Source organism: Tsukamurella sp. USMM236 (genome assembly GCF_037148755.1).
Classification (GTDB): domain Bacteria; phylum Actinomycetota; class Actinomycetes; order Mycobacteriales; family Mycobacteriaceae; genus Tsukamurella.
Genome location: NZ_JBBCSS010000004.1, coordinates 280,850 through 335,337, shown reverse-complemented (window position 1 = coordinate 335,337; position 54,488 = coordinate 280,850). Strand labels below are relative to the sequence as shown.

Annotated in this window: 59 protein-coding genes and 1 riboswitch (2 of these 60 running past the window's edge); of the genes, 32 read left to right on the top strand and 27 right to left on the bottom strand. The window is 71.6% G+C overall.

Translation table 11 applies throughout. The features are described 5' to 3' along the window. Positions 1 to 349 carry the 5' end (the start) of a homoserine O-acetyltransferase MetX gene (metX, locus tag WFK95_RS15720; protein WP_224651140.1) on the bottom strand. The gene continues 800 nt to the left of window position 1, outside the view, so the window shows 349 of its 1,149 coding nt (coding positions 1-349); it begins with the start codon at positions 347 to 349; its stop codon lies beyond the left edge, outside the window. A 9-nt stretch (positions 350 to 358) separates the two neighbouring features. Continuing rightward, a riboswitch (SAM riboswitch) is annotated at positions 359 to 476 on the bottom strand. 131 nt (positions 477 to 607) lie between these two features. On the opposite strand from metX, the gene WFK95_RS15715 reads away from it, so the two are divergent. The 4 genes from WFK95_RS15715 to WFK95_RS15700 are packed head-to-tail and all read left to right on the top strand — an operon-like array spanning position 608 to position 3,439. Further along, the gene (locus WFK95_RS15715; protein WP_224651173.1) at positions 608 to 1,753 is read left to right on the top strand and encodes an MFS transporter; all 1,146 of its coding nucleotides are present in this window, start codon (positions 608 to 610) and stop codon (positions 1,751 to 1,753) included. An 11-nt stretch (positions 1,754 to 1,764) separates the two neighbouring features. Next, complete coding sequence (locus WFK95_RS15710; protein ID WP_336671218.1) at positions 1,765 to 2,205, top strand: ribonuclease domain-containing protein; 441 nt, start codon at positions 1,765 to 1,767, stop codon at positions 2,203 to 2,205. Continuing rightward, the gene (locus WFK95_RS15705; protein WP_224651148.1) at positions 2,202 to 2,633 is read left to right on the top strand and encodes a barstar family protein; all 432 of its coding nucleotides are present in this window, start codon (positions 2,202 to 2,204) and stop codon (positions 2,631 to 2,633) included. Before WFK95_RS15710 ends, WFK95_RS15705 begins: the two co-directional genes overlap by 4 nt. Continuing rightward, positions 2,630 to 3,439 (top strand): exodeoxyribonuclease III, encoded by an 810-nt coding sequence (locus tag WFK95_RS15700; protein ID WP_224651151.1) that lies wholly within the window; start codon positions 2,630 to 2,632, stop codon positions 3,437 to 3,439. The genes WFK95_RS15705 and WFK95_RS15700 overlap by 4 nt, the downstream gene beginning before the upstream one ends. Here the strand turns inward: WFK95_RS15700 and WFK95_RS15695 are convergent. After that, positions 3,417 to 4,244, bottom strand: coding sequence for a hypothetical protein (locus WFK95_RS15695; RefSeq protein ID WP_224651154.1), 828 nt, complete (start codon positions 4,242 to 4,244; stop codon positions 3,417 to 3,419). The genes WFK95_RS15700 and WFK95_RS15695 overlap by 23 nt on opposite strands. A 450-nt stretch (positions 4,245 to 4,694) precedes the next feature. Here WFK95_RS15695 and trpS point away from each other — a divergent pair, with 450 nt between their 5' ends. Beyond that, positions 4,695 to 5,720 (top strand): tryptophan--tRNA ligase, encoded by a 1,026-nt coding sequence (gene trpS, locus WFK95_RS15690; protein ID WP_224651156.1) that lies wholly within the window; start codon positions 4,695 to 4,697, stop codon positions 5,718 to 5,720. Between the two features lie 38 nt (positions 5,721 to 5,758). Next, positions 5,759 to 6,757 carry an inner membrane protein YhjD gene (gene yhjD / locus WFK95_RS15685; protein WP_224651159.1) on the top strand — a complete coding sequence of 333 codons (999 nt, stop codon included), beginning with the start codon at positions 5,759 to 5,761 and terminating at the stop codon, positions 6,755 to 6,757. A gap of 10 nt (positions 6,758 to 6,767) precedes the next feature. Here yhjD and WFK95_RS15680 read toward each other — a convergent pair whose 3' ends face one another. Together WFK95_RS15680 and WFK95_RS15675 are read right to left on the bottom strand one after the other, a co-directional pair. After that, positions 6,768 to 8,264, bottom strand: coding sequence for an APC family permease (locus tag WFK95_RS15680; protein ID WP_336671217.1), 1,497 nt, complete (start codon positions 8,262 to 8,264; stop codon positions 6,768 to 6,770). Position 8,265: 1 nt separating this feature from the next. Continuing rightward, positions 8,266 to 9,567 carry a D-alanyl-D-alanine carboxypeptidase family protein gene (locus WFK95_RS15675; protein WP_336671216.1) on the bottom strand — a complete coding sequence of 434 codons (1,302 nt, stop codon included), beginning with the start codon at positions 9,565 to 9,567 and terminating at the stop codon, positions 8,266 to 8,268. 31 nt (positions 9,568 to 9,598) lie between these two features. Between WFK95_RS15675 and WFK95_RS15670 the strand changes: the two genes are divergently transcribed. From WFK95_RS15670 to WFK95_RS15655, 4 genes are all read left to right on the top strand, one after another. Continuing rightward, positions 9,599 to 10,471: a sucrase ferredoxin gene (locus WFK95_RS15670; RefSeq protein WP_336671215.1), complete on the top strand. Its 873-nt coding sequence runs from the start codon at positions 9,599 to 9,601 to the stop codon at positions 10,469 to 10,471. Positions 10,472 to 10,497: 26 nt separating this feature from the next. Next, a complete protein-coding gene (locus WFK95_RS15665) occupies positions 10,498 to 10,971 on the top strand; it encodes a nitroreductase/quinone reductase family protein (RefSeq protein WP_336671214.1) in 474 nt (157 codons plus the stop codon). A 119-nt stretch (positions 10,972 to 11,090) separates the two neighbouring features. Next, positions 11,091 to 11,672, top strand: coding sequence for a PadR family transcriptional regulator (locus tag WFK95_RS15660; protein WP_336671213.1), 582 nt, complete (start codon positions 11,091 to 11,093; stop codon positions 11,670 to 11,672). Further along, complete coding sequence (locus WFK95_RS15655; RefSeq protein WP_336671212.1) at positions 11,662 to 13,188, top strand: DHA2 family efflux MFS transporter permease subunit; 1,527 nt, start codon at positions 11,662 to 11,664, stop codon at positions 13,186 to 13,188. Before WFK95_RS15660 ends, WFK95_RS15655 begins: the two co-directional genes overlap by 11 nt. Here the strand turns inward: WFK95_RS15655 and WFK95_RS15650 are convergent. Next, on the bottom strand, positions 13,185 to 13,757 hold the full coding sequence (locus WFK95_RS15650; RefSeq protein ID WP_336671211.1) for a TetR/AcrR family transcriptional regulator: 573 nt from the start codon (positions 13,755 to 13,757) through the stop codon (positions 13,185 to 13,187). The genes WFK95_RS15655 and WFK95_RS15650 overlap by 4 nt on opposite strands. A gap of 71 nt (positions 13,758 to 13,828) precedes the next feature. Between WFK95_RS15650 and WFK95_RS15645 the strand changes: the two genes are divergently transcribed. Then, the gene (locus WFK95_RS15645; protein WP_336671210.1) at positions 13,829 to 14,797 is read left to right on the top strand and encodes a DUF2867 domain-containing protein; all 969 of its coding nucleotides are present in this window, start codon (positions 13,829 to 13,831) and stop codon (positions 14,795 to 14,797) included. Here WFK95_RS15645 and WFK95_RS15640 read toward each other — a convergent pair. From WFK95_RS15640 to sdhC, 9 genes are all read right to left on the bottom strand, one after another. Further along, entirely contained in the window at positions 14,790 to 15,560 is a 771-nt protein-coding gene (locus tag WFK95_RS15640) for an ABC transporter permease (protein ID WP_336671209.1), read from the bottom strand. The genes WFK95_RS15645 and WFK95_RS15640 overlap by 8 nt on opposite strands. After that, complete coding sequence (locus WFK95_RS15635) at positions 15,557 to 16,351, bottom strand: ABC transporter ATP-binding protein (protein ID WP_336671208.1); 795 nt, start codon at positions 16,349 to 16,351, stop codon at positions 15,557 to 15,559. Before WFK95_RS15635 ends, WFK95_RS15640 begins: the two co-directional genes overlap by 4 nt. 28 nt (positions 16,352 to 16,379) lie before the next feature. Next, the gene (locus tag WFK95_RS15630; protein WP_224649050.1) at positions 16,380 to 17,225 is read right to left on the bottom strand and encodes a DUF4097 family beta strand repeat-containing protein; all 846 of its coding nucleotides are present in this window, start codon (positions 17,223 to 17,225) and stop codon (positions 16,380 to 16,382) included. Positions 17,226 to 17,329: 104 nt separating this feature from the next. Then, positions 17,330 to 17,842, bottom strand: coding sequence for a histidine kinase (locus tag WFK95_RS15625; protein ID WP_336671207.1), 513 nt, complete (start codon positions 17,840 to 17,842; stop codon positions 17,330 to 17,332). A 94-nt stretch (positions 17,843 to 17,936) separates the two neighbouring features. Beyond that, entirely contained in the window at positions 17,937 to 19,097 is a 1,161-nt protein-coding gene (locus WFK95_RS15620; protein ID WP_336671206.1) for an SGNH/GDSL hydrolase family protein, read from the bottom strand. Positions 19,098 to 19,177: 80 nt separating this feature from the next. Then, positions 19,178 to 19,945 (bottom strand): succinate dehydrogenase iron-sulfur subunit, encoded by a 768-nt coding sequence (locus WFK95_RS15615; protein ID WP_224649069.1) that lies wholly within the window; start codon positions 19,943 to 19,945, stop codon positions 19,178 to 19,180. Continuing rightward, entirely contained in the window at positions 19,945 to 21,696 is a 1,752-nt protein-coding gene (gene sdhA / locus WFK95_RS15610; RefSeq protein ID WP_224649071.1) for a succinate dehydrogenase flavoprotein subunit, read from the bottom strand. The genes WFK95_RS15615 and sdhA overlap by 1 nt, the downstream gene beginning before the upstream one ends. Positions 21,697 to 21,721: 25 nt before the next feature. Further along, positions 21,722 to 22,189, bottom strand: coding sequence for a succinate dehydrogenase hydrophobic membrane anchor subunit (locus tag WFK95_RS15605; protein WP_068522412.1), 468 nt, complete (start codon positions 22,187 to 22,189; stop codon positions 21,722 to 21,724). A 14-nt stretch (positions 22,190 to 22,203) separates the two neighbouring features. Beyond that, complete coding sequence (gene sdhC, locus WFK95_RS15600; protein ID WP_068741624.1) at positions 22,204 to 22,611, bottom strand: succinate dehydrogenase, cytochrome b556 subunit; 408 nt, start codon at positions 22,609 to 22,611, stop codon at positions 22,204 to 22,206. Between the two features lie 241 nt (positions 22,612 to 22,852). Between sdhC and WFK95_RS15595 the strand changes: the two genes are divergently transcribed. Both WFK95_RS15595 and WFK95_RS15590 read left to right on the top strand, forming a co-directional pair. Then, entirely contained in the window at positions 22,853 to 23,266 is a 414-nt protein-coding gene (locus WFK95_RS15595) for a cytidine deaminase (protein ID WP_224649073.1), read from the top strand. 5 nt (positions 23,267 to 23,271) lie between these two features. Next, entirely contained in the window at positions 23,272 to 24,570 is a 1,299-nt protein-coding gene (locus WFK95_RS15590; protein ID WP_224649076.1) for a thymidine phosphorylase, read from the top strand. Here WFK95_RS15590 and WFK95_RS15585 read toward each other — a convergent pair. Both WFK95_RS15585 and WFK95_RS15580 read right to left on the bottom strand, forming a co-directional pair. Continuing rightward, positions 24,567 to 25,493 carry a D-2-hydroxyacid dehydrogenase family protein gene (locus WFK95_RS15585; protein WP_224649078.1) on the bottom strand — a complete coding sequence of 309 codons (927 nt, stop codon included), beginning with the start codon at positions 25,491 to 25,493 and terminating at the stop codon, positions 24,567 to 24,569. The two genes, WFK95_RS15590 and WFK95_RS15585, sit on opposite strands and share 4 nt — an antisense overlap. Before the next feature lie 5 nt (positions 25,494 to 25,498). Continuing rightward, positions 25,499 to 25,993, bottom strand: a complete 495-nt coding sequence (locus WFK95_RS15580) for a MarR family winged helix-turn-helix transcriptional regulator (protein ID WP_224649080.1) — start codon at positions 25,991 to 25,993, stop codon at positions 25,499 to 25,501. 107 nt (positions 25,994 to 26,100) lie between these two features. Here WFK95_RS15580 and WFK95_RS15575 point away from each other — a divergent pair, with 107 nt between their 5' ends. The 4 genes from WFK95_RS15575 to WFK95_RS15560 all read left to right on the top strand — a co-directional run bounded on the left by WFK95_RS15575 (position 26,101) and on the right by WFK95_RS15560 (position 30,967). Next, entirely contained in the window at positions 26,101 to 27,765 is a 1,665-nt protein-coding gene (locus tag WFK95_RS15575; RefSeq protein WP_336671205.1) for a DHA2 family efflux MFS transporter permease subunit, read from the top strand. Between the two features lie 86 nt (positions 27,766 to 27,851). Next, the gene (locus WFK95_RS15570; RefSeq protein WP_224649085.1) at positions 27,852 to 29,111 is read left to right on the top strand and encodes a sensor histidine kinase; all 1,260 of its coding nucleotides are present in this window, start codon (positions 27,852 to 27,854) and stop codon (positions 29,109 to 29,111) included. A 66-nt stretch (positions 29,112 to 29,177) separates the two neighbouring features. Beyond that, a complete protein-coding gene (locus tag WFK95_RS15565) occupies positions 29,178 to 29,804 on the top strand; it encodes a response regulator (protein WP_224649087.1) in 627 nt (208 codons plus the stop codon). Positions 29,805 to 29,848: 44 nt separating this feature from the next. After that, a complete protein-coding gene (locus tag WFK95_RS15560; RefSeq protein WP_336671204.1) occupies positions 29,849 to 30,967 on the top strand; it encodes an adenosine deaminase in 1,119 nt (372 codons plus the stop codon). A 39-nt stretch (positions 30,968 to 31,006) separates the two neighbouring features. Here the strand turns inward: WFK95_RS15560 and WFK95_RS15555 are convergent, their stop codons facing one another. The 3 genes from WFK95_RS15555 to WFK95_RS15545 all read right to left on the bottom strand — a co-directional run bounded on the left by WFK95_RS15555 (position 31,007) and on the right by WFK95_RS15545 (position 33,890). Continuing rightward, entirely contained in the window at positions 31,007 to 32,353 is a 1,347-nt protein-coding gene (locus WFK95_RS15555) for a primosomal protein (RefSeq protein ID WP_336671203.1), read from the bottom strand. A 62-nt stretch (positions 32,354 to 32,415) separates the two neighbouring features. Further along, on the bottom strand, positions 32,416 to 33,579 hold the full coding sequence (locus WFK95_RS15550; protein ID WP_224649093.1) for a C40 family peptidase: 1,164 nt from the start codon (positions 33,577 to 33,579) through the stop codon (positions 32,416 to 32,418). Further along, positions 33,576 to 33,890 (bottom strand): hypothetical protein, encoded by a 315-nt coding sequence (locus WFK95_RS15545; RefSeq protein ID WP_224649095.1) that lies wholly within the window; start codon positions 33,888 to 33,890, stop codon positions 33,576 to 33,578. Before WFK95_RS15545 ends, WFK95_RS15550 begins: the two co-directional genes overlap by 4 nt. 63 nt (positions 33,891 to 33,953) lie before the next feature. Here WFK95_RS15545 and upp point away from each other — a divergent pair, with 63 nt between their 5' ends. Then, entirely contained in the window at positions 33,954 to 34,583 is a 630-nt protein-coding gene (upp, locus tag WFK95_RS15540; protein WP_224649098.1) for a uracil phosphoribosyltransferase, read from the top strand. 19 nt (positions 34,584 to 34,602) lie between these two features. Here the strand turns inward: upp and WFK95_RS15535 are convergent, their stop codons facing one another. From WFK95_RS15535 to WFK95_RS15525, 3 genes are read right to left on the bottom strand one after another with little or no spacing between them, the layout of a single operon-like run. After that, positions 34,603 to 35,154 (bottom strand): hypothetical protein, encoded by a 552-nt coding sequence (locus tag WFK95_RS15535; RefSeq protein ID WP_224649100.1) that lies wholly within the window; start codon positions 35,152 to 35,154, stop codon positions 34,603 to 34,605. Further along, entirely contained in the window at positions 35,151 to 36,776 is a 1,626-nt protein-coding gene (locus tag WFK95_RS15530; protein ID WP_336671202.1) for a phospho-sugar mutase, read from the bottom strand. Before WFK95_RS15530 ends, WFK95_RS15535 begins: the two co-directional genes overlap by 4 nt. Continuing rightward, positions 36,777 to 37,613: a purine-nucleoside phosphorylase gene (locus tag WFK95_RS15525; protein ID WP_336671201.1), complete on the bottom strand. Its 837-nt coding sequence runs from the start codon at positions 37,611 to 37,613 to the stop codon at positions 36,777 to 36,779. Positions 37,614 to 37,645: 32 nt separating this feature from the next. On the opposite strand from WFK95_RS15525, the gene WFK95_RS15520 reads away from it, so the two are divergent. The 3 genes from WFK95_RS15520 to WFK95_RS15510 are packed head-to-tail and all read left to right on the top strand — an operon-like array spanning position 37,646 to position 40,766. Then, entirely contained in the window at positions 37,646 to 38,356 is a 711-nt protein-coding gene (locus WFK95_RS15520; protein ID WP_336671200.1) for an enoyl-CoA hydratase/isomerase family protein, read from the top strand. Between the two features lie 2 nt (positions 38,357 to 38,358). Continuing rightward, a complete protein-coding gene (locus WFK95_RS15515) occupies positions 38,359 to 39,561 on the top strand; it encodes an amidohydrolase (protein WP_443081554.1) in 1,203 nt (400 codons plus the stop codon). After that, positions 39,558 to 40,766: an amidohydrolase gene (locus tag WFK95_RS15510; RefSeq protein WP_336671199.1), complete on the top strand. Its 1,209-nt coding sequence runs from the start codon at positions 39,558 to 39,560 to the stop codon at positions 40,764 to 40,766. The genes WFK95_RS15515 and WFK95_RS15510 overlap by 4 nt, the downstream gene beginning before the upstream one ends. A gap of 188 nt (positions 40,767 to 40,954) precedes the next feature. Here the strand turns inward: WFK95_RS15510 and WFK95_RS15505 are convergent, their stop codons facing one another. Beyond that, positions 40,955 to 41,734 (bottom strand): SDR family oxidoreductase, encoded by a 780-nt coding sequence (locus WFK95_RS15505; RefSeq protein WP_224649110.1) that lies wholly within the window; start codon positions 41,732 to 41,734, stop codon positions 40,955 to 40,957. Beyond that, a complete protein-coding gene (locus tag WFK95_RS15500) occupies positions 41,724 to 42,734 on the bottom strand; it encodes a helix-turn-helix domain-containing protein (RefSeq protein ID WP_336671198.1) in 1,011 nt (336 codons plus the stop codon). Before WFK95_RS15500 ends, WFK95_RS15505 begins: the two co-directional genes overlap by 11 nt. A 55-nt stretch (positions 42,735 to 42,789) precedes the next feature. Between WFK95_RS15500 and WFK95_RS15495 the strand changes: the two genes are divergently transcribed. Further along, positions 42,790 to 43,026: a hypothetical protein gene (locus WFK95_RS15495; RefSeq protein WP_224649114.1), complete on the top strand. Its 237-nt coding sequence runs from the start codon at positions 42,790 to 42,792 to the stop codon at positions 43,024 to 43,026. A 6-nt stretch (positions 43,027 to 43,032) separates the two neighbouring features. Here WFK95_RS15495 and WFK95_RS15490 read toward each other — a convergent pair whose 3' ends face one another. Continuing rightward, complete coding sequence (locus WFK95_RS15490; protein ID WP_224649116.1) at positions 43,033 to 43,527, bottom strand: gamma-glutamylcyclotransferase; 495 nt, start codon at positions 43,525 to 43,527, stop codon at positions 43,033 to 43,035. Between the two features lie 90 nt (positions 43,528 to 43,617). Between WFK95_RS15490 and WFK95_RS15485 the strand changes: the two genes are divergently transcribed. The 3 genes from WFK95_RS15485 to WFK95_RS15475 all read left to right on the top strand — a co-directional run bounded on the left by WFK95_RS15485 (position 43,618) and on the right by WFK95_RS15475 (position 46,696). Continuing rightward, positions 43,618 to 45,021 carry an NAD(P)H-quinone dehydrogenase gene (locus WFK95_RS15485; protein ID WP_336671197.1) on the top strand — a complete coding sequence of 468 codons (1,404 nt, stop codon included), beginning with the start codon at positions 43,618 to 43,620 and terminating at the stop codon, positions 45,019 to 45,021. 11 nt (positions 45,022 to 45,032) lie between these two features. After that, complete coding sequence (locus tag WFK95_RS15480; RefSeq protein ID WP_336671196.1) at positions 45,033 to 45,887, top strand: sigma-70 family RNA polymerase sigma factor; 855 nt, start codon at positions 45,033 to 45,035, stop codon at positions 45,885 to 45,887. Between the two features lie 77 nt (positions 45,888 to 45,964). Continuing rightward, complete coding sequence (locus WFK95_RS15475; protein WP_336671195.1) at positions 45,965 to 46,696, top strand: SDR family oxidoreductase; 732 nt, start codon at positions 45,965 to 45,967, stop codon at positions 46,694 to 46,696. On the opposite strand, the gene WFK95_RS15470 is transcribed toward WFK95_RS15475, so the two are convergent. Further along, positions 46,697 to 47,239 carry an AAA family ATPase gene (locus tag WFK95_RS15470; protein WP_336671194.1) on the bottom strand — a complete coding sequence of 181 codons (543 nt, stop codon included), beginning with the start codon at positions 47,237 to 47,239 and terminating at the stop codon, positions 46,697 to 46,699. Positions 47,240 to 47,371: 132 nt separating this feature from the next. On the opposite strand from WFK95_RS15470, the gene WFK95_RS15465 reads away from it, so the two are divergent. The 6 genes from WFK95_RS15465 (at position 47,372) to WFK95_RS15440 (ending at position 53,236) form a co-directional block, all read left to right on the top strand. Beyond that, positions 47,372 to 49,072 carry a sodium:solute symporter family protein gene (locus WFK95_RS15465; RefSeq protein WP_336671193.1) on the top strand — a complete coding sequence of 567 codons (1,701 nt, stop codon included), beginning with the start codon at positions 47,372 to 47,374 and terminating at the stop codon, positions 49,070 to 49,072. Between the two features lie 14 nt (positions 49,073 to 49,086). Beyond that, positions 49,087 to 49,386 (top strand): hypothetical protein, encoded by a 300-nt coding sequence (locus WFK95_RS15460; protein ID WP_336671192.1) that lies wholly within the window; start codon positions 49,087 to 49,089, stop codon positions 49,384 to 49,386. Next, positions 49,373 to 50,173, top strand: coding sequence for a DeoR/GlpR family DNA-binding transcription regulator (locus tag WFK95_RS15455; RefSeq protein ID WP_443081553.1), 801 nt, complete (start codon positions 49,373 to 49,375; stop codon positions 50,171 to 50,173). The genes WFK95_RS15460 and WFK95_RS15455 overlap by 14 nt, the downstream gene beginning before the upstream one ends. Next, positions 50,170 to 51,270 carry a galactose-1-phosphate uridylyltransferase gene (gene galT, locus WFK95_RS15450; protein WP_336671190.1) on the top strand — a complete coding sequence of 367 codons (1,101 nt, stop codon included), beginning with the start codon at positions 50,170 to 50,172 and terminating at the stop codon, positions 51,268 to 51,270. Before WFK95_RS15455 ends, galT begins: the two co-directional genes overlap by 4 nt. Further along, positions 51,267 to 52,367, top strand: coding sequence for a galactokinase (locus WFK95_RS15445; protein ID WP_224649135.1), 1,101 nt, complete (start codon positions 51,267 to 51,269; stop codon positions 52,365 to 52,367). Before galT ends, WFK95_RS15445 begins: the two co-directional genes overlap by 4 nt. Positions 52,368 to 52,459: 92 nt before the next feature. Then, a complete protein-coding gene (locus tag WFK95_RS15440) occupies positions 52,460 to 53,236 on the top strand; it encodes an aspartate/glutamate racemase family protein (protein ID WP_224649138.1) in 777 nt (258 codons plus the stop codon). A gap of 27 nt (positions 53,237 to 53,263) precedes the next feature. On the opposite strand, the gene WFK95_RS15435 is transcribed toward WFK95_RS15440, so the two are convergent. Further along, on the bottom strand, positions 53,264 to 54,295 hold the full coding sequence (locus tag WFK95_RS15435) for an ATP-dependent 6-phosphofructokinase (RefSeq protein ID WP_336671189.1): 1,032 nt from the start codon (positions 54,293 to 54,295) through the stop codon (positions 53,264 to 53,266). A gap of 184 nt (positions 54,296 to 54,479) precedes the next feature. Between WFK95_RS15435 and WFK95_RS15430 the strand changes: the two genes are divergently transcribed. Next, a protein-coding gene (locus WFK95_RS15430; protein ID WP_336671188.1) for a sugar-binding transcriptional regulator crosses the window boundary here: on the top strand, positions 54,480 to 54,488 show its start. 945 nt of this gene lie beyond the right edge of the window; 9 of the gene's 954 nt are visible here — the first part of the coding sequence; the start codon lies at positions 54,480 to 54,482; the stop codon falls past the right edge of the window.

The window sequence follows — 54,488 nt, the reverse complement described above, 5'->3', positions numbered from 1 at the left end:
CCGAGCACCCGCCCAGGACGTTCGCGGAGACGACGCACCACTCGTCCGTGTCGACGGCGGCGCCGGGGCCGATCAACCCGTCCCACCAGCCGGCGGAGCGGTGGTCGTCGTCCGCCGGGCCGGTGACGTGGGAGTCGCCCGTCAGGGCGTGGAGCGTCAGGAGCACGTTGTCCCGTGCCGCGTTGGGGGTGCCCCAGCGTTGGAAGGTCATCGTGACGTCCTCAAGGACCTCACCCGACTCGAGGACCAGGGGGCCGAGCGCGACCGACTGCAGCGCACCGTCGGGAACCCGGGCCCAGTCGCCCGGGAGGCTGTCGGTGGGCCGGCCTGTGCGGGTGCTGATGGTCACCGAACCCTCTCCTCGCGCTTGCCACCCGGCGGGGGCCGCCGGGAAACCGGGTCATCACCCGGGGCACCCCACCGCGGTGGAGGGTTGCCGGTCAGCAAGCCGGGGCTGCGCACTGACACTCATGACCACTGGCTGCAGCATAACCGACGGGCAGTTCCGTGAACGAGGTCACAGGGGTGGGCGGGAAGCGCGGAAGGCGGTGAGGCGTTACACCGTTCCGTGGAATCTTCTACCCGGACCAGGCTGGCGGTCGGCGCCATGGCGCTCGGCGGCTTCGGCATCGGCACCACCGAGTTCGCCGCGATGGGGCTGCTGCCCGACATCGCCGCCGACCTCGAGGTCACCGAGCCGGTCGCCGGCCACGTGATCTCGGCGTACGCGCTGGGCGTCGTGGTCGGGGCGCCCCTCATCGCGGCCGCCTTCGCCCGGGTGCCGCGCCGGGTGCTCCTCATCGCGCTGATGATCGCGTTCACCGTCGGCAACGCGTTGTCGGTGTTCGCCCCGACCTACGGGACGTTGATGGCGGCCCGCTTCGTCGCGGGGCTCCCGCACGGCGCGTTCTTCGGCGTGGCCGCGCTCGTCGCGGCGCACCTCGCGGGCCCCGCGGAGCGCGGTCGCGCGGTCGGGCAGGTGCTGATGGGGCTCTCGGTCGCGAACGTGATCGGCGTGCCGCTGGTCACCTGGCTGGGGACCGCCCTGAGCTGGCGGTACGCCATGGGCGTCGTGGTGGTGATCGGCGCCGTCACCGTGGCGGCGCTGCTGGCCTTCCTGCCGTCGGTGCAGATCCCCGTGACCAACCCGCTCACGGAGCTGGGCGCCCTCGCGCGGCCGCAGGTGTGGTTCGCGCTGCTCACCGGCGTCGTCGGCTTCGGCGGCATGTTCGCCGTGTACACGTACATCTCCACCACGCTCACCTCGGTCTCGGGCCTGAGCGCGGCCTCGGTGCCGGCGGTCCTGGCGGCGTACGGCGTCGGCATGGTGATCGGCAACGTCGTGGGCGGCCGCGCCGCCGACAGCTCGGTGACGCGGTCGATCGCGGTCGCGCTGGCCGCGCTCGTCGTGCTGCAGGCGCTGTTCTCGGTGTTCGCGCCGCAGCCCTTCGCCGCGGTGACCCTGTTCTTCCTCATCGGCCTCACCGCCTCCGCACTCGTGCCCGCGCTCCAGACCCGCCTGATGGACGTCGCCGGCGAGGCGCAGACCCTGGCCGCCACGCTGAACCACTCGGCGCTCAACATCGCGAACGCGCTCGGCGCCCTCCTCGGCGGCGCGGTCATCGCGGCGGGCGGCGGGTACACCGCGCCCGCGCTGGCGGGCAGCGCGCTGGCGCTCGCGGGCCTCGTCGTCTTCGGGATCGGGATGCTGCTCGCGCGGCGGACCGCGGAACCTGTCGGAGCCCCTCGGTAGGGTCTTGGACTATGCGAAGGATTCTCGCCCTGTGCGCGATCGCGCTGCTCACCGTCTTCGGGCTCGTGGCGTGCGGCAAGTCGACCGCCGAGCCGTCCGCGACGGCCATGCCGGCAACCACGTCGGCGGCCGGCGCGTCGGGCGGCGCCCGCGCCTCGGCACCGTCGAACTCCGCGGTGCCCGCGCGCGTCCTCGCGACGCTCGCCCGGATCGACGCGGGCACGTGGCCGCCGAAGGACGGCTCGGGTACGCAGGGCGGCCGCAACTTCGGAAACTTCGAGAAGCGCCTGCCCGCGACCGATAAGCAGGGCAAGCGCGCGAAGTACACGGAGTGGGACGTCAACGTGAAGAAGTCCGGCCGCGGCCGGGACGCCGAGCGCATCATCACCGGGGCCGACGGCGGCGCCTGGTACACCCTGGACCACTACGAGACCTTCACGAGGATCCGATGAGCACCCTCCCGCAGTTCCTCACCTCCGGCGCCGGTGCCGCGCTGACCGGCACCGATCTGGACTCCCTCAAGCGTCGCGAGCGCCCGCGGGTGCTGGTGGCCCGCGGCAGCCGCATGCGCACCAAAGCCGCACTCCTCGACGAGGTCTCGGCCGCGCTGCAGTTCCCGCTCGACTTCGGTGCCAATTGGGACGCGCTCGCCGACAGCCTGGGCGATCTCGACTGGCTCGGCGGTCCGGCGGCGGTCGTGCTCGGCGTCGCCGAGGCCGAGCAGGTGCTCGCCGACGAGGCCGGCTCCCTGGCCACGTTCGTCGCGGTGCTCGCCGACCGGGAGGTGCAGGTGCTGCTGTCCGTGTCCGACGGTGCCGATGTGCCCCGGGTGCGCTCCGCCTGGGCCGCGGCCGGCCTGACCGTGGAGGCGCTCGCGTGATCATCACGTCGATCAACGTCAACGGTATCCGCGCGGCGGTGAAGCAGCGCTCCGAGGAGAACCTCGGCATGCTGCCCTGGCTTCGTGGGACGAAGGCGGAGGTGGTGCTCCTGCAGGAGGTGCGCGCTACCCACAAGCAGACGCTGACGGCGCTCGCGCCCGCGCTGGAGGAGGGCTGGCACCTCGCTGCCGCCGAGTCCTCGACCGCGGGCCGCAACGGCGTCGCCGTGCTCTCGCGGCGCGAGGCGGACGCGGTGCGCGTCGGCTTCGGCAGCGAGGAGTTCGACCACGCGGGCCGCTACCTCGAGGCCGACTTCGACGGGCTGACCGTCGGCTCGCTGTACCTCCCGTCGGGCGACGTGGGTACCGAGCGGCAGGACGAGAAGGACCGCTTCCGCGCCGAGTTCGGCGCCTACCTGGCGAAGCTGGGCCGGCGGCGCCGCGAGGTGCTGGTGTGCGGCGACTGGAACATCGGCCACACCGAGCTGGACATCAAGAACTGGAAGGGCAACGTCAAGAACTCGGGCTTCCTGCCCGAGGAGCGGGCCTGGATGAGCGAGTACATCGGCGAGGGGCGCGCCTTCAAGGACGTCGTGCGCGAGCTGCACCCCGGCGAGCCGGGGCCGTACGCCTGGTGGTCCTGGCGGGGCAAGGCCTTCGACAACGACTCGGGCTGGCGCATCGACCTGCAGATCGCCAACAACGCGCTGGCGAAGCGGGCCGTGTCCGCGCACGTCGAGCGGGCCGAGGCTTACAACCTGCGCTGGTCCGACCATGCGCCGGTCACCGTGGAGTACGCGGACTAGGGCCGGTCCGCGGCCGGGCGCGCTCCGGCTCGCGTACGGGCAGGTCGATCGCGCGAAACGCCGGGGCGATCGGGCCGCCGGGGCCCGGTGGGACGGTCACGCCGGTCGTGATGATGTGCGCGAACGCCGTCAGATGGGCGGCCACCTCGATGGGCGCTGTGGACTCGGGGATCGCGGCGTAGCCGTGTGCGCACGCGCGTGCTGCGCCGAACGGGAGACCGAAGACCCGGGCGAGCACCGCCGCGAGCGCGTCGGCGCGGCGGTGCAGTGCGCGCACGTACCAGGCGTCCAGCTCCGGGGTGGTCCCGCGCAGCTCCTCGAGGCCGGGCTCCAGGTCGCGATACCCGCTGAGTGATGACCACCTCCGGTCGAGGGCGTGCAGATCGTTCAACAGATTGCGCAGGGTGATCGGTTGCGGTGAGACGGCGCCGGGATTCAGTGGATCGGGAACGCCCAGCGCCTCGAAGAAGCCTGCGGGCGGCCAGGCGAAATGTTCGTCTCCGGGCTCGATCGCCGTCGCCGCGGCGACCTCGGGATCGTCGAGGTCCGGGGGCCAGCACGGCCCGATCCGTTCGCGGGGTGCGAGTACCTTGCGGATGGCGTCCGCCGGTCGGGGCAGCCACCACGTCGTGGGGTATGCCGCCGCAGCCACTGTGGGGAAGTGCCGGCGCAGGGTTCGCGAACTGATGTCGCCTGTCGCCTCCGCCAGGTCGGTGAACGAGATGTTCGCGGTGTGGCGCGCTGCCATGAGGCGCAGGCACGCCTCGGAGACTCGGCGGTCGAAGGCCCTCTGCCGCGCAGGCATCACCGGCCCCGCCCAATACCGATCGCGCCGATCCTCCGCGTCGTACTGCGCCCGCCCAGGCGTCCTCGAATCCCCACCCATGCCGTCCCCCGATCGACCTGTTGAGTTGCGTGCCACGCTACCGACACCGTGCCCCGTCCGTGCTCGGTTCGGGAGTCCGGAGCGAGGAGGGAACGGAACGGGCGCTATGACATCGTGACCGCCAGTGACAGATCCGATACGAGTAGAACGGCCGGACGCCTCGCCGGGCACGAGCCTCGTTCGGAGGCGACGCCGGACCGCGGTCCTCAGGCGTCCGGTTTGTCACTGGCGGTCACGATTTCATAGTCAGCCGGTCGCAGTGGGTGCCCGTGTGTCGGCGCGGTCGCCCCCCCGCGCGTCGCACAGCCGGCACCGTCGGACCGAATACTGAGGAGACCCGCGGAACCGCGGTCGATAGACTCGTTCCTCGTGACGGAAACCGCCCCCACCCCCGCGAAGCGGCAGCGTGCGCTGTCGGGCATCCAGCCGACCTCGGATTCGTTCCATCTCGGCAACTACCTGGGCGCGGTGCGGCAGTGGGTGAAGCTGCAGGACGAGTTCGAGACGTTCTACTTCATCCCCAACATGCACGGCATCACGACGCCGCACGACCCGAAGGCGCTGCGCGAGCGCACCGTCTTCGCCGCGGCGCAGCTCCTGGCGCTGGGCGTGGACCCGGCCCGCTCGACGATGTTCGTGCAGTCGCAGATCCCCGAGCACGCGGAACTGACCTGGGTGCTCAGCTGCATCACCGGCTTCGGCGAGGCCAGCCGGATGACGCAGTTCAAGGACAAGTCGGCGAAGAACGGCACCGACAGCTCGTCGGTGGGCCTGTTCACGTACCCGATCCTCATGGCCGCGGACATCCTGCTCTACCGCCCGCAGCTCGTGCCCGTGGGCGAGGACCAGCGGCAGCACCTTGAGCTCACCCGGAACCTGGCGCAGCGCTTCAACACCCGGTTCAAGAAGACCTTCGTGGTGCCCGAGGCGTACATCGTCTCCGACACCGCGAAGATCTACGACCTGCAGAACCCCACCGCCAAGATGAGCAAGTCGGCGGAGTCCGACGCGGGGCTGATCAGCATCCTCGACGACCCCAAGATCATCGCGAAGCGGGTCAAGTCCGCGGTCACCGACACTGAGCGGGAGATCCGCTTCGATCGCGAGAACAAGCCCGGCGTCTCCAACCTGCTGACCATCGAGTCGGCGTTCACGGGCACCCCGATCCCGGAGCTGGAGCGCTCCTATGAGGGCAAGGGCTACGGCGATCTGAAGACGCAGGTGGCAGACGTGCTCGTCGACTTCGCCACGCCGCTGCGGGGCCGGGTCCAGGGCTACCTCGACGACCGCGCCGAGTTGGACAAGGTCCTGACCGCCGGTCGGGAGCGGGCACGCGAGATCGCGTCCCGGACCCTCGCCGACGTCTACGACAGGGTAGGGTTCCTGGCGCCCTAGCCCGTGTGCAGTAGCGAACTGCAGGAGGACGTCTCCACATGCTCCAGAAGTACCGCGACAAGTGGCCGTGGTTCGACCACATCATGGCGGCCGCGACCCGGTACCAGGACAAGAAGGGCGACTACTTCGGCGCCGGGATCACGTACTTCAGCGTGTTCGCCCTGTTCCCGCTGATCATGGTGGCCTTCGCCATCGGCGGCTACATCCTCATCAACGACGCGGACCTGCTCGCTGAGATCAAGGCCCAGATCAACTCCGTGATCAGCGACGAGAGCCTGCGCAAGTCGGTCAGCGACCTGGTGGACCAGGCGATCGCCTCGCGCAGCACCGTCGGCATCGTGGGTCTCGCCGGTGCCCTCTGGGCCGGCCTCGGCTGGATGGCGAACGTTCGCGCCGGTCTCACGGAGATGTGGGACAGCGAGGTGCCGAAGGAGAACTTCGTCAAGACCAAGTTCGCCGACCTCGGCGCGCTCGCGGGCCTGTTCGTCGCGATGGTGGCCTGCATCGCGCTGATGGCCGCGGGGAGCAGCCCGCTCACGGCCAAGCTCCTCGACAAGGCCGGACTGGACGATGCCCCCGGCCTCCACTTCGTCATCTCCGGGGCGACCCTCCTGGTCACGCTCCTCGCGCTGTGGCTCCTGTGGACCTTCGTGATCGCGCGTCTGCCGCGGGTGCAGTTCCCGTGGCGCAACGCCACCCGCGCGGGCCTCATGGCGGCGGTGGCGTTCATGATCCTCATCCAGCTCGCGACCCTGCTCATCGGCAACGCGATGAAGGGCCCGGCCGGCGCCACCTTCGGCCCGATCCTCGGCATCATGCTGTTCATCTACTTCACCGCGCGGATCGTGCTGTTCGCGACCGCGTGGGCCGCCACCGATCCGCGGAACCAGCGGTACGTGATCCCTGCCGCCCCGGCGCCCGTGGTGATCTCGCCCGTCATCCGCTCCGAGCCCGACGCCGGCCGGACCGCCCTCGCCGGCGCGGCCGGGCTCGTCGCCGGACTGGGCCTCGGCTCACTGCTGCGCCGCAAGCGCTGACGCGCGCCGCTCAGGCGTCCTCGGGCGCGGTCGCCCGCGGCAGCGTCCGGCCCCGGAAGAAGGCGGGCCGCGTCACGGCGCACGCGATCATCAGCGGCACGCCGAGGACCAGCATGCCGATGCCGATCACGAAGACGCCGCCGATCCCGCCGATCACCGTCTGTCCGTAGTCGGGCGCGATCATGTCGACCGCGCTCTGCACGAAGGCCCAGATCATCGCCGCGCCGCCGAGCACGGGGAAGACCAGGCGCAGCACCAGGTTCCGCATCGACCGGCGCAGTGTCCGCCGGAAGTACCACGCGCACGCGAACGCCGTGATCGCGTAGTAGAAGGCCACCGCCAGCCCCAGCGAGCTGATCGAGTCCTCCAGGGTGTTGCGGCTGAGCAGCGCGAGCGTGAGGTAGAAGGCGAGCGCGGACCCGCCCATCACGACGGTGCCGAACGACGGGGTGAGGTACTTCGGATGCACGCGCGCGAACCGCTCCGGCACCGCCCGGTAGATCGCCATCGCGAGCGTGCCCCGCGCCGTCGGCAGCACCGTCGACTGCGTCGAGGACAGCGCCGAGAGGGCGACCGTGAGCACCAACAGGCCCGCGAGCACCGCGCCCCCGACGGGCCGGCCGAGCACGGTGAGGACGTCGTCGTGGTTGTCGGTGTTGCCGAGCCCGAGGCCGGTCTCGCCGAAGCCCGAATACGACTGCACGGCAACGGCGACGAGCACGTAGGTGCCCATGAGCACGACCGTCGCGAGCACCGCGGCCCGGCCGGGCGTCGACGACGAGTCCTTGGTCTCCTCGCCGACGGCCAGGCAGGCATCCCAGCCCCAGTAGAGGAAGATGCAGAGGATCACCGCGGCCGCGATCTGGGAGGCGCTCAGCCCCGTCGGATCCAGCCAGTCCCAGCTCGGCCGCACGGCCTGCGGTCCCGCCGTGCCCCGGTACACCGCCCACAGCGCGGCCACCGCGGCCACGCCGAGCACCGCGAACTGGATGGACATGAGCACGTTCTGCATGCGCTCCGAGACGACGATCCCGCGGTACGACACCCAGGTCATCGCGACGATCAGCGCACACCCGAAGCCCACCACGGCGACGCGGTCGTCCGCGAGGGAGGTCAGGCCGACGAAGCGCAGGAGGTAGCTCGCCGCGATCTCGGCGACGTTCGCCAGGCAGATGATCGCCGAGACCGCGAGGCCCCAGCCGCCCAGCCAGCCGATCCACGGCCCGAACGCCCTACTGCCCCAGGTGAACGTGGTCCCGGCGTCGGGGGTGTCGGCGGCCAGTTCCTTGTACGCGACGGCCACCATGAGCATGGGAACGAAGGCGACCACGAACATCGCCGGCGCCTTGCCCTGCACGTGCCCGACGACGCCGCCGAGCGTCGCCGCGAGGCTGTACGCCGGGGCGGTCGACGAGAGGCCGATCGCCATGTTGCTCAGCAGGCCCAGAGAGTTCGAGCGCAGGCCCTTGTCCGGGACCGGTGCGGCGCCGACGGGCGCGGCGACCACCTCAGCGGCCCCGGTTGGTGCGCATCGCGGCGCCCACCAGGACGGCGATGAGGCCGAGCCCGCCGAGCCCGATCAGGAGCCGCGTGCCGTTGCCCATCCCCGACGGTCCGCTCTCCACCACCAGGTCCTCCTGCGCCCGCTCGGGCCGGCTCGCGGCACCGTCGGCCGCGACCAGCGTGCCCACGGACTTCCCGCGCAGCGCGACGCCGTAGTCGAGGAGCCGCCGGTACTGGTCCCAGTAGGTGTTGCCAGTCTGCGAGAGGCCGAACATCTGCACGATCACGTAGCGGTGGCCGTCGCGGTCGACCGCGCCGACGAAGGTCTTCTTCGCGTCGTCGGTGTAGCCGTTCTTACCGGCCACCGCGCCGGGGAAGTCGGTGAGCAGGCGGTTCTCGTTGACGATCGGATACGGCGCCACCGAGGTGGGGGCCGGCGGCGGGCTCTGTCCGGGCGGGGGCGGCGTCGACGGCGCGGTGGTCGGCACCGGCGGGTGGCCGGGGAACGTGACCTGCTTCGTCGATGCGATGCGCACGAACCGCTCGTCCTGCAGCGCCGCCCGCAGGAGGAGCGCCATGTCGTACGGGCTCGAGCTCATGCCGGGGCCGTCGAGGCCCGACGGTGACGCGGTCCGCGTATCGCGCGCGCCGAGGGACTCGGCCAGCGTGTTCATCTTCCGCAGGGTCGCGTCCACGCCGCCCAGCTGCCGCGCCAGGGCGTGCGCGGCGTCGTTGCCGGACGCCAGCAGGAGGCCCTCGAGGAGCTGCTCGACGGTGTAGCGGCCGCCGACGTTCACGCCCGCGCCGTTGCCCTCCTGCGCGGCGTCCTCGACGGTGCCCTCGACCACCGTCGTGAGGTCGAGATCGCGCAGCGCGACCTGCGCGAGCAGCACCTTGATCGTGCTCGCCGGCCGGTACCGGCCGTGCGGATCCTTCGCCGCGACGACGGTGCCGTCGGTGACGTCCGCGATGAGCCAGCCGGCGGAGTCGATGCCGGGCGGGACGGGCGGCGCACCGTCGGGCACGACGACGCCGCACCCGCCCAGCTTCGCGCCCCCGACGGGCGGGTCCGGCACGGCGAGCGGCGTGGGGCTCGGTTGCCCGGGCTTCGGGACCTCGGACTCGTCGACGGCGGGCGGCGGGACCTGCTTGTGCGGGCAGGCGTCGGTCACCAGGGTCTTCGCCGCGGGGCCGGGCGTGGGCGACGGTGCAGGGCCGGGCGTCGCGGCGGCCGGGGCGGCGAGTGCGCCGAGCAGGCCGGCGGTCGCGAGGACACGGCCCGCGGTGGTCAGAGTGCGCGCGATCATCGCGCTCATCGTAGTCCGCTACGGTGGCGGAATGACGGAGCGTTGTTCGAGTTTCACCGACGAGCCGCTCCCCGGGACCGCGACCACCGAGACCGGCTGGCTGTGCATCGAGAACGAGTCCGGGTGGGGCCGCGACCCGTTCTCGGGCGAGACCTTCGCGCCGGAGGTGGGCGAGGCCGTCGAGCGGTTCGCGGAGTCCCGGGGCCTGCGGGTGCTGCTGATCCGCCGGCCCGGCCGCGCCGGGGGCTTCCGCGGGCGGATGCGGGTCTTCGTGGCGAACTCGGTGCCGGGGGAGACCGCGCTGCGGATGTTCACCGTGGCCGACTACGCGGAGATCCCCGCACTGCCCCTCGACGACCCGTCCGCGGGCGAGCCTGCGGGACCGATCGCCCTGGTGTGCACCAACGGCAAGCGCGACGTCTGCTGCGCCGTGCTCGGGCGGCCGATCGCGGCGTCGCTCGCGGGCTGTTACGCCGATCCGGTGGTGTGGGAGTGCTCCCACACCGGCGGGCACCGCTTCGCGCCCGTGCTCATCGTGCTGCCCGCCGGCCACACCTACGGCCGGGTCACCGGAGCGCAGGCGAAGGAGGCGCTCGACGCCGCACGCGCCGGCCTCGTCGCCACCGCCGGGCTCCGCGGCCGCTCGTCGATCCCGCCCGCCGAGCAGGCCGCCGAGGTCGCGGTCCGCGAGCTCCTCGGGCCCGTCGCGCCGGACGTCCTGCGCACCGGGTCCGACGGTGCCGCCGGTGACGGTACCGAGGTCACCGTCCGGCACGAGGACGGACGCGCGTGGACGATGACGGTGACGCCGGAGGACCTGCCGCCGCGGATGATGTCGTGCGGGAAGAAGCCCTCGCCCGCGCGGGCCTGGCGCGTTTCCGCGCGCATAGCGGACGGAAACTGACACCAATACCCGTAAGACTCGTGGGTATGACTGAGAAGACACCGGAAGCGGGCTCGTACGACGACCCCGAAATGCCGTGGAACACGCTGACCGAGGAGACCATCGGCGACTGGAACCGGAACGTGATCGCCGAGTTCCGGGCGAACGACGGCGTCGTCGGCGGCGCCTACGAGGGCGGAGCGCTCCTCCTGCTCACCACGACCGGCGCGAAGTCCGGGCGGCCGCACACCGTGCCGCTGGGACCGCTGCACCGCGGCGAGCAGATGTACGTCAGCTCCTTCATCGAGAAGTCCTACCCGGCGTGGTGGCACAACGCCCGCAAGACCCCCGAGGTCACCGTCGAGATGGGCGCGCGCACCGTCGCCGCGACGGCCCGCGTCCTCGAGGGGGAGGAGTACGCGGAGTTCGCCGCCTGGGCGCTCGCGGACAACCCCGACCTCGCGGCCTTCCAGGCGACCGTCGACCGTCCGATCCCGCTGGTGACGCTCACGCTGCACTGATGTGAGCGGAGTCACGCGGGGAGTTCGTCCCGTTTCGGGCGTATTCCCCCGATCCGAATATTCCATGTGGAGTATTCGGCGGGTAGCGTGACCGCCGAGCGTGCGATCGGAGGTGGGACATGGGTCGAGAACGGGCACTGACCCCGCTGGCGATCGCGGCGCTGGCCCTGCTCACCGAGCGGGACATGCACCCCTACGAGATGTTCACGACGATGACGGAGCGCCGCGAGGATCTCGTGGTCAAGCTCCGTGCCGGCTCCCTGTACCACTGCGTGAACCGGATGGCGGAGGACGGGCTGGTGACCGAGATCGGCACCGATCGCGACGGCAACCGCCCCGAGCGGACCACCTACGCGATCACCGCCGCGGGCCGGGAACGGTTGCAGGACACCGTCGCGGCTCTGCTCGCCGAGCCCGCCGAGGAGTACCCGAGCTTCCCGCTCGCCGTCTCCGAGGCGCACAACCTGGACCGCGACCGCGTGCGCGGGCTGTTCGCGGCGCGGCTGTCGCGCCTCGAGGCCGACGTGGCCGCGATGCGGGAGGGGCACGCCCGCGCCCTGGGGCACGCCGCCGAGGTGCACCTGCTCGACCTGGACTACCTGATCGCGATGCGCACCGCCGAGGCCGACTGGCTGCGGCGCACCGTCGAACGACTCGACGACGAGACCCTGGAATGGAAGGCGACCTGTCATGACGAATGACGCGACCGCGAAGCAGTACGACCCGGGCGCGCTGCCGGGCCTGCCGTCCGGCTACCGGCCCTGGCCCGCGCTGTGGGCGCTCGTCGTGGGCTTCTTCATGATCCTCGTGGACTCGACGATCGTCTCGGTCGCGACCGACGCGATCTGGATCGACCTCACGAACGGCACCGACCTCAACGGCGTCATCTGGGTGACCAGCGGTTACCTGCTGGCCTACGTGGTGCCGCTGCTGCTGGCCGGCCGCCTCGGCGACATGTACGGACCCAAGCGTTTGTACCTGGCCGGCCTCGTCGTCTTCACGCTGGCATCGGCCTGGTGCGGCCTCTCCGGCTCCATCGGCATGCTCATCGCGGCCCGCGTCGTGCAGGGCCTGGGCGCCGCGCTCATGACCCCGCAGACGATGGCCGTCATCACCCGCACCTTCCCGCCGAACAAGCGCGGCACCGCGATGGCGCTGTGGGGCTCCGTCGCCGGCGTCGCGATCCTCGTCGGCCCGCTGGCGGGCGGCGTGCTCGTCGATCGGCTCGGCTGGGAGTGGGTCTTCTTCGTCAACGTGCCCGTGGGCATCGCGGCCTTCATCGCCGCCGTGATCCTCGTGCCGAACCTGCCGACCCACAAGCACAAGCTCGACATCCCCGGCATCGTGCTCAGCGCGCTCGGCCTGTTCCTGCTCACCTTCGGTCTGCAGGAGGGGCAGAAGGAGGATTGGTCGGCCGGCATCTGGACGATGATCGTCGGCGGCCTCGCGCTGCTCGTCGCCTTCGTGTGGTGGCAGACCAAGGCGGCCGAGCCGCTCATGTCGCTGACCCTGTTCAAGGACCGGAACTTCTCGCTGGCCAACGCCGCGATCGCCTGCATGGGATTCTCCGTCACCGGCATGTCGATCCCGCTCATGCTCTTCGCGCAGAAGTCCATGGGGCTCACGCCCACTCGCTCGGCGCTGCTGCTCATCCCGCTCGCCGTGATCTCCGGGGCCCTGGCGGCTCCATCGGGCAAGCTGGCCGACAAGGTGCATCCCAAGTACCTCACCGGATTCGGCTTCGCTGCGAACGCGGCGGCCCTGTTCTGGCTGGCCTTCGTCGCGCACGACACCACGCCGGTGATCGGCATCCTGGCCCCGATCGGCCTCATGGGCGTCGGCAACGCCTTCATCTGGGGGCCGCTCGCCGCCACCGCGAACCGGAACCTGCCGCTGCCGCTCGCCGGCGCGGGGTCCGGCGTCTACAACATGACCCGGCAGGTGGGCGCGGTGCTCGGGAGCGCGGCGGTCGGCGTGCTCATGCAGCACGAGATCGAGGACAAGATCGCCGCCGCCACCGGCCACGCGCAGGGCGGCGGCGCGATGGCCACCGGTGCGCTGCCGCAGTTCCTGCGCGGCCCCTTCGCCGACGCCATGGGCTCGACGATCCTGTTGCCCGCCGCCGCGCTCGTCGTCGCCTTCGTGGTGGTGCAGTTCTTCGCGACGCCCACGCACCAGAAGGCCGCGGCGCAGAAGGTGCCCGCGGAGCAGGTCTAGGGGCGCGGCGCCAGGAGTTCGCCGAGGCGCGTGAGGTGGGCCGTCCAGGCTGCGCCCTCCGGCAGGGTCGACGGTGCGGCGGCCGCCAGCTGGGCGTGGCCCAGGTACAGCGCGACCGCCGCCACGGCGCTGCTGCGTGCCGCCGCCTCGTCGAGCCCGGCGGCGCGGTACAGCCCGGCGACGTGGTCGACGCGGCGCTCCGTGACCCGGGCGACCGCGGCGCCCACGCTCGGGTCGTCGACGGCCGCGAGCAGCGCCAGTTCGAGTGGCTCGCCGATGCTGCCGAAGACGATCTCCAACAGCTCCGCCAGGCGTTCGGGCGCTGCCGGTGCCGCGCTGGTGGCGGCGATGACGGCGTCGGTGTGCACCTTCTCCCACGTCTCCATCGTGCGATCCAGGAGCGCGCGCCGGTTCGAGAAGTGCCAGTAGAAGCTGCCCTTGGTCGCGCCGAGACGTTTCGCGAGGGGCTCGACCGCGGCCGCGTCGAGGCCCCCCTCGGCGATCGCCTGCAGCGCGGCGCCGGTCCAGTCGTCCGCGGTGAGTCGTCGTCGAGGGCTGGATCCGTCCATCACCGTACGGTACCGTATGGAAACCATACGCAACCGTACGGAGGTGTCCCGTGGCCGGTCGGATCCATAACGTGCACGAGCGGATCGTCGGGGCGCCGGCCTCGGTGCTCGCGCCGCTCCTGGACCGCCTCGGCGGCCCCGACGACGTCCTCTGGCCCGCGCCGGCGTGGGAACCGATGATCCTCGACGGACCGCCCGTCGTCGGCGCGGACGGCGGACACGGCCCCATCCGCTACCGGGTGGTGGACGCCGAACCGGGGCGTCGGATCCGCTTCGCCTTCCACTCCACACCGGGCATCACGGGACACCACGAGATCTCACTGGAACCCGTCGCCGACGGCCGTACTCGGGTGCGGCACGTCCTGGACTGCCGGACCGGGGGCGCCATGCGGATCCTGGGGCCGCTCCTCCTGGTGCCCCTCCACGACGCGGTGCTCGAGGACCTGCTCGACGACGCCGAGCTGGCCGCCACCGGTTCGGTCACGCGGCCGGCGCGATGGTCGGCGTGGGTGCGGATGCTCCGCACCGTCGATCTGCCCGCGGTCCGATCCGTCGACGTCCCGGCTGGCGCCGTGCTCGCCCGGCGCTCGCTCGCGGAACAGGCCGGGCGGCCCGGTGCCCTGGTGGACGCCTTCGCCGTACCGGTGTGGCGGGGATTCCCCACGGACCCGCAGGCCTGGGCCGATGCCACGTTCCGCGACCTGCCGGGCTGGGTGTGCGCGGCGTTCGCCGTACGGCAGGCCGTGGCGCTCCTGGTGGGCATCGACCGCGGGGAGCGGGAGGACTTCTTCGCGACGCGCGAGCGGTCCGAGACCGAGGTGCTGCTGGGCGGGGACCCCGGCCACCTGCGGTTCCGGGCCTCCGTCCTCGTGGCCGACGGTGCCGTGACCCTGACCACCGTCTCGGCGCCGTCGACCGCGAAGGGCCGGGCGTACCTCGCGGTGGTGCGCCGCGTGCACCCGGCCGTGATCCGCGCGATGCTGCGCCGCGCGCATCGGCGCGCGGCGCAGCAGGGGCGGATCGGGCTGGGCGTCAGCTGATCCGGCGGCGGTAGGCGAGCATCGCCCCGCCGTAGGCGACCACCAGGATTCCGGTGCACCAGGCGAGGGCCGAGACCAGGTCGCCGGTGTCGACCGGGCGCTCCGCCAGCAGGGCCGAGACGGTGTTCACGATCGAGGTCACCGGCTGGTTCTCGGCGAAGGCGCGCACCGGCCCGGGCATGGTGTCGGTGGGCACGAAGGCGGAGCTGATGAACGGCAGGAAGATCAGCGGGTAGGAGAACCCGGTCGCGCCGTCGACGGACTTCGCCGTCAGACCGACGGCCACCGCGATCCAGGTGAGCGCCAGAGTGAACAGCGCCAGTATGCCGGCGACGCCGAGCCAGGCGAGCGGGCCCGCCGAGGAGCGGAAGCCCATGATCAGCCCCACGCCGATGATGATCAGCACGGTGATCGCGTTGGCCACCATCGACGTGAGCACGTGCGCCCACAGAACCGACGAGCGCGCGATCGGCATCGACTGGAAGCGCTCGAAGATCCCGCCCTGCATGTCGTTGAACAGCCGCAGCGCGGTGTAGGCGATGCCGGAGGCGATGGCCATCAACAGGATTCCTGGCAGTAGGTAGTTCACGTAGTTCTCGTCGCCGGTGCTGCCCTTGATCGCCCCGCCGAAGACGTAGACGAACAGGAGCATCATTGCGATCGGCGTGATCGCGGTGGTGACGATGGTGTCGACGCTGCGGGTGATGTGCTTGAGCGAACGGCCCAGCAGTGCACTGGTATCGGAGACGGCGTAGCTGGTCATGATCGGTCCTCGGTCGTGGTGGGGGTGTCGGTGCGGGTTCCGGTGAGGGCGAGGAAGATCTCCTCGAGCGTGGGCTGCTTCTCGACGTACTCGACCTTCGCCGCCGGCAGCATCCGCTTGAGCTCGGCGAGTGTGCCGTCGGCGATGATCCGCCCGTCGCGCAGGATGGCGATCCGGTCGGCCAACTGCTCGGCCTCCTCCAGGTACTGGGTGGTCAGCAACACCGTCGTGCCGCGATCGGCGAGCTCCTTGACGATGTCCCACACGTCGATCCGGGCCTCCGGGTCGAGGCCGGTCGTGGGCTCGTCGAGGAAGATCACCGCGGGATCGCCGACCAGGCTCATGGCGATGTCGAGGCGCCGGCGCATGCCGCCCGAGTAGGTGCCGACCTTCCGGCCTCCGGCGTCGGTGAGGCGGAAGCGGCTCAGCAACTCGTCGGCGACGGCGCCGGGATCGCTCTGGTGCCGCAGCCGCGCCACGAGTACGAGGTTCTCGCGCCCGGTGAGGATCTCGTCGACGGCGGCGAACTGGCCGGTGAGACTGATGGATTCGCGTACCTGCTGCGCCTCGGAGGTCACGTCGTAGCCGTGCACGACGGCGCTGCCGGCATCGGGGCGCAGCAACGTCGACAGGATGCGGACCAGCGTCGTCTTGCCCGCGCCGTTCGCGCCGAGGAGGGCGAAGATGCTGCCGGGGACGACGGCGAAGTCGACGCCGCGGAGCACAGGCAGGTCGCCGTAGGACTTCTCGATGCCGCGGACCTCGATGGCCGCGGTGGTGGTGATGGTCATGGTGTTCTCCTGGTCGTCGGAGGCGCGCTCAGCGGGCGCGCCGGATGTCGATGTCGCCGAACTTGGCCCGTGCGCGCACCGCGACGTGGTCGCCGGTGGTGGAATCGGGGAGGCTCTCCTCCAGGTGGTTGCGGACGCGACCCTCCTTGGAGGACAGGTCGAGCCAGGCGGGGACGCCTTCTGCCACAGCGACGGTGAGCTTGCCGTAGCTGCTCTCCACGTCGACGACGCCGGCGGAGACCTCGTGCAGGGAGATGGCGCCGTAGGCGGTCTTCGCCGTGACGGACCCGGTGGAGCGGTCGATGTCGAGATCGCCGTAGGAGAGGTTGGCGTCGACGCCGCCCAGCGCCTCGCCGATGCGGATGCTGCCGTGGGAGGCCTTGAGCACGGCGTCGGCGGCGACGGAATCGATGCGGATCTGGCCGTGGTCGGCGGTGATCTCCGCCGAGCCGTCGACCGCGCGGGCCGTGGCGTTCCCGTGCCCGGCGCGCAGCCACAGGTCGCCCGTCGCATCCAGTTCGACCATGCCGGTGGTCGCCTTGATGCGGGTGGCGCCGAGGCGGCCCTCGGTGCGGACGCCGCCGACGGCGCTCTCGGCGGTGAACCGGGAGCCGGCCGGCAGCTCGACGGTGACGTCCACCGACTCGCTCGGGCCGAACAGGCTGAACTTCGGCTTGGGGCCGACCACGGTGAGCCGGGCACCGTCGAACTCGACGCGCGTGGCCTCGGCGGCGCGCCGGTCCGCCGCCTTGTCGGGAGAGCTGGGGGAGACGGTCACGACGGCGTCCGTGCGGTCGCTCGCGATCACGTCGATGTCGCCGACCTGCAGGTTGACTGCGAGGTCGATGGGCTCGGGGGTGGGGAAGACGGGCATGGTGGGACCTTTCGAAGGTGCGCTCGGCCGACCCCGCGGGGCGCGGGGTTCTCGTCGGGCTGTGCGGTTGTGGTGTGTTCGGAGGGGGATCGGGCGGGGAGGGGTCAGCGCGCCCAGCCGGCGAAGTCGTCGCCGGTGCGGAGCGCGCGCTGGGCGGTTCGTCGTCTGCGCGGGGCGAGCGCGGCCGCGACGGCCCGCACCAGCCAGGTGTTCACGGAGACGCCGTCGGCCGCGGCGGCCTCGTCGACCTGCGACTTGAGGACGTCCGGGAGGCGCAGTGTGGTGCGCGAGCTGCTGGTGTCGTCGAAGTCGACGCCGGTCGCGGTGGTCGCGTCCTCGTCCTGCTCCGCGCGCGCCGCGGCGACGACGAACTCGACGTCGCGGCCGCGCAGCCGCAGGTCGACGGAGCCGGGCACCAGGTCGCGGGTGATCTCGCCGGTCGCGGCGGACAGCGCGTCCAGCAGGACGAGTCGGGTGGCGGCGTCGAGGCCGGAGGCGAGGCGCTCCGCGGAGGCGCGGGCGTCGTCGACGCCGTTGTCCCCGGCGTCCGTGAAGTCGCGTTCGGCGGCGGCGATGAGCTGACGCTGGAGGTCGCTGACGAAGGGGGTGATGTCCATGGCGTCAACTATGACACCATCATGGTGTCACGTCAACAGCAATAGGCGAGAAACATGAGAATAGCCAGGTGAATCATGGTGTCACGGTGGTGTCCTATGGTGTGAAGCCGCCGCCCGGGCCGAAGGCGAGCTCGCCGAACCGGGTGCCGATCAGGGTGTGGGTGGGCCCGTCGGGGTGCAGTTCGTCGGGGAGCGGCAGGCGGGCGTAGTCCTCTGTGCCGTACAGGGCGCGGCCGTCGAGGAGGTGCAGGTTCGGGTCCTCGGCGGTCCGCTCCGCGACGATCCGCTCGAGCTCCTCCCGGATGACGGTCAGCGTGAGCTTTCCCGCGCGGACCTCGGCGGGATCCCCGGTGGCCTCGAAGCGCAGGCCGTCGGCCGACGGCACGGGCATCACCGGGCCGGGTGTGTGCTCCTGGATCGGGCAGAGGATGGGGGAGATCACGAGCAGCGGCGTTCTCGGGTGGCCGTCGCGGATCGTGTCGAGGAAGCCGTGCACGGCGGGGGTGAAGGCGCGCAGCCGCATCACGTCGGCGTTGACGACGTTGATGCCGAGCTTGAGGCTGATCAGGTCGGCCGGGGTGTCGCGGATCGCGCGGGCGACGAACGGATCGAGGAGCGCGCTGCCGCCGAAGCCGAGGTTGATCAGGTCGACGTCGGCGGCCGCCGCGGCGATCGCCGGCCACGTCCCGGTCGGATGAGTGGCGTTGGAACCGTGGCTGATCGAGCTGCCGTGGTGCAGCCAGAGGCGATCGCGGGGCGGCTGCGGGCTCACCGGGGCGTCCGTGCGCAGCGCGATCAGCTCCGTGATCTCGTTGTGGGGCAGCCAGATCTCGACGCCCTTCTCGCCCGCGGGCAGGTCCGCGAATCGCGCGGTGCCGGAAGGGCCCTCGGTGAGCTCGGCCTCCTGCGTCACCATGTCGATGACGGTGTCGACGTTCCCGCCCGGCACCGTCGTACGGGCGACCAGGCGGCCGTCCACGACGAGGTCGTAGACACCGTCGGGCAGCGGCGGGAGGCCGGCGTACGCGCGCTTGGTGGGCAGGGTCTCGAGCTCGATGACGGTGGCGGCGGTCCGGAGGACGAGGCGCACGCCCGAGGGCTGCGCCTCCGCGGAGGCGAGCCGCGCGTCGGGGATCCGGCGGCGGGCCTCGGCGGGGAGGCGGTGCGGAAGGGCGCCGCGGGCCGTCCGTTCGAGGTCGAGGTGGCCGCGCAGCACGGCCTCGTCGATCGGGGTGCTGATCAGGCTCGGGGCCACCGGCGGTCCTGTCGTCGGGAGTGAGAAACGCCCCGGACCTCGGGTGAGGTCCGGGGCGTTTCCGGGCTGCAGTAAAGGTTCTAGCGGCTGAACAGGAGGGCGCGCTTGACCTCCTGGATGGCCTTCGTCACCTGGATGCCGCGGGGGCACGCGTCGGTGCAGTTGAAGGTGGTGCGGCAGCGCCAGACACCGTCGACGCCGTTGAGGATCTCCAAGCGCTCGGCGGCGCCCTCGTCGCGGCTGTCGAAGATGAAGCGGTGCGCGTTCACGATGGCCGCGGGGCCGAAGTACGAGCCGTCCATCCAGTACACCGGGCAGCTGGTGGTGCAGCAGGCGCAGAGGATGCACTTGGTGGTGTCGTCGAAACGCTCGCGGTCCGTAGGGGACTGGATGCGCTCGCGGGTCGGCTCGTTGCCGGAGGTCATCAGGAAGGGCTTCACGGCGCGGAAGGCGTCGAAGAAGGGCTCCATGTCGACGACGAGGTCCTTCTCCACGGGCAGGCCGCGGATGGGCTCGACCGTGACGGTGATCTCCTTGCCCTCGACGAGGAAGTCCTTCATCAGCATCTTGCAGGCGAGGCGGTTGACGCCGTTGATGCGCATGGCGTCCGAGCCGCACACGCCGTGGGCGCAGGAGCGGCGGAAGGTCAGGGTGCCGTCGAGGTAGCCCTTGATGTACAGCAGCAGGTTCAGGAAGCGGTCCGAGGGGAGCGCGGGAACCCGGTAGCTCTGCCAGCCGGCCGCGTCCGGGTCCTCCGGGTTGAATCGGTAGACCTTGATCGTGACCATCGTGGAGCCGGGCGGAACGGGCGGCTGCACGGACGCGGGGGTGTCAACTGCGGCGGTCATCAGTACTTACGCTCCATCGGCTCGTAGCGGGTCTGCACGACGGGCTTGGTGTCGAGACGGATCCCGGACTCCAGGCCCTCGCCCTCCTTGTACGCCATGGTGTGCACCATGAAGTTCTCGTCGTCGCGGTTGGGGTAGTCCTCGCGGGCGTGGCCGCCGCGGGTCTCCTTGCGGTTGAGGGCGCCGACGACGGTGACCTCGGCCAGCTCGAGCAGGAAGCCCAGCTCGATGGCCTCGAGCAGGTCGCTGTTGAAGCGCGTGCCCTTGTCGGTGACGGTGACGTGCTCGTAGCGCTTCTTGAGGGCGCGGACGTCCTCGAGGGCCTGCGAGAGGGTCTTCTCGGTGCGGAAGACGGCGGCGTTGTTGTCCATCGTCTGCTGCAGCTCGGTGCGGATCGCCATGACGTTCTCGTTGCCGTGGTCGCTGAGCATCGAGGCGACCCACTTCTCGACCATCTCCGAGGGGTTCTCGGGCAGCGGCACGAAGTCGTGCGTCTTGGCGTACTCCGCGGCGGCGATGCCGGAGCGGCGGCCGAAGACGTTGATGTCGAGCAGCGAGTTGGTGCCGAGGCGGTTGGCGCCGTGCACGGAGACGCAGGCGCACTCGCCGGCGGCGTAGAGGCCGGGGACCACGTTCGTGTTGTCGCGCAGCACCTCACCGTGGATGTTGGTGGGGATGCCGCCCATGACGTAGTGGCAGGTGGGGTACACGGGCACGAGCTCGGTGACGGGGTCTACGCCGAGGTAGGTGCGCGAGAACTCCATGATGTCCGGCAGCTTGGCCATCAGGGTCTCCTCCGGGATGTGCGTGACATCCAGGAGCACGTAGTCCTTGTTCGGGCCGGCGCCGCGGCCCTCGAGAACCTCGAGCACCATCGAGCGGGCGACGATGTCGCGGGGCGCGAGGTCCTTGATGGTGGGGGCGTAGCGCTCCATGAAGCGCTCGCCGTCGACGTTGCGCAGGATGCCGCCCTCGCCGCGGACGCCCTCGGTGATGAGGATGCCCAGGCCCGCGAGGCCCGTCGGGTGGAACTGGTGGAACTCCATGTCCTCCAGGGGCAGGCCCTTGCGGAAGACGATGCCCATGCCGTCACCGGTGAGGGTGTGGGCGTTGGAGGTGGTCTTGTACATGCGGCCCGAGCCGCCGGTGGCGAAGATGATCGCCTTGGCGTGGAAGACGTGGATCTCGCCGGTGGACAGCTCGTACGCGACGGCGCCGGTGGCGACGGGCCCGTCCTCGGTCTCCGTCAGCGCGATGTCGAGGACGTAGAACTCGTTGAAGAACTCCACGTCGTGCTTGACGCAGTTCTGGTACAGCGTCTGCAGGATCATGTGGCCGGTGCGGTCCGCGGCGTAACAGGCGCGGCGCACGGGGGCCTTGCCGTGGTCACGGGTGTGGCCGCCGAAGCGGCGCTGGTCGATCTTGCCCTCGGGGGTGCGGTTGAAGGGCAGGCCCATCTTCTCCAGGTCGAGCACCGCGTCGATGGCCTCCTTGGCCATGATCTCCGCGGCGTCCTGGTCGACGATGTAGTCGCCGCCCTTGACCGTGTCGAAGGTGTGCCACTCCCAGTTGTCCTCCTCGACGTTGGCGAGGGAGGCGCACATGCCGCCCTGCGCCGCGCCGGTGTGGGAGCGGGTGGGGTAGAGCTTGGTGAGCACCGCGGTGCGGGCGCGGGGGCCGGCCTCGATGGCCGCGCGCATACCGGCGCCGCCGGCACCGATGATCACCACGTCGTAACGATGTTCCTGCATGATGCGGGTCAGTCCTTCCTGGCCGTTACTGGGCGGTGGGCACGGAGGCCGGTTCGAACGAGAGGAGCGCGTACGAGCCGAGGCCGACCACGAGGATCATCGACAGCACGAGCAGGGTCTTGAGCCAGAACCGCGTGCGGTCCTTGCGGGCGTAGTCGTCGATGATCACGCGCAGGCCGTTGCCGCCGTGCAGCTGGGCGAGCCACAGCATCGTGATGTCCCAGATCTGCCAGAAGGGGCTGGCCCAGCGCTGCGCGACGAAGGCGGCGCTGATCCGGTGCACGCCCTGGCTGTCCAGCGCGAGCATGATGAAGACGTGCCCGAAGACGAGCACCAGGAGGGCGATGCCCGAGAAGCGCATGAACAGCCAGGCGTACTTCTCGAAGTTGCCGGACGCCGGACGGTGCGGCGAGCGCGGGTTGTCGAGCGAGGCGGGGCGGTCGTACTGCTTGAGCAGCGTCTTGGCGAGCTTGGGTTCGTTCGCGGTAGTCATATCTCTGCGTCCCCCTATGCGTGCGAGATCATGATGTAGAGGAGACGCGCGGCCATTCCGGCGCCGGTGATGAGGAAGACCGTCCAGACGGCGATGGACATCGCCTTCTGGTACTGCACACCCTTGCTCCAGAAGTCCACGAGGATCACGCGGACGCCGTTGAGGGCGTGGAACAGGATGGCCATGACGAGGCCGATCTCGAGCAGACCGATGATCGGCGTCTTGTACGTCTTGATGATCGCGTCGTACGCCTCGGGATCGATGCGGATGACCGCGGTGTCGAGGACGTGGACGAACAGGAAGAAGAAGATGGTGACGCCGCTGATGCGGTGCAGCACCCAGTTCAACATGCCCGGATCGCCCTTGTAGAGGGAGACGCGGCGCGGCTCCTCGGCGGCCGCCACCTCGGTACTACTGCTCATCGAGTCCTGCCTTCGACATCGTTTCTTGGATACGGTCGAACGGAGGTCGGCGAAAGGACTCTGAGCCCTCGCGTCGGCGCCGTTCGCGACGTATACCTGAACCCACGCCTTGACCTTAAACCCACCGGAATGTGGAATCGAAACCACGGTCCCGATGTGTTGGGGCCGAACAGGTTTAGTTAGGTATGCCTGACCGAAATTGACCCGGAATCAACAAGCCTCCGGAAGGGAGTGATCGGCTGTGTCCTACATCGACTGGGAGGCATTGCGGCGCACCGCCGTCGACGCCATGGGGCACGCCTACGCGCCCTATTCGAAGTACCCCGTCGGGGCCGCCGCGCTGACGGACGACGGCCGCGTGGTGTCCGGATGCAATGTGGAGAATGTCTCATACGGACTGACCCTCTGCGCGGAGTGCGGCCTCGTGAGCGCGCTCCATTCCACGGGCGGCGGGCGACTGCTCGCCTTCACGTGCACCAACGCCAACGGCGACGTCCTGATGCCCTGCGGGCGGTGCCGCCAGCTCCTCTACGAACACGGCGGTGGCGAGCTCCTGATCGACCACCGCTCCGGCCCGGTGCCCCTGAGCCGGCTGCTGCCCGACGCCTTCGGGCCCGACGACCTCGACGAGGTCGCCCACGACGAGAAGAGGTAGACCACATGACCGAAGTGTTCGACGCCGTCTCCATCATCGCCGCCAAGCGCGACGGCAAGGCCCTCACCGACGGCCAGATCGACTGGGTGATCGACCGGTTCACCTCCGGCGAGGTCGCCGACTACCAGATGTCGGCGCTGGCCATGGCGATCTTCCTCAACGGCATGGACCGCCCCGAGATCGCGCGCTGGACCGCGGCCATGATTGCCAGCGGCGAGCGCATGGACTTCTCCGGCCTGCGCCGCGACGGCCGCCCGCTCGCCACCACGGACAAGCACTCGACCGGCGGCGTGGGCGACAAGATCACCCTGCCGCTGACCCCGCTCGTCGCGTCGTACGGCGTCGCCGTGCCGCAGCTCTCCGGCCGCGGCCTCGGCCACACCGGCGGCACCCTCGACAAGCTGGAGGCGATCCCCGGCTGGCGCGCCGACCTGACCAACGAGCAGATGTTCGACCAGCTCGAGAAGGTCGGCGGCGTGATCTGCGCGGCCGGATCCGGGCTCGCTCCGGCCGACAAGAAGCTCTACGCGCTGCGCGACGTCACCAGCACCGTCGAGGCCATCCCGCTGATCGCCAGCTCGATCATGAGCAAGAAGATCGCCGAGGGCACCGCCTCGCTCGTGCTCGACGTCAAGGTCGGCAAGGGCGCGTTCATGAAGGCCGCCGAGCAGGCGCGCGAGCTCGCCGAGACGATGGTCGCGCTCGGCCACGACTCGGGCGTGAACACCGTCGCGCTGCTCACGGACATGTCCACCCCGCTGGGCCGCACCGCGGGCAACGGCCTCGAGGTCGCCGAGTCGCTCGAGGTCCTGGCCGGCGGCGGACCGTCGGACGTGGTGGAGCTGACGCTCGCGCTCGCGCGGGAGATGCTCACCCTCGCCGGCGTCGACGCGGACCCCGCCGAGCACCTCGCCAACGGGAAGGCGATGGACAGCTGGAAGGCGATGATCGCGGCGCAGGGCGGCGACCCCGACGCGCCGCTGCCGGTCGCACAGCACACGCGCACCGTCGCCGCGCCCGCCTCGGGCGTGCTCACCGAGCTCGACGCGATGGGCGTCGGCATCGCCGCCTGGCGCCTGGGCGCGGGCCGCGAGCGCCAGGGCGAGCCCGTGCAGGCCGGGGCCGGGGTCACCTGGCACGCGACCGTCGGCGACCGGGTCGTCGAGGGCGAGCCGCTGTTCACCCTGCACACCGACACCCCGGAGAAGTTCGACGGTGCCGTCGCCGCCCTGGACGGCGCCGCCGTCATCGGCGAGTCCGCGGCGCCCCGCGGTTCGCTCGTGCTGGACCGGGTGACCGTCTAGGGATTCATGACGCGGACGGGGGCGCCCGCGAGATAGGCGCGGACGTCCTCGGCCGCGTCCGCGTAGAAGGTCCGGTACTGCTGCTCGGTGACGTAGCCGACGTGCCCGGTGAGGACGGAGTTCGGCAGGTCGCGGATCGGGTCGTCGGCGGGGAGCGGCTCGGTGTCGAAGACGTCGAGGGCGAGGCGGATGTCGCCCCTGCGCGCCGCCGCCGCTGCCGCCGGGGTGTCGAGGACGCCCGCCCGCGAGGTGTTGACGAGGAGTGCGCCCGGCTTCATCCGGGCGATGTCGGCGGCGCCGACGATGCCGCGCGAGCGCCCGGAGAGCACGTAGTGGATCGTGACCACGTCGGCGCGCGCGAACAGCTCCTCCTTGCTCACGGCCGTCGCCCCGACCTCGGCGGCCTTCTCTGCGTCGATGTTGCTCGACCAGGCGATCACCTCCGCCCCGAAGGCGTTCGCGACCCGGGCGACGCGCCGCCCGAGCCCGCCCAGGCCGACGATGCCGAAGGTGCTCTCGTGCAGTTCCTTCCCGACGGTGCTCTGCCACCGCCCGGCGCGGATGTTCGCGTCCTCGGCCGGCACGTGCCGCAGCGCCGCGAGGATCAGCGCCCAGGTGTGCTCGGCGGCAGCCGCGGGTCGGTACCCGGTGTGGCACACGGTGATCCCGAGTTCCGATGCGGCGGCGAGGTCGATCGCGGCGTTGCGGCGGCCCGTCGACACCAGGAGTCGCAGGTCCGGGAGGGAGCGGAGCGCCTCGGCGGGGAAGCGGGTGCGTTCCCGCATGGCGACGACCCCGTCGAACCCGGCCAACTGGCCGGCGACGTCGGTGAGCGGCTCCGTGAAGACGGTGACGTCGAGGCCGGAGAAGTCGCCGTACTCGCGGGAGACGTCCTGGTAGTCGTCGAGGATCGCGATGCGCATGGGTCTCAGGGTAGTGCGCGCGGGGCGGGTTCGACGGGGCGCTCGAGGTGGCCGTTCGTGGCGATCAGCATCGCGTCGAGGAAGCCCTGGAAACGCTCCAGCTCGGCCGCGGAGTAGCGCGCCATGACGGCGCCGACCTCGACGCCGAGCGGGCTGAAGAACTCGTCCGCGAGCGACTGGACCTCGGGGCCGCTGCGCAGCGTCACCACGCGGCGGTCGGCGTGCTCCCGGGTGCGGACGACGTGGCCGGCGCGCTCGAGCCGGTTCAGGACCGCGGTGGTGGCGGGGTGGGACCTGCCGATCCGCTCGCTCAGCCGGGCCGGCGAGATCGGCGTGCCGCTCTCCTCGGCGGACAGGATCTCGAGGAGGGCCTCGGCGTCGGTGGAGTGCAGGCCCAGCCAGGCTGCGAACTTGCGGCTGAGCTCGCGGAAGGTCGCGCCGTAGCTGCGCAGCGACTCGGCGAGCCGCTCCTGTTGACCCGGTTCGACCCGGTCGCTCATCTGCCCCTCCTGCGGTCGGCCCACGACGCCGACCCGTCTCGGTTGACAACCTACCGCGCCCGATCTAGTTTCTAGATGGAATTATTCCACAATGGAAGAAGGTTGCCATGGAAGGCTCGCCACAGGGTGTCGCCACGGGGGAAGTCGTGCCGACGCGGCGGCAGTGGATCGGCCTGCTGGCGATCGCGCTCGGCGTCGCGCTGATCGTCGTCGACACCACGATCGTCAATGTGATCAACCCGTCGATCATCGCCGACCTCGGAGCGGGATCCACTGCGGCGCAGTGGATCCAGGAGTCGTACGCGATCGTCTTCGCGGCGCTGCTCCTGGTCGTCGGTCGCGTCGCCGACATCCACGGAGCGCGCCGGGTGTTCACCGCGGGCGTCGTGGTCTTCGGCGTCAGCAGCATCGCGGCCGGGATCGCCCCGGGGACCGAGGTGCTCATCGTCGCGCGGTTCGTGCAGGGCGCCGGTGCTGCGATGATCCTGCCCACCTCGCTCGCGCTGCTCAACGCCACCTTCACCGGCAAGGCCCGCGGCCAGGCGTTCGCGATCTGGGGATCCACGATCGGGGCCGCAGCGGCCCTGGGGCCCTTGCTGGGCGGTTGGCTGGCCGAGCACTTCTCCTGGCGCTGGGCCTTCGGGATCAACGTGCCGCTGGCGGTGCTGATCATCGTCGGCGTCGTACTCTGCGTCGATCGCGCGCCGCGCGTCGCCGGGCGGTTGGACGCCCTCGGGGCGATCCTCTCCGTCGCCGGACTGGGTCTTCTCGCCTTCGGCCTGATCGAGGGCCGCACCTACGGATGGTGGACCGTCACCCGTCCGCTGGACGTCGCCGGCCGCCACTGGGCGAGCGGACCGTCGCCCGTGCTCGTCGCGCTCGTGCTGAGCGCGCTCGCGATGGCCGGCTTCGTCGCTCGACAGGTGCTGCTGCGCCGGCGCGGCGACGTGGACAAGGCCCTGATGGACCTGCGGCTGTTCTCGATCGCCTCGTTCCGCAACGGCAACGTCGCGACGCTCATCATCGGCGTCGGGGAGTTCGGCATCATCGCGGTCCTGCCCCTGTGGCTCCAATTCACGCTGGGCTACACCGCGATGCAGTCGGGCCTGCTCCTGGTCCCGATCGCCGTCGGCAGCTTCGTCGCCAGCGGTGCGAGCTTCGGCCTGGCGGACAAGAACGTCACGCCCCTCGCGATGCTGCGGCTGGGCCTGGCCTTCGAGGTCGTCGGCCTCGCCGGCCTCGCGTTCGTCGCCGCGACGGACACGAATTGGTGGGTGCTCTCGCTGGTCCTCGCGCTGTACGGCGTCGGCGTCGGCTTCGCGACCGCGCAGGTCACGAACGTCGTCCTCGCCGACGTGCCGGCGAGTGAGGACGGCCAGGCCGCGGGCATCCAGAGCGCGTTCCGGCAGCTCGGCTCCGCCCTGGGCATCGCGATCCTCACCACCGTGTTCTTCACCGCGCTGAGCTCGCGGTCGGAGACCTACCTGACCGACCATGGGATGGGTCCCGAGCAGGCTGACGCGCTGTCGGGCACGCTCGCGGACAGCGCCGGCGCCGCGATCGGCGGTTTCGCCGCCGATCCGTCTACCGCCGTCGTGGCGGACGCAGGCCGCAGCGCGATGACCGACGGCATCATGGTGGGCGGCTATGTCGCGGCGGCCTTCGTTCTGCTGGGCCTGGTCGCGTCCCTGGTGATCCTGCCGATGACCGGCGAGGTGGGCGACGACGACGGGAGCGGCGCGAAGGACGCCCGCCCGCACGTCGCCGCCTGATCCGGCGGAGGGTAGTGCTGGCACCACCCCGGATTCTCCGGCTGGGGCCAGGGACTCGCGCCCGCGGCGTGCATAGCGTCTACGGCATGATCGATTACGTGACCCCGTCCCCGGCGCAGTCCGAGCCCGCGCGCGGCGCGCTCGCCGCTCCACTCCGCGAGCCGCTGCGCTTCCTGACCACGTCCGCGCCCTGGCGCGGCCTGGCCTATTTCGCCGGATCGATGATCGTCGGGTGGGTGCTCTTCTTCCTCTACGTCGTGGTGGTGCTGCTGCCCTTCGCGCCGGCGTGGTCGTACGGGCTGGCGAAGCTGGAGCGCCTGCGGGTCACGTGGTTGGGGGCGCAGGCCATCGGAGACCCGCACCCGCCGGTGTCCGGCAACCTGTCCACCCGCGCGGGCGCACGGCTCGGCGAGCGCGCGACCTGGCGTGAGGTCGCCTACTCGCTGCTGCTGGCGGTGCTCACCCCGATCGTCTTCCTCGGCGCGGTGATCGGCTGGACGATCGGCGGCGGGCTCGTGATCGCGCCCTTCCTCGACGGCGAGGTCAACGTCATGGGCACGGCGATCGACAGTGTCGTCAGCCAGGCGATCTGGGGCGCGATCGGCGCGGTGATCTGTGCCGCGGGGCTCTACATCACGTACGCGGTCTCGGTCGCGCAGGCCGCCACCGCGCGCCTGTTGCTCGGTCCCACCGAGGAGGAGCTGCAGCGCCGCGTCAGCGTGCTCGAGGCCTCGCGGGGCGTGCTCGTCCACTCCTTCGAGGGCGAGCGTCGCCGGATCGAGCGCAACCTCCACGACGGCCCGCAGCAGGACCTCGCGAGCCTGTCGCTGCAGCTCGGCGAGCTGCAGCAGAGCCTGCCGGACACCGCCGACGAGGCCCTGCGCGGCCAGGTGTCCGAGGCGCAGGCCCGGCTCGAGCGCGCCATGGCGGGCCTGCGGGACACCGTCCGGGGCGTGCACCCGCAGGTGCTCGACGACGCCGGCGTCGAGGCCGCGTGCGCGGAGCTCGGCGGCGCGATCCGGGTGGACGTGACCGCGGGCGAGGGCTGGACGCCCGGCCGCCGCCTGCCCGCGGAGATCGAGCAGGCCATGTACTACACCGCCAGCGAGGCCGTCACCAACGCGATCAAGCACGGGGGCGCGAGCACGGTGCGGATCACGTTCGCGGCGGGCGCGCTCGGGGTGTCGATGACGGTGATGGACGACGGCACGGGCGGGGCGGATCCCGCCGGCGGTACGGGCCTGGCCGGGCTGATCGAGCGGGCCGAGTCCATCGGCGCGACGCTGACGGTGCTGAGCCCGCCCGGAGGTCCCACCACGCTCTACTGGGCGAAGGCGGTGTCGTAGGCTGCCCGCGATGCGGATCGTATCGCTGAGGACAAGGCACGTGCGGACGGAAGGCGGCTCGTCGTAGTGCGGATCCTGATAGCCGAAGACTCCGTGCTGCTGGCCGAGGGACTGCAGCGGATCGTCGAACGGGCCGGCCACGAGGTGGCCGGCCTGCTCGGCGATGCCGACGCGCTCCGAGCGATCGATCCCGGCACCGTCGACCTCGTCCTGACGGACGTCCGGATGCCGCCCGGCCACGGCGACGACGGACTACGGGCGGCGCTGGACCTGCGGGCCGGCCGCGCGGGCCTGCCGGTGCTGGTGCTGTCCCAGTACGTCGCCGCCGCGTACGCGCGGCGGTTGCTGGACTCCGGCGGCGGCGTGGGCTACCTGCTCAAGGAGCGGGTCGGGCGCGTGGACGACTTCCTCCGGGCTCTCGATACCGTCGCGAGCGGGGGAGTGGTGGTGGACCCAGAAGTGATCTCCAAGATGTTCACCCCGACGGTGCTCGACCGGCTCACGCCCCGCGAGGGCGAGGTGCTCGCGCTCATGGCGGAGGGCCGCAGCAATGCCGATATCGCTGCGGCGCTGGTGGTCTCGGACGCGGCGGTGGCCAAGCACGTGGCGAACATCTTCGCCAAGCTGGATCTGCCTCCGGAGGAGGGGAACCGCCGCGTCCGAGCCATCCTCACCTATCTCACGGAGCGATAGCCGCGCCGACCGTGTTACGCGCCGGTAGCCGGTACCTTGACCCTATGGCGAATCCCGTTGGCCCCACCCCCATCGACCTGCAGGCCCTGCGCCGCGCGCCCAAGGTGCTGCTCCACGACCATCTCGACGGCGGGCTGCGTCCCGCCACCGTCCTCGAGTTGGCCGCGGAGACCGGCTATGCGAACCTCCCCGCCACCACCGAGCCCGAGCTGGCCCCGTGGTTCCGGGACGCCGCGGACTCCGGCTCGCTGGTGAAGTACCTGGAGACCTTCGAGCACACCGTCGGCGTGATGCAGACGCCCGAGGCGCTGGCCCGCGTGGCGCGCGAGTGCGCGGAAGATCTCGCGGCCGACGGCGTGGTCTACGCCGAGGTGCGGTTCGCGCCCGAGCAGCACCTGGAGGGCGGGCTGTCGCTCGACGAGGTGATGGAGGCCGTGCTCGCGGGCTTCGCCTCGGGCGAGTCGGCGGCGCGCACCGCGGGCCGTCCGATCGTGGTGCGCTGCCTCGTGACCGCGATGCGGCACGCGGCCCGCTCGCGTGAGATCGCGGAGCTGACGGTGCGCTGGCGCGACCGCGGCGCCGTCGGCTTCGACATCGCCGGCGCGGAGGCGGGCTTCCCGCCCAGCCGCCACCTCGACGCGTTCGAGTACATGCGGGACCACTCCGCCCCCTTCACCATCCACGCGGGCGAGGCCTTCGGGCTGCCGTCCATCCACGAGGCGCTGGCCTTCTGCGGCTGCGACCGCCTGGGCCACGGCGTCCGCATCGTCGACGACATCGCGGGCGTCGAGCCGGGATCCACCGACTTCTCCGGCGCGGTCCTCGGCCGGGTCGCAGCGCGGGTGCGGGACGCGCGGATCCCGTTGGAGCTGTGCCCCAGCTCCAACGTGCAGACCGGCGCGGTCGCCTCGATGGAGGAGCATCCCTTCAACCTGCTGGCGCAGTTGCGTTTCCGCGTCACCGTCAACACCGACAACCGGCTCATGAGCGACACCACGATGAGCGCGGAGATGCTCAAGCTGGTCGAGACCTTCGGCTACGGCTGGACGGACCTGCAGCGCTTCACCATCAACGCGATGAAGTCGGCGTTCCTGCCCTTCGACGAGCGGCTCGCGATCATCGACGAGGTGATCAAGCCCGGTTTCGCGGTGCTGATCGGCTGACGCCGGGGTGCCCCGCGGCGGTGGCGCCGCGGGGTCCGGTCACTTGGAGGTGAGCCGGTCCTCGAAGTCGTGCTCGAGCGCCCGCCACGCCTCGGCCTCGTTGTCGAACGGGCCCGACGGGGCCAGCCGGCGCGGCTGCGGGTCGAGCGCGTAGGAGACGAAGAAGCCCAGCGGAGTGGTGGGGCGCAGCGCTTCCCGCACCGAGGCGTCGTCCGCGAAGTCGGCCGAGTCCAGCAGCAGCTCCACCGCGAGGTCCAGCTGATCGCGGTCGATGCGCCGCGGACCGTCGGCGATGTCCTCGCCGATCCCGGGCAGCACGTAGACGTTGTCGTCGTAGACCTCGATCTCCAGCGAGCCGTCGGTCGCGGCCACGCGCACCTCGTCGAAGGTGGAGACCGACGAGAGGTCGGTGTCGTCGTCGTCCGCGAGGTACCGGGCCAGCGCGCCCTCGGAGTCGAAGACGTAGATCTTGCCCTTGCGGCCCAGGAAGACCGGGCTGTCGTCGAGGTAGCAGCGCAGCGTGTAGTACTCGCCCGTGGAGGTGATGATCTTGATCGGGTCGATGCCGACCTGACCCCAGAAGGAATCGTCATCCTCCTCGTCCTCGAAGTCCTCGTCGGCGCTCTTCGCGAGCGTCACCCCGTCGTCGGCGCCGGCTTCGTCGCCCTCGTACTCGTCGTCGTCCTCGTCCAGGTCGTCGGTGTCGAGACCCGGCACGTCGTCGAGGTCGTCGTCGAGGTCGTCGTCCAGATCCGCTGCGTCGGCGGCGAGCGCGGCGGCCTTCTCCTCGGCCTCCGCGAGCTCCTGCTCGGCGGCCTCGGTGAGGGTGGCGGACACCTTCGGCGCGCTGACGACGCCCTCGATCGCGTCGATCACGTCGTCCCACTTGCGGCTGATGATCTGGCCGACCTTGTGCCACATCTCCGCGCCCTCGCGGCCCTCGAAGTTGCGGGTGCCGATGCGCACGGTGCCCAGCACCGGGTTGCCGTTGAAGAACTTGGTGACGTCGATCAGCTCGCACACCTCGCCGATGAGGCCGACGATCTCGAGGGTGTCCTCGAGCTCGGCGATCACCTCGGGGGTGGGCTCCTCGGCGGCGAGTTCCGGCACCGAGATCAGGTCGAAGCTACGGTCGTCACGCGGGACGAAGGCCTCCGCCGGCAGGGTGGTCAGGGCCTCCCAGGCCGGGTGGTCGTCCAGGTCGTTCGCCTTGCCGCTGCGGGCGAAGGCGACCAACTCGGCGACCGACGAGAAGCCGTACAGATCCTCGTCGAGGCCCAGGAAGGCCTCCCATTCGTCCTCCCCGTCACGCCACCGCGGTGCCCACAGGGTGTACACCGGGCCGTCGGTGAGGCCGAGCTCGATCGGGACGATGTCAGACGCCATGGCGCCCAGCGTAGTGCACCGGGCCGCCTGCGCGTCGGCTGGAGGATCCGACCGCACGGGGCTCAGCCCGTCGGGCGGAAGAAGCCGTAAAACTGCTGGCCGATGTTCTCCGTGCGGATCGCGGAGATCTGCACCGGATCGCCCGCTTCCACCATGCGTCCGTCGCCGATGACCATCGCGACGTGGCCCTCCCACACCGCGAGGTCGCCGGGCTGCAACTGGCCCGCGCTGACCGCGGCGCCGACGCCCTGCTCGTTGGCGAGCCGCGGCAGCTCGATGCCCGCCTGCCGGTAGGCCCACTGCGTGAACCCGCTGCAGTCCAGGCCGACTCCGGGCGTCGTCCCGCCCCACGAGTAGGGCACGCCCAGCTGCGTGAGCGCGGCCTGCACCGCGGCGGCGGCCTTCGCGTTCGGGGCCTTCACCACCGTGCCGTCGGGCAGCCGCACGTCGTAGCCGCCCTTGCCGTCGGCGGTCACCGTCGCCCCGGACCGGCGCGAGGCGGACACCGTCTTCGCCCCGGAGCCGCGGCCCGAGCCCGAGCCGCCCCGGTTCGCGGACGTGAGCGCGGAGGTGAGCCCGCTGACGGGGGAGGCTCCGCCGCCCGAGCCGCCTCCGGACCCCGAGCCGGTGCCGGTCGGGGAGGAGGTCGACGGGGTCGCGGTCGCGGTCGTCGAGGCGGGCGTCGTCGCCGCACCGCCGTCGACGGTGGCGGGCGCGGTCGGGGTGCTCTCCGCCAGCCCGGAGACCGTGCCGGTCTCGCCGTCGAGCTCGTCGCGGACGGACCGCAGCACGTCGAGCGCCTGCTGTAGGTGATCGGCCGCCAGCGTGAGCACCGCGATCAGCCCGGTGGGGTTGAGCAGCGTCGGATTCGCGGCCTCGGCCTTGCTCACGAAGGAATCGAGGACGGCCTGCAGCCGCGTTCGGCCCTTGCTCACCACCCCGGCGGCGGTCGTCACCGACTCGCGGATCGCGCCACTGTGCTGCGACAGGGCCGCCGCGGCGGTGCCGCCGGTGCCGATCGTGCGCTGGGCGGTCGTCGCATCCACGCCCGTCCACGCGCTGCCGACGCTGACCGTCGCCGAATCCGTCTGCGCGCTGACCCGGGCCAGTTCGGCCTCCACCGCCCGGATCGCCGCGTCGACCCCCGCGACCGAGAGGTCGCCGGTGCCGAACGTGTCGAGCAGGGCCCGCAGCGGCGCCGCCAGCGCCGCGACGATGCCGCTCACGACGCACCCAGCAACCCGAGCAGCGCCCCCGCGCCGCCCCCGTCCGTGGCGACCGCCGAGGCCACCGTCCGCGCCGCGCCGGCGGAGGCCGAGGTGTAGAACGCGGCTAGGCGCGTGACCTCGGCATCGGTCGCCGTGACGGCGCCCAGCAGCTCGGCCAGGTAGTCGCCGCCGATCAGTCCGAAGACCGGTGTGAGCGCCGCGGCCGAGACGGCGCCCGCTCCCGCGGCCCCCGCCACCGACGTGGCCAGCGAGCCCAGTTCGGTCCCCGCCGCCGTCACCGCGCTCGTCGTCATCAGAAACGGTTCCATCGCAATACCCCCTCATTGATTGGACGCCTCAGGGTCCCGAGCGGTTCCCGATACGCTGACCGCATGCAGATCACCGTGGTCGACCACCCCCTGGCCGCCGTCCGCCTCACCGCGCTCCGCGCGGAGGCCACCGACAACGCCTCCTTCCGCGCAGCGCTGAAGGAGCTCACCCAGATGCTGGTCTACGAGGCCATGCGCGACGCCGCCGTCGCCGCCGTCACGGTGACCACCCCGCTCGAGGACACCGACGGCGCCGCGCTCGCGAAGCCGCCGCTGCTGGTGCCGGTGCTGCGCGCTGGCCTCGGCATGGTCGACCAGGCGCACGCGATGCTGCCGGAGTCCCAGGTGGGCTTCGTCGGCATGGGCCGCAACGAGGAGACGCACGTCCCCGAGCCCTACTTCCAGTCGCTGCCCGCCGATCTCGCGGGGCGCCCCGTCTTCGTGCTCGACCCGATGCTCGCGACCGGCGGCTCGATGGTGGAGACGCTGAGCCTGCTCGCGCAGCGCGGCGCGACCGACGTGACCGCGGTGTGCGTCGTCGCCGCGCCCGAGGGCGTGCAGGCGCTCGCCGACTGCGGCCACCCCGTCCGCCTGGTCACCGCCACCGTCGACCGGGGGCTGAACGAGAACGCCTACATCGTGCCCGGACTCGGCGACGCCGGCGACCGCCAGTTCGGCCCGCGCTGGACCTGATCCACGGATCGGCGGGCGGCTACGGGGCCGCCCAGAATCCCGTCGCCGGCTCGGTGAACTCGCCCGACGGGGTGCTGATCACCAGGCCGGTGGGCGTGATGTTGATCGTCGCGTCCGGGGCGCGGGCGACCCAGCCGGGGCCCGCGGGCAGCACGCCCTCGATGCGCGTCCCGGTACCGGTGTCGATGCGCCAGCCCGCGTAGTACAGTGCGCCCGCGCGATCGCAGACGACGGCCTGCGAGGTGGCGGTGAGGACCATCATCCGGGCGGCGTCGCCGTCGGCGCAGCGCGCGGGGGTCCCCAGGAAGCCGAGGGCATCGGTCCCGGGGATCGACGGTGCGGGCGGCGCGGGTGTGCCCGGCTGCTCGGACGACGGTGCCGGGGCGGCCGACGCGGAGCTCGACGGCCCGGACGGCGGCGCGGCGGCCGTGGCCGGCTCCGTGGGTCGTTTGCCGCTGACGTAGGCGGTCGCGGCCGCCGCGGCGGCGACCACGATGAGCACCCCCACCACGACCGCCGCCGCGATCACCCGGCCGCGTGCGGGATCGGCCGGGCGCACTGGGCGGGTCACCCGAAGGCCGCCCACTTACGCACCGTGTCGGTCACCGCGGTGAGCCGCTGTCGGGCGCGCGCCTCGGCGCCGCTCGTGTCGCTGTCGATCGCCACCGGCTCGATCACCTCCAGGTAGAACTTCGCCTTCGGCTCGGTTCCGGAGGGCCGCACGGTGACCCGGACGCCGTCGCCGCGGAACACCAGCGCGTCCGTCGCGGGGCGGGCCGTCAGAAGATCCTCACAGCCGACGGCGGTGTTTGCAACCTCAACAGGGGGGTCGGCGCGCAGGGCGGCCATGATCGCGGCGATCCGCGCGACGTCGTCCACGCGCAGCGCGTACTGGCTCGACAGGTACACGCCGTGCCGGCGGTACAACGCGTCCAGCGCGTCCGGCAGTCCGCTGCCCTGCGCCTTCAGCGCGGCCGCGTAGCCGGCGGCGACGACCGCGGCGGAGATCCCGTCCTTGTCGCGCACCGTCGACGGGTCGACGCAGAGGCCGAGCGCCTCCTCGTACGCGAACACCAGGCCGTCGCCCGCCCGTACCAGGTTCTTGAACCCGGTCAGGGTCCGCGCGTACCGCGCGCCGCGGCTCTCGGCGATCGCGCCGAGGAGCTCGGAGCTGACGATCGTCGTCGCCACGAGGGGATCCGACGGTGCGCCGTCCAGCGGCGCGTCGAGCAGGTGGGCGCCGAGCAGCGAGCCGGACTCGTCGCCGGTGAGCATCCGCCAGCCGTCGGCGAAGCGGGCGCCCAGGGCGCACCGGTCCGCGTCGGGGTCGAGGGCGACCGCGAGGTCCGCATCCACCCGCTCCGCGAGGGCGAGCAGCAGGTCGGAGGCGCCCGGCTCCTCGGGGTTGGGGAAGGCCACCGTCGGGAACTCGCCATCCGGGGCGAACTGCTGCTCGACCACGTGCACGTCGTCGAAGCCGCTGCGGCGCAGGGCCTCCACCGCGACCTTCCCGCCCACGCCGTGCATCGGCGTCAGCGCGATCCGCAGCGGCACGGCGGGCGCCGGGCGCAGCGCGGAGACGCGGTCCAGGTACGCCGCGACCACCTCGGTCGCGCGGGGATCGGCGGGCACCGGCGTCCGCTCGATCTCCGTGGCGGGCGGCGCGGCGGCGATGAGCTTCTCGATCTCGGCGTCGGCGGGGGAGACCAGCTGGGCGCCGCCGTCGAGGTAGACCTTGTAGCCGTTGTCCGCGGGCGGGTTGTGCGAGGCCGTGATCTGCACGCCCGCGACGGCGCCGACCGCCTTGGTCGCGTACGAGACCCACGGCGTGGGGCCGGGTTCGGGTAGCGCCACCACGGCGAAGCCCTGCGCCGCGAGCACCTCGGTGGCGGCCGCGAAGAAGGCTTCGGAGCCGCGCCGCGCGTCGCGCCCGACGACGACGGTGCCGCCGCCCAGGCACTTCGCCTTCAGCCACTCGCCGAGGGCCCAGGTCGTGCGCGTCACGACCGCCACGTTCATGCCCGACGGTCCGCCGCGGACCGGGCCCCGCAGGCCCGCGGTGCCGAAGGACAGCGGGGCGGCGAAGCGCTCGGCGAGCTCGTCGCCGCTCAACGCCTCGAGTTCGGCGCGGGTCGCCGGGTCGGGGTCGCCCTCGATCCACGCGAGGGCCTCGGCCGCGAGCTCGACGCCCATCTACATCGCCTCGATCACGTCGGCGAGCAGGCCGCCCATCCGCGCGGCGGCCTCGCGTCCGGCCTCGAGGACCTCCTCGTGGTTCAGCGGCTCGCCGGTGATGCCGGCGGCCAGGTTGGTGACGAGCGAGATCCCCAGCACCGCGGCGTCCTCCGCGCGGGCGGCGATCGTCTCGTGCACCGTCGACATGCCCACCAAGTCGGCACCCAGGGTGCGCAGCATGCGGATCTCGGCCGGGGTCTCGTAGTGCGGGCCGGGGAGGCCGGCGTAGACGCCCTCCTTGAGCGAAGGGTCGACGGTGCGGGCCAGCGTGCGCAGTTGCGCCGAGTACGCGTCCACCAGGTTCACGAACTGCGCGCCCACGAGCGGCGAGCGGGCGGTGAGGTTCAGGTGGTCCTCGATCAGCACCGGTTCGCCGACGAACATGCCCTCGCGCAGGCCGCCCGCGGCGTTGGTGAGGATCACCGTCGACGCCCCGGCCGCGCAGGCCGTGCGCACGGGGTGCACGACGCGCGACAGGTCGTGGCCCTCGTAGGCGTGGGTGCGGCCCAGCAGCACCAGGACCCGCTTGCCGCCGACGACGACCGCCGAGGCCGTGCCCTTGTGGCCGGCCGCGCTGGGCGGCGCGAAGTGAGGGAGATCCGCCATCGGCACGGACCCGACGGCGGCGCCGCGCGCGGTGAGCGCGTCGGCCGCGGGGGCCCAGCCGGAGCCGAGCACCACCGCCACGTCGAAGGGTTCACCGCCCGTCGCGGCGGTCAGTGCGGCGGCCGCCTCGCGGGCCGCAGCGGGGGGATCGTCGATACCGGAGTCACGTGCCGCGTGCAGTTGCGCCATGGCCCCAGATGCTAGCCGCTATCGTGATGCCCATGCCTTACGTCACGCGCACCGACGACGTCTTCACTCTGTTCCTGGGCGATGAGGGCGTCGAGCTCTCGGAGACCAACCCGGAGAACCGCTTCTCCCCGGACTGGGTCGACGCGGTGCACGCCCGTCTCGACGAGATCGAGGCGCAGGCGGCCGGGTCGCCCGCCGCGCTGGTGGTCACCGCCACCGGCAAGTTCTTCTCCAACGGCCTCGACGTCATGTACATCCTGGCGAACGCGGGTGAGTTGCCGACCTACCTGGACCGCGTGCACACGGTCTTCAGCCGGCTGCTGACCTTCCCGATGACCACCGTCGCCGCGATCAACGGCCACGCCTTCGGCGCCGGGGCCATGCTGGCACTGTCGTGCGACTTCGCCGTGATGCGCGACGACCGCGGCTTCTTCTGCCTCCCCGAGGTCAGCCTCAAGATGGGCTTCACCGTCGGCATGGCCAGCCTGCTGCGCTCCCGTCTGCCGTACCAGACGGCGGTCGAGGCGATGACCACCGGACGTCGCTACGGCGGCGCCGACGCCGTTGCTGCGGGCATCGTGCAGGCGGCGGTCTCGGAGGCCGAGCTGCTGCCGACCGCGACCGCCCGGGCGGCGGCGAACGCCGCCGCCGACGGCCCTACGCTGAACAAGATCAAGAACGATCTGCACACGCACCTCATCGCCGACCTCGCCGCTCCGACGACCGAAGTCAAGTTCGGCTGACGGTGACCGGTCGCGTCACCTCCGTCCTGGAGGCGCTCACCGGCACCGTCGACCGCGTGCGGGGCGACCTGGTCGCGGTCAGCCACGAGATCCACGCCCGGCCCGAGCTGGCCTTCGAGGAGCGATTCGCGTCGGCGCTGCTGGCCGACGCCCTCGCGGGGCACGGCTTCGCCGTCGAGCGCCGCGTCGCGGACCTCGATACCGCGTTCGTCGGACGGTCCGGCAGCGGGCCGCTGCGCGTCGCCGTCTTCGCCGAGTACGACGCCCTGCCCGGCATCGGGCACGCCTGCGGGCACAACATCATCGCCGCGGCGGGGCTCGGCGCCGGCCTCGCGCTCGCGTCCGTCGCGGACGAGCTGGGCCTGACCGTCGAGGTGTACGGCACGCCCGCCGAGGAGTCCGGGGGCGGCAAGGTGCTCATGCTGCAGCGCGGCGCGTTCGACGGTGTCGCCTACGCGGGCATGGTGCACCCCGCCCCGTTCGACGTGGTGCGCACGCGCACCCTGGCGCTGGCCGACCTCGCGATCCGGTTCTCCGGCCGCGAGGCGCACGCCTCGGCGGCGCCGTGGGCCGGCCGGAACGCGGGCGACGCCGCGACGGTCGCGCAGGTCGCGCTGGGCCTGCTGCGGCAGCACCTGGAGCCGGGGCAGCAGTTGCACGGCATCGTCAGCGAGGGCGGGACCGCGCCCAACGTGGTGCCCGCCGCGTCCGAACTGCTCTACTACCTGCGCGCCGACGACGCGGAGTCGCTGGAGCGGCTCGCCGTCCGCGCGGGCGACTGCTTCGCCGCAGGCGCGCTGGCGGCCGGCTGCACGCACGAGGTCGGCGAGGTCTCGCCCGCCTACACCGAGCTGCGCAGCGACGGTGCCCTCGCCGTCGCGTACCGCGCCGCGGCGGTCGCGATCGGCCGGGAACCGGTGGCTCCGGAGTTCGAGCGGCTGGTGCCGTTGGGGAGTACCGACATGGGCAATGTGAGCCACGCTGTACCGTCGATCCATCCGCTGATCGGCCTCGAGACCGACGGGGCCGTGACCCATCAGCCGGAGTTCACGGCCGCCGCCGCCACCGAATCCGCCGATCGGGCCGTGCGCGATGGTGCGCTGGCCCTGGCCGCAGCCTTCGCTGCGGTCGCAGAGGACGAGGACGAGCGCGCGCGGCTGCTGACCGGGGCCGGGCGACGCGGCAGCGATGGAGGCGGACGGTGAGCGGCACGGCGAGCGGAAGTGCGGGCGAGGATCTCTCGAGGGCCGCCTACGTCGACCAGTGGTTGCAGCGCAAGGGCGACTGGCTCCGCGAGTTCCGGCGCGACCTGCACGCCCACCCCGAGCTGTCCTGGCGCGAGCAGCGCACCACGAACGTCGTCTTCGAGGCGTTGACCGCCGCGGGCCTGCACCCCCGCAAGCTCTCGACCACCGGCCTGATCTGCGACCTCGGACCCACCGGCGGGGAGCGCGTCGCCCTGCGCGCCGACATGGACGCGCTGCCGATCCACGAGGCCACCGGCCTCGACTTCCAATCCACGTCGGCCGGCGTCTCGCACGCGTGCGGTCATGACGCGCACACCTCGATCCTGCTGGGCACCGGCCTCGCCCTGGCCGAGCTGGACCGCGCGGGCCGGCTGCCGGTGGGCGTGCGCCTGATCTTCCAGCCCGCCGAGGAGGTCATGCCGGGCGGCGCGCTGTCCGCGGTGCGCGACGAGGTGATGCAGGGGGTCTCCCGCATCTACGCGCTGCACTGCGATCCCCGCGTCGAGGTGGGACGGATCGGCGTCCGCTCCGGCGCCATCACCTCCGCCGCCGACCACGTCGAGGTCATCCTGCACTCGCCCGGCGGGCACACCTCGCGGCCGCACCTGACCAGCGACCTGATCTACGCCATGGGCACCGTCATCACCGGGCTCCCCGGCGTGCTGTCGCGCCGCGTGGACCCCCGCTCCGGCACGATCATGGTGTGGGGCGCGGCGAACGCCGGATCCGCGCCGAACGCGATCCCACAGATCGGCGCACTGCACGGCACCGTCCGCACCGGCGAGCATCAGATCTGGGAGTCGCTGGAGCCGCTCGTGCGCGAGATCATCGCCGAGCTGCTCGCGCCGCTGCGGATCAAGCACGAGGTCAACTACACCCGCGGCGTCCCCCCGGTCATCAACGACCACTTGGCCGCCACCCGCCTCGCCGACGCCGCGCGCGCCGTCTCGCCCGACGGGGTGGTCGACACCCCGCAGTCCGGCGGCGGCGAGGACTTCTCCTGGTACCTGGAGGAGTCGCCCGGCGCGATGGCACGGCTGGGCGTCTGGTCCGGCGAGGGCCGCCAGTACGACCTGCACCAGCCCGATTTCGTGCTCGACGAGCGCGCACTCGAGATGGGCGTGAAGGTCTTCACGAACGTGGTCTTCGCCTCCGGTCGCTGATCGCGGTCGGCCCCGGCCACACCCGCGCCGGCGCGGGCCCGTCGTGGCGACGGCAGTGCGGCGAACGGACTCTCGAATTCTGTCCGGATCGGACAGGGTGTCCGGGACGGACAGAATCCGAGAGTCGTCGATGCGGCAATCCACTTCGTGGGCAGTCGTCGTTGAGTATTCGATGGACGACCTAGTTCTCAGGTGCGCCCGTCCAGGCCTCCGGAGACGTCGATCGAGGTGCCGGTCGTGTACGACGAACGGTCGGACAGCAGGAAGGCGATCGTGTCGCCGACCTCCTCGGGCCTGCCCATGCGCTGCAAGGGAATCGCCCTTCGCCGCGCTTCGTCTCGACACCAGTCGGCGTAGGCAGTCGTGGCACCGGACCGGGCGTACTTCTCCCGTTGCCGGGCGGTCTCGATGACGCCCACATTGACCACCACGACGCGGACGTCGTCGGGCGCGACCTCGGCGCTCAGCGTCGCCGCGTAGTTCGCCAAGGCGGCGCGGGCGGCGCCGACCGGTGCCAGCTCACGGCTCGGGTGGTGCGCGCTCACGCCGTTCACGAGCACTATCGCTCCCCGCGAGGCGACCAGGTGGGGGCGGGCGGCGCGCACGAGCGCGACGGCCGCGCCGACCTTGATGGCGAACTGCTCGACCCACACCTCTGGGCCCGCGCCGACGCCCGCCGTCACGCCGGTGCCCGCGTTGGCCACGACGCCGTGGACACCGCCGAAGGTGCGCACCGCGGAGTCGACGATCTCCTCGACATCCTCGGGCCGGCGGGCGTCGCCCGCCAGAAGGAGTAGCCGATCGCGCGGGGTCGCCGTGCCCGCGTAGGCGGCAGTGAGGCGATCGAGGTCGCGGGAGAATCCGCAGACCCGCGCATCCTCGCGTAGGAGTCGCTGTGCGGTGGCCAGTCCGATGCCGCTGCTCGCGCCCGACACGATGAACACCCGCTCGTGCAGGTCAAGGTCCATGCGGCCCTTCCCCTCTTCGATCGACGAGCGCGTCGCCGAGGGTGGTGCGGCGGTACAGGACCCGGCGTCCGTACCGCGAACTCTCGACGATCCCGCTGGCGCCCAGCACCTTCAGGCTCTGCGACACGGCCGACGGCGAGATCCTCAGTGCGGCGGCGAGATCGACCACGGCGGCGGGCTCGGCCAGCACCGCGAGGAGGTCCGCCTTCGCGGTGCCGATCAGCCTGCGGAGCGCGTCGTCGGCGACTGGTGGAACGGATTCCGCGAGCGTCGCCGAGCCCCGGGCGGGGTAGCCGATGTTCGGCGCGGTGCGGGTCGGATCGTGCGCGGTGGTGATCCTGGTGGTGAAGACGCTCGGCATCAGGGTCAGACCGAGACCGGGGGAGCGGACCTCGCCCGCGACCACTGAGCACGACATGTCCACGCTCAGCTCCCCGGTACGACGCCATTCCACGCGCGGGCTCAGTGATTCGAAGAGCCGGGTGGGCCCGCCGACGGCGAGCTCGCGGCCCCGGAAGACGACGTCGGACTCCAGGATCCGCTGCACCGCCGGCCACACGGGAGCGACGGCCGCGCGGTGGTAGGCGGCCAGGGCATCGGCGATGACCGGTGCGGGATCGTCCAGGGCGATCAGGCGCGCCAGGGGCCCTGACGGTGCCGCACCCTCCGCCAGTTCGACCAGCTCGGCGCGCGCCGTCCGCGCGTCCGTGCCACGGACCGCGTCGAGGTGCGCGTCGAACGTCGGCCGGACGTCGGCCTGCGCGGTCACCGGGGTGAGGAAGTCGGGGATCTGCTTGCCCGACGGCGAGACCAGCGCGTCGATCAGTTCGCGGTCGTACTCGCCCCGGCGGGCGTTCGCCTCGCATCGCCACCCCGTGAGGTGGTGCGCGGTGTCGTAGACCTTGTTCAGGTGGAACAGGCTCAGGACGGTCTCGTTGAGCGGCGACACCACGAAGCGGGCGTCGGCCAGATCGCCGACGTCCAACAGGTAGGTCAACATGTAGGCGCCACCTAATTCATTGGAACCCGCGACGGGGTTCGTGTGTGCTCGGGGTATGAGCGAATACCGAGAGCACTGGAACCTGACGGCGGATCCTCCGACGGCAGCAGTCTACGCCCGCATGGCGGACGCGCACGACCGTTCGGCGCTCGACCGGGAGCGGCGGAACCGGGTGGGGCGCACCGTCGCACCCGGACGACGGGGCCTGCGTCCCGGGCTGGCCCGGGCGCTGCGGCGGCTGGCGGCGGCGATCGAGCCGGCACCGTCCGGCTGCGGGCCCGAGGCCGCCTGAGCGGTTCTACTCCGGGCCGTCGGCGGAGGCGCCCGGGCCGGGGCCGACGTTGCGGGACTCGCGGGTGCGGATGTCGAGGACGTACTCCTCGGGGGCGCCGGCGATGTATGCGGCGTCGGCCATGACGCCCAGGTAGCGGGCCGACGGGAGGCCGCCCTCGAAGGCGTCGACCACGTACAGCCAGGCCAGGGTGGAGCCGCCGCCGGTGAGCTCGACGCGCACCTTGAGCTTGACGTGGATGCCGAGCTCCGAGCCCTCCCACCGGTCGAGGGAGACCTCGTCGTCGCTGGTCACGTCGTAGAGCACCACGAAGACCTTGGCGTCGGGATCCGACGGGTCCTCGGTGACGGTCGCGAGCGCGCCCTCCCACCCGATGTCCTCGCCCGAGAAGGTCAGGCGCCAGCCGTGCAACCACCCCGTACCGGACATCGGCGAGTGCGGGGCGCGCTCGGCCATCTGGTCGGGGTGCATGTTGGAGCCGTAGGCGGCGTAGATCGGCACAGGTCAGACTCTAGCGCGCCGGTCCGGGAGAACGTCGCTGGTGCGACGGTGCCCGCACGCGGCGTGGCCGCGGACGATAGCGTTGCAGCCATGACGAACATCGTGATCATCGGCGGCGGTCCGGCGGGGTACGAAGCAGCACTGGTGGCGGTGGCGCACGGCGGCGACGTCACGGTGATCGAGTCCGACGGGATCGGTGGGGCCTGCGTCCTGTACGACTGCGTCCCGTCGAAGACCTTCATCGCCTCGACCGGCATCCGCACCGAGACCCGGCGTGCCGTCGACCTGGGCATCGAGCTGCACTTCGAGCGCGTCGAGATCGACGTCGAGCGGATCAACGCGCGCGTCAAGGACCTGGCGACGGCGCAGTCGGCCGACATCCGCGCCCGCCTCGCGGGGGAGGGCGTGCGGATCATCCGCGGCCGCGCGACCCTCGCACCCACGGCGTCGGGCATGGCCCATCACGAGGTGAACGTCGTGACCCCGTCCGGCGGCGAGCAGTCCTTCGAGGCCGACGTGGTGCTCGTCGCCACGGGCGCCTCGCCCCGCGTGCTGGAGTCCGCGCAGCCCGACGGCGAGAAGATCCTCACCTGGCGGCAGCTGTACGACCTCGAGGAGCTCCCGACGCACCTCGTGGTCGTCGGCTCCGGCGTCACCGGCGCGGAGTTCGTGCACGCCTACACCGAGCTCGGCATCAAGGTCACCCTCGTCAGCTCCCGCGACCGCGTGCTCCCGCACGAGGACGAGGACGCCGCCCTGGTGCTGGAGGACGCGCTGCTCGACCGCGGTGTCTCGCTGGTCAAGCGCGCCTACGCCGACAAGGTGGAGCGCACGGAGACCGGCGTCGTCGTGCGCCTGACCGACGGCCGCACCGTCGAGGGCTCGCACTGCCTCATGACCGTCGGCTCGATTCCGAACACCGCGGGCATCGGCCTCGAGGACGTGGGCATCGAGCTGAACAAGGGCGGCTACATCCCCGTCGACCGGGTCTCGCGGACCAAGGTGCCCGGCATCTACGCCGCCGGCGACTGCACCGGCGTGCTGCCGCTGGCCTCCGTCGCCGCGATGCAGGGGCGCGTCGCGATGTACCACGCGCTCGGCGAGGGCGTCTCGCCCGTGAAGCTCAAGACCGTCTCGTCGGCGATCTTCACCCGCCCGGAGATCGCCACCGTCGGCGTCTCGCAGGCCGCGATCGACGACGGGACGTACCAGGCGCGCACCGTCATGCTGCCGCTCGCGACCAACCCGCGCGCGAAGATGTCGGGGCTCAAGCGCGGCTTCGTCAAGATCTTCTGCCGCCCCAACACGGGATTGGTCATCGGCGGAGTCGTGGTGGCGCCCAACGCCTCCGAACTGATCCTGCCGCTCACCGTCGCGGTGCAGAACGGCCTCACGGTCGACGACGTGGCGCAGACCTTCTCCGTGTATCCGTCGCTGTCCGGCTCGGTCACCGAGGCCGCCCGGCAATTGATGCGCCAGGACGACCTGGCCTAGCCGTTTCGGCGGTGAGCGATCGGGACGGCGTCTTCGAGGCGCTGCGGCCCCGCCTGTTCGGGGTGGCGTACCGGGTGCTCGCGTCCGCGCCCGACGCCGAGGACGTGGTGCAGGACGCGTGGCTGCGCTGGCGCGGCGCCGACGACGGTTCAGTCCGCGATCCCGAGGCGTTCCTGGTGGTGACGGTGACCCGCCTCGCGCTCAACCTGGCGCAGTCGGCGCGGGCGCGGCGCGAGCAGTACGTCGGGGAGTGGTTCCCGACGCCGGTCGACACGGCCGAGGACCCCGCGCTGGGAGCCGAGCGGGCGGAGGCCCTGGAGCTCGCCGTGGTGCACGTACTGCAGCGGCTCTCGCCCGAGGCGCGCGCCGCGTACGTACTCCGCGAGGCCTTCGAGCACCCCTACCCGCGGATCGCGGAGATCCTCCAGATGCGGGAGCCCGCCGTGCGGAAGCTGGTCAGCCGCGCCCGCACGCAGGTCGCGGGGGAGCGGCGCACCACGGCCACCCGCGAGCGGGTCCGCGCGCTGCTCGACGCCTTCCTCGCCGCGGCGCACGCCGGCGACGTCGCGGGCCTCGAGGCCGTGCTCGTGGCCGACGTGGTCAGCGAGACCGACGGCGGCGGCGCGCGTCGGGCCGGGCGTCGCCCGGTGATCGGGGACAACGCCGTGGCGCGCTTCGTCGCAGGCTTCTCCGTGCGCTTCATGTCCGACGCGTCCGCGCGGATCGTCGAGGTCAACGGCCTGCCGGGCGCGGTCTTCAGCGTCGACGGTGCGCCCGTGGCGCTGCTCTGCCCGACGGCCTCGGACGCCGGCCTGACGCGCTTGATGTGGGTCATGAACCCCGAGAAGCTGGCCGATTTCGCCTGACGGTCACAGATCGGCGCGCCGTTCGGTCCTTGGTATGGAGGCCCGAACGGTTCGGGCCGGATCGAGAGGACGAGGACATGGCGAAGTTCGTGGTGATCGGCGGCACCGGGCTGATCGGGTCGAAGGTGGTGGCGGGACTGGCCGCGGCGGGGCACGAGGCGGTGGCGGGAGCCCCGAGCACGGGCGTGAACGCGGTGACCGGTGACGGGCTGGCCGAGGCGCTCGCCGACGCCGACGGCGTCGTGGATGTCGCCAACTCGCCGTCCTTCGAGGATGCTGCAGTGTTGGACTTCTTCACCCGCGCCACGACGAACCTGCTCGCCGCCGCGCGAACCGCCGGGGTCGGCCACTACGTGGCGCTGTCGGTCGTGGGTACCGAACGACTCGAGGAGAGCGGCTACTTCCGCGGGAAGATCGCGCAGGAGAACCTGATCGAGGCCGGCGACGTGCCGTTCTCGATCGTCCGCGCCACGCAGTTCTTCGAGTTCGTCCCGGGCATCGCCGCCGCATCGGAGGTCGACGGGGCGGTCCGCCTGCCGGGCGCGAACATCCAGCCGATCTCGTCCGACGACGTGGCTTCAGCCGTCGTGCGCGCCGCGGTCGGGGCGCCGCTCGGCGGCCGCACCGAGGTCGCGGGTCCGGACGTCTTCGCCCTCGATGAGCTGGTCCGCAGGGCGCTCGCCGCGGAGGGTGACGCGCGCACCGTCGTCCGGGATCCGGAGGCGACGTACTTCGGCGCGCACCTGCAGGACGGGACGCTCCTTCCCGGCGCGGGCGCGGAGATCGCGGCGACGCGGTTCTTCGCCTGATCAGTCCGCGGCTGCGGCGTCGGCGAGTCGGGCGAGGCGCTCCTCGGGCGACCCGGTGAGCTCGACGATGCGGGCACCTCCGGTGAGGGAGGGGTCGTCGGCGAGGTCGAGCAGCGCGGCGTCGGTCGCGTCGCGCAGTTCGGGATCCTCGTCGGACCCGACCACGATCGGGTCGCGATGGTGCAGCGGCAGGAGGACGAGGAGGTCCACCGCGGTCATCGCCTCCGCGGTGATGGCCGCCCCGCGGTCGAGCAGCCCCGGCGACCGCGTCGGGCGCCCGAGGTCGTCGAGCGCCCGCAGGTAGGCCAGCAGGTCGAGCGGTCCGCGCTCGGCGATGACGCGGTCGCCGGGTCGCCGCGCCCGCAGCCGGTCGGCGGCGACGACGAGTTGTGCGAAGAAGATCCCGGCGTCGAGGTCGATCGCCGTTTCCTCGAGCGCCTCGAACGGGTCGGGGAGCACCTCGTATCCGGGGCGCACAGCGGCGAAGTCCGTGATCAGAGTGCTCTTCCCGCTCGCGTGGGTGCCGGAGACGACGATGCGCATGTCCGGAGCGTATCGCGCGGCCGGCCGCGTGCTCCGATCGATTCCGAACGAGAAGATACAGAAACGATCAGAGAATCTGTTCGTGTCTGTTAGATTTCGTGAGAATTCGTTCCCTGAGCCCCTGGAGGCGCGATGCTCCTCGCCGACAACGCACTCCGACTCAACGTCGGACTGCTCGACTACACGCTGGTCGCGATCTATTTCGTGTTCGTCCTGGGTATCGGGTACCTGGCCCGCACGCAGGTCGCATCCAGCCTCGACTTCTTCCTGTCGGGCAGGCGGCTCCCGGCCTGGGTGACCGGCGTCGCGTTCGTCTCCGCGAACCTCGGCGCCGTCGAGATCATGGGCATGTCGGCCACCGGCGCCCAGATCGGCATGTCGACCTTCCACTACTACTGGATCGGCGCCGTCCCGGCGATGGTCTTCCTCGGCATCGTGATGATGCCCTTCTACTACGGCTCGAAGGTGCGCAGCGTCCCCGAGTTCATGCGCAAGCGCTTCGGCACCGGCGCGCACCTGGTGAACTCGCTGAGCTTCGCCGTCGCTCAGGTGCTCATCGCCGGCGTCAACCTGTTCCTGCTCGGCACCGTGATCAACGTGGTCCTCGGCTGGCCGCACTGGGTCTCGCTCCTCGTCGCCGCTGCGGTGGTGCTCACCTACACGGTGCTCGGCGGCCTCTCCGCCGCGATCTACAACGAGGTCCTGCAGTTCTTCGTCATCCTCGCGGCGCTGGTCCCGCTGACCGTGATCGGCCTGATCAAGATCGGCGGCTGGAGCGGCCTCAAGGAGAAGGTGATCGAGACCCGCTCCGACAAGGGCGTCACGGCCACCGTCTCCGATCAGCTGCACACCTGGCCCGGACAGGCGCTCAGCGGTTTCGAGTCGCCGGTCTGGTCCGTCGTCGGCATCGTCTTCGGTCTGGGCTTCGTGCTCTCCTTCGGCTACTGGACCACGAACTTCGTCGAGGTGCAGCGCGCCATGGCCTCGGATTCGATGTCGGCGGCGCGGCGCGCGCCCATCATCGGGGCGATCCCGAAGATGTTCATCCCCTTCGTGGTCGTGGTGCCGGGCATGATCTGCGCCGCGGCGATCGGCGACATGATCAACCTCAAGAACAACGGCGCACCGGACGGCGTCACCTACAACGACGCGCTGCTGCTCATGATGCGCGACATCCTGCCCAACGGCCTGCTCGGCGTGGCCGTTGCCGGCCTGATCGCCTCGTTCATGGCGGGCATGGCGGCCAACGTCTCCGCGTTCAACACCGTCTTCAGCTACGACCTGTGGCAGCAGTACGTGGTCAAGGACCGCGAGGACTCCTACTACATCCGTGTCGGCCAGGTCGCGACGGTCATCGCGGTGTTCCTCGCGATCGGCACGGCGACGATCGCCGCGGGCTACTCCAACCTCATGGACTACCTGCAGACGCTGTTCGGCTTCTTCAACGCGCCGCTGTTCGCCACGTTCCTGCTCGGCATGTTCTGGAAGCGGATGACGCCCACCGCCGGTTGGGTGGGCCTCGTCTCCGGCACGCTGGCCGCGATCGGCGTCTTCATCCTGCAGAAGACCGGCGTGATCGACCTACCCGGCCAGGGCATGGCCTTCGTCGCCGCGTCCGCAGCCTTCGTGGTCGATATCGTGGTCTCCGTGCTGGTCTCCGCCGTGACGAAGCCGAAGCCCGAAAGCGAGCTGGCGGGATACGTCTACTCGCTCACCGACAAGGCCACGCTGCGGGGCGAGGACGACGGCTCCGCGCCCTGGTACTCGCGCCCCGTGCCCCTGGGTGCCGCAGTGCTCTCCACGACCGTCGTACTCGGCCTGATCTTCCACTGACGAGGAGCTGAACCATGACCACCGACAACGGAACCGCATCCGACCCGGCGAAGAAGTCCACGAAGCTGGCGCTCCTGTCCGACATCCGCACCGTCATCGCCGCCCTGCTCGGGATCTACGGCGTCCTGCTCCTGATCGCCGGCCTCGTGCCGTCGTTCGCCGAGCTGGGGGCCCGCGAGTTCGAGCACACCCCCGATCGCGTCGACATGGCGGCGGGCAGCGCCGGGAACCTGTGGGTGGGCGGTGCCCTCGTCCTCGTCGCCGTCGTCTTCGAGGCGTGGGCAGTGATGGGCGTCAAACGTGCTAGCAGCTGACCGACGTCGGATGATCCTCGAGGCGGCGGCCGCTCGCGGCTCCGTCCGGGTGATCGACCTCGCGGCCGAGCTCGGCGTCTCCGAGATGACCATCCGTCGCGACCTCGACCGGCTCGACGAGGCCGGCGAGCTCGCCAAGGTGCACGGTGGGGCGGTGCTCCAGAGCGCCGGGGTCGGACGGGGCGTGGAACCCCGTTCCGCGCAGAAGGCGGTGCGCGACACCGCGGAGAAGCGCGCCATCGCGGCCGCCGCCGCCGGTCTCGTCGAGGACGGGATGACGGTGGCGGTCGGCGCCGGCACGACCACCCTGGAACTCGCCCGCCTGCTGCGGGGCCGCCGGGTCGCGGTGGTGACCAATTCGATCTCGATCTTCCACGTGCTCACCGATCCCGACGATGCCGGCGCGGACCCGACGGGGGCGGCGGACGTGCAGTTGACCGGAGGGCAGCGCACACCGTCGGACGCCCTGGTGGGGCCCGTCGCGAACGCGATGCTCGAGCGCGTGCGCTGCGACCTCGCCTTCCTGGGCTGCCACGGCATCGATCCCGTCGCCGGGTTCACCTCGCCCAACATCGGTGAGGCCGAGACGAACCGGCGCCTCATCGGCAGCGCTCGGTCCACCGTGCTCCTCGCCGACCGCACCAAGTACGGCGAGATCGGCGCACACCTTTTCGCGCGGTTCTCCGACGCGGACGCGCTGATCGTGGACGACGGCCTGGGCCGCACCGCGCGGGAGGCCCTGGCCGCGGTCGTTCCGCTCACCGTTGCACCCGGAGGTGCCCCGTGACCCGCGAGATCGTCGCGCCGACCACGTCCCGGCTCGCCGACGGCCGCGAGATCCTCTTCTTCTCGTCCGACGGTGCGCCGTCGATCGGTGTGGACCGACGGGACCTGCCCGCACGCCCGACGGTGCCTGTGACCACCGTGCGCCGCGACCCGACGACCGGCGACAACGTCATCATCGCGCCGGCCAGGCAGGAGCGCACGTATAAGCCGCCGCGGGCCATGTGTCCGCTCGACCCCGATCCCACGGGGCTGTCGAGCGAGATCCCCGCGGCGGACTACGAGGTGGTGGTCTTCGAGAACCGCTTCCCCTCCCTCTCTGCGCCCGACGGCTACGCGGCGGACCAGCCGGCGGAGGTGGACCTGCTGCGAGCGGAGTGGCCGGGGCTGGGCCGGTGCGAGGTGGTCTGCTTCACCAGCGATCACGACGGTTCCTTCGCCGGCCTCTCGCAGCGGCGGGCACGGCTGGTGATCGACGCGTGGAGTCACCGCACCGCGGAACTGCTGGCGCGCAGCGACATCGAGGAGGTGTACTGCTTCGAGAACCGCGGCGAGGAGATCGGCGTGACGCTCACGCACCCGCACGGCCAGATCTACGGCTATCCCTTCCGCACCCGCCGGACCGCCGCGTTGCTGCGCACCGCCGCACAGTACCGGGCCGACCACGGCGCCGACCTCTTCGAAGGGGTGCTCGCCGACGAGATCGCCGACGGAACCCGGATCCTCGTCCGCACCGAATACGTGACCGCCTTCGTGCCCTACGCCGCGAAATGGCCGGTCGAGGCGCACGTCTACCCGAATCGGCACGTGCGCAACCTGTCCGATCTCACCGACGCCGAGGCCGACGACCTGGCCGCGGTCTACCTGGTGCTGCTCCGCGCCTTCGACGCGCTCTACGACGCGCCCCTGCCGTACATCGCCTCGTGGCACCAGTACCGATCCGATTCCGCCGAGGGCTACCTGCACGCCGAGCTGTTCTCCATCCGCCGCAGCGCGGACAAGCTCAAGTACCTGGCGGGCTCGGAGTCCGGCCGCGATGCCTTCGTCACGGACAAGACGCCGGAGGCCATCGCCGACGAGCTGCGCCGGGTGATCGGATGACGGTGCGCGCGTACGCCCCCGGGCGGGTGAACCTGATCGGGGAGCACACGGACTACAACGACGGCTTCGCGCTGCCCATCGCGCTGCAGGTCGGGACGGTGGCCGAGTTCGATCCGGCTTCGGGCGGTTCCACGATCGACGTCACCTCCGCCCAGGAGGACGGCGCCGTCGCGGTCCCGCTGGACACCCGCCCGGGCGGGGTGCGGGGCTGGGCCGGGTACGTCGCGGGGTGCGTGTGGGCGCTCCGCGAGCACGGCGTCGACGTCCCCGCCGGCACGCTCCGGCTTCGTTCGGACGTGCCGGTGGGGGCGGGACTCTCGTCCTCCGCGGCCCTCGAGTGCGCCGTGCTGCCGGCGCTGGTCGTGGCCGCCGGGGCGGATGCGATGGACCGCACCGTCGTGGCCCGGCTCGCGCAGCGTGCCGAGAACGACTACGTGGGCGCGCCCACCGGCCTGCTCGACCAGATGAGCAGCATGTACGGTGCGGAGGACACCGCCCTGCTGCTCGACTTCCGCACGCTGGCCGTGGATCCCGTTCCCCTGCGCCTCGACCACGACGTGTTGCTCGCCATCGACTCCCGCACGCCGCATCAGCACGCGGCGGGGGAGTACCGGCGACGGCGCGAGGCGTGTGAGGCCGCCGCAGCGCGGCTCGGTGTCGCTGCCCTACGCGATGCCGCGGAGGACGCCTGGAAGTCGCTGGAGGACAGGGAGACCCGTCGCTGCGCCCGGCACGTGCTCACCGAGAACCGACGCGTGCTCGACGCCGCGGCCGCGCTACGGCGCGCGGACCATGCCGCCTTCGGCGCGCTGATGACCGCCTCGCAGTCGTCGATGCGCGACGACTTCGCGATCACCGTCCCCGCGATCGACCTCATCGCCGACACCGCGGTCGAGCTCGGGGCGTACGGCGCCCGGATGACGGGCGGCGGCTTCGGCGGCACCGTCATCGCCCTGGCGCCCGCGGCCGCGGCCGAACGGATCGCAGACGCATTGCCGTCGAGAATCGCGGGGGCGGGTCACCCCGTCCCCATCGTCACGGCTGTCCGTCCGGGGCGCGGTGCGCATCTCCTTCCGGATGTGCGATCGCGACGGTAACGCGCGTTCGTCGGACTCGCCGCGATCCGGAGCGTACATTCCGCATAACGGAATTTGATGCTCGGCGCGACGCCGGCGGGAAGAGGTGCGGCATGGCGGTGCGGAACGGTGCGTTCGCGGCGGGGATCCTCGCGGTGACGCTGGCTGTCACGGGCTGCGGGAGCGGCGGCGACGGCGCGATGCCGAGCTCGTCGGCGGCACCCGCGCCGACCAGGACGATCGTGCTCATCAATCCGAACTCCAGCGCGAGCGCGACCGCCTCGATGGTCGAGCTCGCGACGGAGCACGCGCGCGGCGCCGCGAGGATCGTCGGGGTCACCAACGACGGGGCCCCGGCGCTGCTGACCACGCAGCAGGACATGGCGACGGCGGCGCGGGGCGTGGTCGAGCGCGGCGTCGCCGCGGCGAAGGAGCCGGGCGTCGCCGCGATCATCGTCTCGGCGTTCAGCGACCCCGGGCTCGCCGACCTGGACGCGGCGGTCTCGGTCCCCGTCTTCGGGATCGGCACCGAGGCCTTCCGGGAGGCGGGTCGGGGCGGCCGCGCCTTCGGCATCGCGACCGTGACGTCGGATCCTGCACTGGTGGAGTCCTTCCGGCAGAAGGCGGCCGAGCTCGGGCTCCTGGCGCAGTACCGCGGCGTCCGCGTCACCCCCGGCGATGCGACGGAGCTCGTGAAGTCGCCGGACGCCCTCGACGTGGCGCTGCGCGAGGCCGTACGGCAGTCGGTGGATCAGGACGGTGCCCGTGCGGTGATCATGGGCGGCGGGCCGCTGTCGCCGTCCGCCCTGCGGCTGCAGCCGCAGTTCGACGTGCCGCTGGTCGTCGCCGTCAACGCCGCGGTCTCCAGCGCGCTCAAGGCCGTGGGCTGAGTCCGGCGGTGCCGCCGGAGGATCGGTTCAGCCGAAGAATTCGGCGGCGTCGTCGTAGCGGTCGCGGGGGACGCGTTTGAGTTGTTTGACTGCTTCGGCGAGGGGGACGAGGCCGATCTGGGTGCCCCGCAACGAGACCATCTGTCCGGTTTTGCCGGCGTGGGCGGCGTCGGCGGCGTTGACGCCGTAGCGGGTGGCGAGGACCCGGTCGGCGGGGGTGGGGGTGCCGCCGCGTTGGACGTGGCCGAGGACGGTGGTGCGGACTTCTTTGTTGATGCGTTTTTCGATCTCGACGCCGAGTTGGTGGGCGACGCCGGTGAACCGTTCGTGGCCGAATTCGTCGGTGCCGCCGACCCGCAGTTCCATGGTGCCGTCGGCGGGTTTGGCGCCTTCGGCGACGACGACGATGAAGCTGGCGTGGCCGCGTTGGAAGCGGCGTTTGATCATGGTGCACAGTTCTTCGACGTCGAAGGGCGCTTCGGGGATGAGGACGGCGTGGGCGCCGGAGGCGAGGCCGGAGTTGAGGGCGATCCACCCGGCGTGGCGGCCCATGACCTCGACCAGCATGACGCGTTGGTGTGATTCCGCGGTGGAGTGCAGGCGGTCGATGGCGTCGGTGGCGATGGTCAGGGCGGTGTCGAAGCCGAAGGTGACGTCGGTGCAGTCGATGTCGTTGTCGATGGTCTTCGGGACTCCGACGACGGGGACGCCTTCGTCGGCGAGCCACGACGCGGCGGTGAGGGTGCCTTCGCCGCCGATGGGGATGAGGACGTCGATGCCGTTGTCGTCGAGGGTGGCCTTGATGCGGTCGAGGCCGGCTTTGAGGACGTCGGGGTGGGTGCGGGCGGTGCCGAGCATGGTGCCGCCCTTGGTCAACAACCGGTCGTTGCGGTCGTCGTTGGACAGGTGGATCCGGCGGTCTTCGAGGAGGCCGCGCCAGCCGTCCTGGAATCCGACGACGGCGGATCCGTAGCGGGAGTCGCTCGTGCGGACCACCGCGCGGATCACCGCGTTCAGGCCCGGGCAGTCACCACCACCGGTCAACACTCCGATGCGCACTTCTTCCCCTTCGTCGTGGGAACGAGGCCGTCCGGCCGTCGTCGTACTCGACTCATCAGACGCGGATCGGAACGTTTCGACAACGACCGCGCCCATATGGGCGCACACCGGCAGCCGGACGATCTACGCTGAGGGTGGCGGAGGTCCCGCCCACGACGTTGTTCAGGAGGCACCGATGGGGTCCATGGGGCCG

Bases quoted from the DNA above. Each gene is read 5' to 3' on its own strand.
- WFK95_RS15465 (WP_336671193.1), top strand. From the start codon at position 47,372: ATGCTCCTCGCCGACAACGCACTCCGACTCAACGTCGGACTGCTCGAC.
- upp (WP_224649098.1), top strand. From the start codon at position 33,954: ATGCAGATCACCGTGGTCGACCACCCCCTGGCCGCCGTCCGCCTCACC.
- WFK95_RS15615 (WP_224649069.1), bottom strand. From the start codon at position 19,945: ATGACCGCCGCAGTTGACACCCCCGCGTCCGTGCAGCCGCCCGTTCCG.
- WFK95_RS15705 (WP_224651148.1), top strand. From the start codon at position 2,202: ATGAGCACCCTCCCGCAGTTCCTCACCTCCGGCGCCGGTGCCGCGCTG.
- WFK95_RS15545 (WP_224649095.1), bottom strand. From the start codon at position 33,890: ATGGAACCGTTTCTGATGACGACGAGCGCGGTGACGGCGGCGGGGACC.
- WFK95_RS15585 (WP_224649078.1), bottom strand. From the start codon at position 25,493: ATGCGCATCGCGATCCTCGACGACTACCAGGACGTCTCCCGCGAGTAC.
- WFK95_RS15495 (WP_224649114.1), top strand. From the start codon at position 42,790: ATGAGCGAATACCGAGAGCACTGGAACCTGACGGCGGATCCTCCGACG.
- WFK95_RS15660 (WP_336671213.1), top strand. From the start codon at position 11,091: ATGGGTCGAGAACGGGCACTGACCCCGCTGGCGATCGCGGCGCTGGCC.
- WFK95_RS15605 (WP_068522412.1), bottom strand. From the start codon at position 22,189: ATGACTACCGCGAACGAACCCAAGCTCGCCAAGACGCTGCTCAAGCAG.
- WFK95_RS15635 (WP_336671208.1), bottom strand. From the start codon at position 16,351: ATGACCATCACCACCACCGCGGCCATCGAGGTCCGCGGCATCGAGAAG.
- WFK95_RS15470 (WP_336671194.1), bottom strand. From the start codon at position 47,239: ATGCGCATCGTCGTCTCCGGCACCCACGCGAGCGGGAAGAGCACTCTG.
- WFK95_RS15520 (WP_336671200.1), top strand. From the start codon at position 37,646: ATGCCTTACGTCACGCGCACCGACGACGTCTTCACTCTGTTCCTGGGC.
- WFK95_RS15665 (WP_336671214.1), top strand. From the start codon at position 10,498: ATGACTGAGAAGACACCGGAAGCGGGCTCGTACGACGACCCCGAAATG.
- sdhC (WP_068741624.1), bottom strand. From the start codon at position 22,611: ATGAGCAGTAGTACCGAGGTGGCGGCCGCCGAGGAGCCGCGCCGCGTC.
- WFK95_RS15710 (WP_336671218.1), top strand. From the start codon at position 1,765: ATGCGAAGGATTCTCGCCCTGTGCGCGATCGCGCTGCTCACCGTCTTC.
- WFK95_RS15460 (WP_336671192.1), top strand. From the start codon at position 49,087: ATGACCACCGACAACGGAACCGCATCCGACCCGGCGAAGAAGTCCACG.
- WFK95_RS15525 (WP_336671201.1), bottom strand. From the start codon at position 37,613: ATGGCGCAACTGCACGCGGCACGTGACTCCGGTATCGACGATCCCCCC.
- WFK95_RS15655 (WP_336671212.1), top strand. From the start codon at position 11,662: ATGACGAATGACGCGACCGCGAAGCAGTACGACCCGGGCGCGCTGCCG.
- WFK95_RS15560 (WP_336671204.1), top strand. From the start codon at position 29,849: ATGGCGAATCCCGTTGGCCCCACCCCCATCGACCTGCAGGCCCTGCGC.
- WFK95_RS15590 (WP_224649076.1), top strand. From the start codon at position 23,272: ATGACCGAAGTGTTCGACGCCGTCTCCATCATCGCCGCCAAGCGCGAC.
- WFK95_RS15485 (WP_336671197.1), top strand. From the start codon at position 43,618: ATGACGAACATCGTGATCATCGGCGGCGGTCCGGCGGGGTACGAAGCA.
- WFK95_RS15625 (WP_336671207.1), bottom strand. From the start codon at position 17,842: ATGGACATCACCCCCTTCGTCAGCGACCTCCAGCGTCAGCTCATCGCC.
- WFK95_RS15445 (WP_224649135.1), top strand. From the start codon at position 51,267: ATGACGGTGCGCGCGTACGCCCCCGGGCGGGTGAACCTGATCGGGGAG.
- sdhA (WP_224649071.1), bottom strand. From the start codon at position 21,696: ATGCAGGAACATCGTTACGACGTGGTGATCATCGGTGCCGGCGGCGCC.
- WFK95_RS15695 (WP_224651154.1), bottom strand. From the start codon at position 4,244: ATGCCTGCGCGGCAGAGGGCCTTCGACCGCCGAGTCTCCGAGGCGTGC.
- WFK95_RS15715 (WP_224651173.1), top strand. From the start codon at position 608: ATGGCGCTCGGCGGCTTCGGCATCGGCACCACCGAGTTCGCCGCGATG.
- yhjD (WP_224651159.1), top strand. From the start codon at position 5,759: ATGCTCCAGAAGTACCGCGACAAGTGGCCGTGGTTCGACCACATCATG.
- WFK95_RS15630 (WP_224649050.1), bottom strand. From the start codon at position 17,225: ATGCCCGTCTTCCCCACCCCCGAGCCCATCGACCTCGCAGTCAACCTG.
- WFK95_RS15670 (WP_336671215.1), top strand. From the start codon at position 9,599: ATGACGGAGCGTTGTTCGAGTTTCACCGACGAGCCGCTCCCCGGGACC.
- WFK95_RS15570 (WP_224649085.1), top strand. From the start codon at position 27,852: ATGATCGATTACGTGACCCCGTCCCCGGCGCAGTCCGAGCCCGCGCGC.
- WFK95_RS15530 (WP_336671202.1), bottom strand. From the start codon at position 36,776: ATGGGCGTCGAGCTCGCGGCCGAGGCCCTCGCGTGGATCGAGGGCGAC.
- WFK95_RS15580 (WP_224649080.1), bottom strand. From the start codon at position 25,993: ATGAGCGACCGGGTCGAACCGGGTCAACAGGAGCGGCTCGCCGAGTCG.
- WFK95_RS15505 (WP_224649110.1), bottom strand. From the start codon at position 41,734: ATGGACCTTGACCTGCACGAGCGGGTGTTCATCGTGTCGGGCGCGAGC.
- WFK95_RS15500 (WP_336671198.1), bottom strand. From the start codon at position 42,734: ATGTTGACCTACCTGTTGGACGTCGGCGATCTGGCCGACGCCCGCTTC.
- WFK95_RS15555 (WP_336671203.1), bottom strand. From the start codon at position 32,353: ATGGCGTCTGACATCGTCCCGATCGAGCTCGGCCTCACCGACGGCCCG.
- WFK95_RS15475 (WP_336671195.1), top strand. From the start codon at position 45,965: ATGGCGAAGTTCGTGGTGATCGGCGGCACCGGGCTGATCGGGTCGAAG.
- WFK95_RS15440 (WP_224649138.1), top strand. From the start codon at position 52,460: ATGGCGGTGCGGAACGGTGCGTTCGCGGCGGGGATCCTCGCGGTGACG.
- WFK95_RS15650 (WP_336671211.1), bottom strand. From the start codon at position 13,757: ATGGACGGATCCAGCCCTCGACGACGACTCACCGCGGACGACTGGACC.
- WFK95_RS15675 (WP_336671216.1), bottom strand. From the start codon at position 9,567: ATGATCGCGCGCACTCTGACCACCGCGGGCCGTGTCCTCGCGACCGCC.
- WFK95_RS15640 (WP_336671209.1), bottom strand. From the start codon at position 15,560: ATGACCAGCTACGCCGTCTCCGATACCAGTGCACTGCTGGGCCGTTCG.
- WFK95_RS15575 (WP_336671205.1), top strand. From the start codon at position 26,101: ATGGAAGGCTCGCCACAGGGTGTCGCCACGGGGGAAGTCGTGCCGACG.